This window comes from Aliirhizobium smilacinae, assembly GCF_006335145.1.
Classification (GTDB): domain Bacteria; phylum Pseudomonadota; class Alphaproteobacteria; order Rhizobiales; family Rhizobiaceae; genus Neorhizobium; species Neorhizobium smilacinae.
The window spans coordinates 57,211-114,881 of the sequence record NZ_VDMN01000006.1; the positions used below are offsets into that span (position 1 = coordinate 57,211).

General features: G+C 59.5%; 38 protein-coding genes (2 of these 38 only partly in view). 19 read left to right on the forward strand and 19 right to left on the reverse strand.

The window, feature by feature from the left end; translation table 11 throughout:
* The 5 genes from FHP24_RS22080 to FHP24_RS22100 form a co-directional block, all read left to right on the forward strand.
* Positions 1–147: the final stretch of an ABC transporter substrate-binding protein gene (locus tag FHP24_RS22080; protein ID WP_139678410.1), read on the forward strand. The gene continues 1,446 nt to the left of window position 1, outside the view; the window shows 147 of its 1,593 coding nt (coding positions 1,447–1,593); the start codon falls outside the window, past its left edge; the stop codon is at positions 145–147.
* 97 nt (positions 148–244) lie between these two features.
* The gene (locus FHP24_RS22085) at positions 245–1,252 is read left to right on the forward strand and encodes an ABC transporter permease (RefSeq protein WP_139678411.1); all 1,008 of its coding nucleotides are present in this window, start codon (positions 245–247) and stop codon (positions 1,250–1,252) included.
* Positions 1,252–2,190, forward strand: coding sequence for an ABC transporter permease (locus tag FHP24_RS22090; protein ID WP_180356085.1), 939 nt, complete (start codon positions 1,252–1,254; stop codon positions 2,188–2,190). Before FHP24_RS22085 ends, FHP24_RS22090 begins: the two co-directional genes overlap by 1 nt.
* On the forward strand, positions 2,187–3,833 hold the full coding sequence (locus FHP24_RS22095; RefSeq protein WP_139678412.1) for an ABC transporter ATP-binding protein: 1,647 nt from the start codon (positions 2,187–2,189) through the stop codon (positions 3,831–3,833). Before FHP24_RS22090 ends, FHP24_RS22095 begins: the two co-directional genes overlap by 4 nt.
* A 270-nt stretch (positions 3,834–4,103) precedes the next feature.
* A complete protein-coding gene (locus FHP24_RS22100) occupies positions 4,104–4,823 on the forward strand; it encodes an SDR family NAD(P)-dependent oxidoreductase (RefSeq protein ID WP_139678613.1) in 720 nt (239 codons plus the stop codon).
* A gap of 8 nt (positions 4,824–4,831) precedes the next feature.
* Here FHP24_RS22100 and FHP24_RS22105 read toward each other — a convergent pair whose 3' ends face one another.
* The gene (locus FHP24_RS22105; RefSeq protein ID WP_139678413.1) at positions 4,832–5,851 is read right to left on the reverse strand and encodes an Ldh family oxidoreductase; all 1,020 of its coding nucleotides are present in this window, start codon (positions 5,849–5,851) and stop codon (positions 4,832–4,834) included.
* A gap of 442 nt (positions 5,852–6,293) precedes the next feature.
* Between FHP24_RS22105 and FHP24_RS22110 the strand changes: the two genes are divergently transcribed.
* Positions 6,294–6,632: a cupin domain-containing protein gene (locus FHP24_RS22110; protein WP_139678414.1), complete on the forward strand. Its 339-nt coding sequence runs from the start codon at positions 6,294–6,296 to the stop codon at positions 6,630–6,632.
* Between the two features lie 185 nt (positions 6,633–6,817).
* Here the strand turns inward: FHP24_RS22110 and FHP24_RS22115 are convergent, their stop codons facing one another.
* The 4 genes from FHP24_RS22115 to uxaC form a co-directional block, all read right to left on the reverse strand.
* Entirely contained in the window at positions 6,818–8,101 is a 1,284-nt protein-coding gene (locus tag FHP24_RS22115) for a TRAP transporter large permease (protein ID WP_139678415.1), read from the reverse strand.
* Positions 8,092–8,631 carry a TRAP transporter small permease gene (locus FHP24_RS22120; RefSeq protein WP_210237861.1) on the reverse strand — a complete coding sequence of 180 codons (540 nt, stop codon included), beginning with the start codon at positions 8,629–8,631 and terminating at the stop codon, positions 8,092–8,094. Before FHP24_RS22120 ends, FHP24_RS22115 begins: the two co-directional genes overlap by 10 nt.
* Positions 8,632–8,784: 153 nt before the next feature.
* On the reverse strand, positions 8,785–9,771 hold the full coding sequence (locus FHP24_RS22125; RefSeq protein ID WP_139678416.1) for a TRAP transporter substrate-binding protein: 987 nt from the start codon (positions 9,769–9,771) through the stop codon (positions 8,785–8,787).
* Between the two features lie 141 nt (positions 9,772–9,912).
* Positions 9,913–11,322, reverse strand: a complete 1,410-nt coding sequence (uxaC, locus tag FHP24_RS22130; RefSeq protein WP_139678417.1) for a glucuronate isomerase — start codon at positions 11,320–11,322, stop codon at positions 9,913–9,915.
* 981 nt (positions 11,323–12,303) lie between these two features.
* Between uxaC and FHP24_RS22135 the strand changes: the two genes are divergently transcribed.
* The 5 genes from FHP24_RS22135 to btsR all read left to right on the forward strand — a co-directional run bounded on the left by FHP24_RS22135 (position 12,304) and on the right by btsR (position 18,569).
* Entirely contained in the window at positions 12,304–13,815 is a 1,512-nt protein-coding gene (locus FHP24_RS22135; protein WP_139678418.1) for a mannitol dehydrogenase family protein, read from the forward strand.
* Between the two features lie 48 nt (positions 13,816–13,863).
* The gene (gene uxuA / locus FHP24_RS22140; protein WP_139678419.1) at positions 13,864–15,054 is read left to right on the forward strand and encodes a mannonate dehydratase; all 1,191 of its coding nucleotides are present in this window, start codon (positions 13,864–13,866) and stop codon (positions 15,052–15,054) included.
* A gap of 128 nt (positions 15,055–15,182) precedes the next feature.
* Entirely contained in the window at positions 15,183–15,911 is a 729-nt protein-coding gene (locus tag FHP24_RS22145; protein WP_180356086.1) for a GntR family transcriptional regulator, read from the forward strand.
* Between the two features lie 140 nt (positions 15,912–16,051).
* The gene (locus FHP24_RS22150; protein WP_139678421.1) at positions 16,052–17,569 is read left to right on the forward strand and encodes a UxaA family hydrolase; all 1,518 of its coding nucleotides are present in this window, start codon (positions 16,052–16,054) and stop codon (positions 17,567–17,569) included.
* A gap of 283 nt (positions 17,570–17,852) precedes the next feature.
* Positions 17,853–18,569, forward strand: a complete 717-nt coding sequence (btsR, locus tag FHP24_RS22155; protein ID WP_139678422.1) for a two-component system response regulator BtsR — start codon at positions 17,853–17,855, stop codon at positions 18,567–18,569.
* A 108-nt stretch (positions 18,570–18,677) separates the two neighbouring features.
* On the opposite strand, the gene FHP24_RS22160 is transcribed toward btsR, so the two are convergent.
* The 10 genes from FHP24_RS22160 to FHP24_RS22205 form a co-directional block, all read right to left on the reverse strand.
* The gene (locus tag FHP24_RS22160) at positions 18,678–20,489 is read right to left on the reverse strand and encodes a carbon starvation CstA family protein (protein WP_139678423.1); all 1,812 of its coding nucleotides are present in this window, start codon (positions 20,487–20,489) and stop codon (positions 18,678–18,680) included.
* Between the two features lie 176 nt (positions 20,490–20,665).
* On the reverse strand, positions 20,666–22,489 hold the full coding sequence (locus FHP24_RS22165; RefSeq protein WP_139678424.1) for a sensor histidine kinase: 1,824 nt from the start codon (positions 22,487–22,489) through the stop codon (positions 20,666–20,668).
* A gap of 365 nt (positions 22,490–22,854) precedes the next feature.
* Positions 22,855–24,300: an NAD(P)(+) transhydrogenase (Re/Si-specific) subunit beta gene (locus tag FHP24_RS22170; protein ID WP_139678425.1), complete on the reverse strand. Its 1,446-nt coding sequence runs from the start codon at positions 24,298–24,300 to the stop codon at positions 22,855–22,857.
* A gap of 20 nt (positions 24,301–24,320) precedes the next feature.
* Entirely contained in the window at positions 24,321–25,895 is a 1,575-nt protein-coding gene (locus FHP24_RS22175) for a Re/Si-specific NAD(P)(+) transhydrogenase subunit alpha (protein ID WP_139678426.1), read from the reverse strand.
* Between the two features lie 327 nt (positions 25,896–26,222).
* Positions 26,223–27,701 (reverse strand): amidase, encoded by a 1,479-nt coding sequence (locus FHP24_RS22180; protein ID WP_139678427.1) that lies wholly within the window; start codon positions 27,699–27,701, stop codon positions 26,223–26,225.
* A gap of 153 nt (positions 27,702–27,854) precedes the next feature.
* Positions 27,855–29,555 carry a hypothetical protein gene (locus FHP24_RS22185; protein ID WP_139678428.1) on the reverse strand — a complete coding sequence of 567 codons (1,701 nt, stop codon included), beginning with the start codon at positions 29,553–29,555 and terminating at the stop codon, positions 27,855–27,857.
* Between the two features lie 14 nt (positions 29,556–29,569).
* Positions 29,570–30,766, reverse strand: coding sequence for an HlyD family efflux transporter periplasmic adaptor subunit (locus tag FHP24_RS22190; RefSeq protein WP_246091895.1), 1,197 nt, complete (start codon positions 30,764–30,766; stop codon positions 29,570–29,572).
* Between the two features lie 3 nt (positions 30,767–30,769).
* On the reverse strand, positions 30,770–33,037 hold the full coding sequence (locus FHP24_RS22195; RefSeq protein WP_246091896.1) for a type I secretion system permease/ATPase: 2,268 nt from the start codon (positions 33,035–33,037) through the stop codon (positions 30,770–30,772).
* Positions 33,038–33,054: 17 nt separating this feature from the next.
* Complete coding sequence (locus tag FHP24_RS22200; protein ID WP_180356087.1) at positions 33,055–41,301, reverse strand: Ig-like domain-containing protein; 8,247 nt, start codon at positions 41,299–41,301, stop codon at positions 33,055–33,057.
* 321 nt (positions 41,302–41,622) lie between these two features.
* Positions 41,623–43,146, reverse strand: coding sequence for a TolC family outer membrane protein (locus tag FHP24_RS22205; protein WP_139678430.1), 1,524 nt, complete (start codon positions 43,144–43,146; stop codon positions 41,623–41,625).
* A 446-nt stretch (positions 43,147–43,592) separates the two neighbouring features.
* Here FHP24_RS22205 and FHP24_RS22210 point away from each other — a divergent pair, with 446 nt between their 5' ends.
* On the forward strand, positions 43,593–44,351 hold the full coding sequence (locus FHP24_RS22210; RefSeq protein WP_139678431.1) for a WecB/TagA/CpsF family glycosyltransferase: 759 nt from the start codon (positions 43,593–43,595) through the stop codon (positions 44,349–44,351).
* Between the two features lie 142 nt (positions 44,352–44,493).
* Here FHP24_RS22210 and FHP24_RS22215 read toward each other — a convergent pair whose 3' ends face one another.
* Entirely contained in the window at positions 44,494–45,834 is a 1,341-nt protein-coding gene (locus tag FHP24_RS22215) for a GumC family protein (RefSeq protein ID WP_180356088.1), read from the reverse strand.
* 365 nt (positions 45,835–46,199) lie between these two features.
* Here FHP24_RS22215 and FHP24_RS22220 point away from each other — a divergent pair, with 365 nt between their 5' ends.
* Positions 46,200–47,300: a glycosyltransferase gene (locus FHP24_RS22220; protein ID WP_139678433.1), complete on the forward strand. Its 1,101-nt coding sequence runs from the start codon at positions 46,200–46,202 to the stop codon at positions 47,298–47,300.
* Here the strand turns inward: FHP24_RS22220 and FHP24_RS22225 are convergent.
* Positions 47,297–48,184, reverse strand: coding sequence for a DUF6492 family protein (locus FHP24_RS22225; protein WP_139678434.1), 888 nt, complete (start codon positions 48,182–48,184; stop codon positions 47,297–47,299). The genes FHP24_RS22220 and FHP24_RS22225 overlap by 4 nt on opposite strands.
* A gap of 169 nt (positions 48,185–48,353) precedes the next feature.
* Between FHP24_RS22225 and FHP24_RS22230 the strand changes: the two genes are divergently transcribed.
* On the forward strand, positions 48,354–49,673 hold the full coding sequence (locus FHP24_RS22230; protein ID WP_246091897.1) for a lipopolysaccharide biosynthesis protein: 1,320 nt from the start codon (positions 48,354–48,356) through the stop codon (positions 49,671–49,673).
* A 13-nt stretch (positions 49,674–49,686) separates the two neighbouring features.
* On the opposite strand, the gene FHP24_RS22235 is transcribed toward FHP24_RS22230, so the two are convergent.
* Together FHP24_RS22235 and FHP24_RS22240 are read right to left on the reverse strand one after the other, a co-directional pair.
* A complete protein-coding gene (locus FHP24_RS22235) occupies positions 49,687–50,688 on the reverse strand; it encodes a glycosyltransferase family 2 protein (RefSeq protein WP_139678435.1) in 1,002 nt (333 codons plus the stop codon).
* A gap of 136 nt (positions 50,689–50,824) precedes the next feature.
* On the reverse strand, positions 50,825–52,159 hold the full coding sequence (locus FHP24_RS22240) for an O-antigen ligase family protein (RefSeq protein WP_139678436.1): 1,335 nt from the start codon (positions 52,157–52,159) through the stop codon (positions 50,825–50,827).
* A 155-nt stretch (positions 52,160–52,314) separates the two neighbouring features.
* On the opposite strand from FHP24_RS22240, the gene FHP24_RS22245 reads away from it, so the two are divergent.
* From FHP24_RS22245 to FHP24_RS22265, 5 genes are all read left to right on the forward strand, one after another.
* A complete protein-coding gene (locus FHP24_RS22245) occupies positions 52,315–53,370 on the forward strand; it encodes an endo-1,4-beta-xylanase (RefSeq protein WP_139678437.1) in 1,056 nt (351 codons plus the stop codon).
* 436 nt (positions 53,371–53,806) lie between these two features.
* A complete protein-coding gene (locus FHP24_RS22250; RefSeq protein ID WP_139678438.1) occupies positions 53,807–55,246 on the forward strand; it encodes a UbiA family prenyltransferase in 1,440 nt (479 codons plus the stop codon).
* Positions 55,246–56,583 carry an FAD-binding oxidoreductase gene (locus tag FHP24_RS22255; RefSeq protein WP_139678617.1) on the forward strand — a complete coding sequence of 446 codons (1,338 nt, stop codon included), beginning with the start codon at positions 55,246–55,248 and terminating at the stop codon, positions 56,581–56,583. Before FHP24_RS22250 ends, FHP24_RS22255 begins: the two co-directional genes overlap by 1 nt.
* Positions 56,580–56,996, forward strand: a complete 417-nt coding sequence (locus FHP24_RS22260; protein WP_139678439.1) for an EamA family transporter — start codon at positions 56,580–56,582, stop codon at positions 56,994–56,996. The genes FHP24_RS22255 and FHP24_RS22260 overlap by 4 nt, the downstream gene beginning before the upstream one ends.
* Positions 56,997–57,038: 42 nt before the next feature.
* Positions 57,039–57,671, forward strand: the 5' portion of a protein-coding gene (locus FHP24_RS22265) for an NAD-dependent epimerase/dehydratase family protein (protein WP_139678440.1). 378 nt of this gene lie beyond the right edge of the window; only the first 633 of its 1,011 coding nucleotides appear in the window; its start codon is at positions 57,039–57,041; the stop codon falls past the right edge of the window.

Sequence of the window (57,671 nt, forward strand, 5' to 3'; positions counted from 1 at the left end):
CAGATCGTCGCAGACCAGCCGGAAGTGTTCGGCATGCTGCAGAACCGCCGCTGGGCACGTCGTGACTACCTGCAGGGTTTCCAGTTCAGCCCTGTTCGTTTCACCGGCGAAGTCGATCTCTATCCGCTTTGGGTAAAGTCCGAATAAACACTGGCTGAAGTCCCCTCACTCAAGCCAGAATAGTGCGCATGGTCCGCTTTCCCAACCGCGGGCCATGCGCCAATCATAACAAACGGAGAAGACGATGCTGACATTCGCCTTCCGCAAAATTCTGACACTGCTCGGCACGATGATCGGCATTGCGGCGCTGACCTTTGTCATCACCAATATCGCCCCTGGTGATCCTGCCCGGCTCGTCGCCGGTCCCAATGCGACCGAAGACATGGTCGCGACGATCCGCAGCGAATACGGGCTCGACAAGTCGCTGCCGGAACAGTTCATCGTCTATATGGGCGATCTCGTGCGCGGCGATCTCGGCACATCGATCGTCACCACCCGTCCGGTGCTTGAAGAAGTGATGCGTTATGCCCCGGCGACGCTGGAACTCGTCTTCGTCGCCATGTTTCTCGGCATCGTCATCGGCGTTCCGCTCGGCATGCTGTCGGCCGTCTACAAGGACGGGCCGCTCGACCAGGTAACGCGCATATTCTCTATTTCGGGCGTTGCACTGCCGGCCTTCTGGTTCGGCATCATCTTGCAGCTGATGTTTGCGGTCGATCTGGAATGGCTGCCGGTCTCGGGGCGTTTGCCGCTCGTCACCCGCCCGCCGGAATTTGTGACCGGCCTGCTTCTGGTCGACAGCCTCATCGCCGGCAAATTCTCGACGTTCTGGGTCTCGTTGCAGCATATCATCTTGCCGGCAATCGTTCTGTCATTTCCCTGCCTCGCCTCGATCCTGCGCGTCAACCGCGCCGAGATGATCGAAGTGCTGCAGTCGGATTATATCGTGGCTGCCCGCGCTCACGGCATCTCGTCTTTCCGCATCGTCGCGCTTTATGCGCTGAAGAATGCCATGCTGCCGACGCTTGCGATGATCGGACTGCGCTTCGGCTGGATGCTCGGTTCGACGGTTCTCGTCGAAACCGTGTTCGACTGGCCGGGCATCGGGCTCTATGCGGTCTCTTCCGCCCTGTCGTCCGACTTCAAGCCCGTCGTCGGCGTGACACTGATGATCGGTTTCTTCTTTATCGTCGCCAACACCCTCGTTGATCTGGCCTATGCCTGGATCGACCCGCGTCTCAGGAAAGCGTGATGACGGCTGCACCCATGAACACACAGATCGACACCCCGGCGGAAGCATCACGCCCGCTCACCTTCCGCGAACGACATGCGAGCCAGATCCGCCAGTGGCGGCTCTATGCGCATATGTTCCGCAAGAGCTTTTCGTCGATGCTCGGCCTGACGCTGGTCGTGCTCTTCCTTCTGCTGGCCGCCTTCGGGCCGTTGATCGTGCCCTATCCGGAAGCGGCGAGCGGTGCGATCAACATGTCGGCCAAGCTGCAGCCGCCGAGCAGCACCTATTGGTTCGGCACGGATGAAATGGGCGCGGACATCTTTTCCCGCGTCATCATCGGTGCGCGGACATCGCTGTGGATCGGTGTCGTCATCACCGGCCTTGCGGCGATTGTCGGCATTACGCTCGGCATCATTGCCGGTTACCGTGGCGGATGGGTTCGTGCTGTAATCATGCGCATCACCGAACTGTTCCTTGCTGTTCCCGGTCTGGCGCTCGCGCTTGCGATCGTCGCGGCCCTCGGCCCCGGCATTACCAATTGCGTGCTGGCGCTCGCGATCGTCTGGTGGCCCGGTTATGTGCGCCTGGTCGAAGCGAAAACGCTGTCGATCAAGGAAGAGCTGTTCATCGAATCCGCCCGCTCGATCGGTGCGAAAACGCCGTGGATCCTCTGGCATCATATCCTGCCGAACTGCATGTCGCCGATCATCGTCAAGATGAGCATGGACATGGGCATGGCGATCCTGTCGGCCGCCAGCCTCGGCTTTATCGGGCTTGGCGCACAGCCACCTTCGCCGGAATGGGGCTCAATGATCTCGGTCGCCCGCACCTATATGCCGGATTGGTGGTGGTATTCGCTCTTCCCGGGCGCTGCGATCTTCCTCACCGTGCTTGGCTTCAACCTGCTGGGCGATGGCCTGCGCGACATTCTCGACCCAAGGAGCCGCGACCGATGACAGCTCTCCTCGACATCAAAAATTACCGGCTCGACATCGGTACTTTCGACGGCCCGGTGCATGTGCTGAAGGGCATCAATCTCACCGTCAACCGTGGCGATACGGTCGGTATCGTTGGCGAATCCGGTTCGGGCAAGACTGTGCTGGTGCGTTCCGTACTCGGTATCGGACCGCGCAATGCGAAGGTCGTCGAAGGCTCCATCTCTTTTGACGGACAGGACATTACCAACCTGCCGGAGAAGGACTGGACGAAGATCCGCGGTATCCGCATCTCGATGATCTTCCAGGATCCGATGACCTATCTCAACCCGCTGTTTACCGTCGGGCGGCAGATCTCGGATGTCATCGCTGCGCATGAAAAGGCAGCCGGTACAGGTGTGTCTTCCAAGGCGGCGCGTCGCACCCGCACCGAAGATCTGCTGGATCAGGTCGGGCTGCCGAACCCGTCCATGCTGTTTTCGCAATATCCGCACCAGCTTTCCGGCGGCATGCGCCAGCGCATTCTGATCGCCATGGCGCTGGCCGGCAAACCGGACATCCTGATCGCCGACGAGCCGACAACAGCGCTCGATGTGACCGTGCAGGCGCAGGTGCTTGACCTGATCAACTCGCTGGTGGAAAAACTCAATCTCACCGTCATCATGATCAGCCACGATATCGGCGCGATTGCCACCGTCGCGAAGCGCTGCGCGGTGATGTACAAGGGCGAGATCGTCGAGCAGGGGATGACGCAGGACATCCTCAATCGTCCCCAGCACGAATACACGCAGCGTCTGCTTGCCGCGGTGCCGGATATCGACATTGCGCCCGAGAAAGTTGCGGCTGAAGCCACTGCGGCCAAACCGTCCAAGCCGGGCCATCTGCTGGAAGCGATCGATCTGAAGAAGGTCTATCGCAGCCAGTCCGGTGCCGATTTTACTGCCGTCAATTCGCTCAGCCTGTCGGTGAAGACTGGCGAGATTTTTGGCGTGGTCGGCGAAAGCGGTTCCGGCAAATCGACGCTGGCGCGCATGCTGATGCGTCTGATCGAGCCGACGTCCGGCGATATCATCTTCGACGGCCAGAACATTTCCGGTCTCTCCGGCGAGCCGCTCCGCAAGATGCGCCGGCATATGCAGTTTGTCTTCCAGAACCCGCATTCGGCGCTCAACGGCCGTCATACGATCGGTGATGCGATCGGCGAGCCGCTACGCATCCAGACGAATATGAGCCGGCGGGATATCGAGGCGCGGGCGGAAGCCTTGCTCGACATCGTACAGCTGCCAAAAATGTTCAAATATCGTTATCCGCACGAGCTGTCCGGCGGCCAGAAGCAGCGTGTCTGCATTGCCCGCGCGATCGCCCTCAACCCGCGCCTGCTGATCCTCGACGAGCCGACCTCGGCGCTGGATATCTCGGTTCAGGCGCAGGTGCTCGACTTCCTTCAGGAGCTGCGCTCCGAGCTGAACCTCACTTATGTGTTCATCTCGCATAACCTCGCCGTCATCCGGCAGATCTGCGACCGCACGATCGTTATGAAACGCGGCGAGATCGTCGAACAGGGCGACACCGAGCAGATCTTCATGGCGCCTCGCGAGGACTATACCAAGGCCCTGATCGAAAGCGGGCGAAAAACCTCGCAGGCGGCCAATCTGCAAGTTTAGGCCGATCGCAGAACCACGCTGATACGGAAACCCTGTGCCTCCTGTGGTACAGGGTTTTCTCGTGTCCGAAGACGCCAGGCGTTTTGCAAAAACTTCCTGAACCTATCCGTCTCGCTTTTTCCAGTTGAAATTCCGGCTGCAAAGCACAATTTCTTCGCAGATGCGAAAGCGCGGCTGAAACCGTTTCACGACTTACGAATATGCTGATAGGCCGGGTTGCAGGTTTCCTCGCCGACTTCTGGGAGTTCGTCTTTGACCACTACCCCCTACATGCTTCTGACGGGCGCAAGCCGCGGGATTGGCCATGCGACGGTCAAGCTGTTTCTGGAAAAGGGCTGGAGAATCCTGACCGTTTCACGTCAGCCGTTTTCCGAGGAATGCCGCTGGCCTTCGGCACGGGAGAGCCATATCCAGGCGGATCTGGCCGAGCTTTCGAGCATCGATGACCTCGTTGAAGAGGTGCGGCAACGTTTGCCCGACGGCAAGCTGGCGGCGCTCGTCAACAATGCCGGGATTTCCCCGAAAGGTGCCGATGGCGCCAGATTGGGTGTCGCCGGCACGGATGCCGATACCTGGACGAAGGTGCTGAACGTCAACCTCATCTCGACAGCGCTTCTGGCGCGGGCGTTGATACCCGAGCTTGAGGCTGCGCGCGGTTCGATCGTCAACGTCACCTCGATTGCCGGTTCCCGCGTCCATCCCTTTGCGGGTGTCGCTTACGCGGCTTCGAAGGCCGGTCTTGCTTCACTGACCCGCGAACTTGCGCATGAGTTCGGCCCGCGTGGCGTGCGTGCCAACGCCATCGCGCCGGGCGAGATTGCAACGGCGATTCTGTCGCCAGGGACTGACGATCTGGTGCAGGCCGAAGTGCCGCTGGGCCGGCTCGGAACGACCATCGAAGTGGCCAAAACCATCTATTTCCTCTGCACTGAGCAATCGTCCTATATCAATGGTGCGGAAATCCACATCAATGGCGGGCAGCACGTCTGAACCCTGAGTCAGCTTTCGGCCAGCGCCCTCAGCTTCTCGTAATTTTCTGAAGACAGTGGAATACCTGCCTCCGCCGCCCTGGCGCGGGTCAGGTGGCGACGTTCGCCGGGCAGGCGTTCCTGGCCTGCCTCCAATACGAGATCGCAGATGCCGGCGACACGGTCGGCAAAAACGTCGTTGCCGCCCCGCTCAGGGTCTATGACGATGAAGAACTGGCCGGTGAACGGTGTCTGCGCGCCCTTGTGGCCGCTCCAGTCGAATTCGCCGGAGAAATAACCGCCGGTCAGAGCGGCGCTGAGGATTTCGACCATCAGCGCGATCGAATTGCCCTTGTGGCCGCCGAAGGGCAGCAGTGCGCCTCCATCGAGAATGGCCTTCGGGTCGGTGGTCGACTGGCCATCACGATCGACGCCCATGCCAGGTTTCAGGTCATGGCCGGCGCGGGCTGCGATCTGGACGTCGCCATGGGCAATGGCGCTTGATGCCTGATCGAAAACGAAAGGTGCTGCGCCTGCGCGCGGCGAAGCGAAGGCGATCGGATTGGTGCCGAACACGGCCTTCTTTCCACCATGCGGCACAACGCAGGCCATGCTGTTGACGACGCTGAGTGCGACAAAACCCTCTTCGGCAAACGGTTCGACATCCGGCCAAAGCGCGCTGAAATGATGCGAGCGACGGATGGCGAGAACCGCGACGCCATTTGCCTTGACCTTCTCGATCAACAACGGGCGCGCGGCAAGCATGGCCGGTTGGGTGAAACCGCCCTTGGCATCGACGCGGACGAAGGCCGGGCCGACATCCTCGACTTCAGCAACGGCCTTGCCATCGACCCAGCCGCTGGCGAGCGACGAGACGTAACCCGCCATGCGGAAGATGCCGTGGCTGAGCGATCCGTCGCGTTCGCAGGATGCGCAGTTTTCCGCAAGGATTTTGGCATTCTCTTCAGACACGCCGTTCCTGACGAAGATCTTTTGGAGCAGTGCCGCGAGATCGGCATAGGAGAGATGGATGTCGGCGGTTTTCGTCATGTCATTCTCCTGCATCGCCATTGAGGCGCTGATTTCCGGCCGTGCGAAGATACAAGCAACGAAGCTCTGTTCAATCGGCTTTGCACAGCAGTTCACGGTAAGTTTTCGGTCGGCTTACACCGGCGGTTTTTCGTAAACGACCTTGCCGTCTCAGATGGCGAGCATCGGCCGGATCGAGGTGAGATTTTCGGAAGCTGCCGCGAGGTGTATCAATCACTCGCGTTGCCGGGCCTTTCAATGCCCCGATCTCTCTCGTCTTGCCAAGACGACCGCTCCGGCTGACATTGAATGGGATACGCATGCCGAAAAACATGTAAACGAAAATAAATATATCAAAAACAATGGCTTGTGTTTCGTCATTTCTTCGCAGGGTAGTGGTTGTTGCCAACCCGGCGATATGTATTATCGCAAGGCAACCACGAATTTTTAGGTGAGGACAGTAATGACAGCTAGCGATCTCTTTGTTTCGGCGGATGACGCCGAATGGGTGAACCCGGAACCCGGCGTCACTCGCCGCATCATGACCTACCTGCCGGAGATGATGATGGTGGAGGTCGTGTTCGAAAAGGGAGCGATCGGTTCGAAGCATTCCCATCCGCATATCCAGGCAAGCTATGTCGCAGACGGCAGTTTCGAAGTTACGATCGACGGCAGGACCGAAACTTTGACCAAGGGCGGAAGCTTTATCGTGCCGCCCGATTTTGTCCATGGCGTCAAGGCGCTGGAAGCCGGCCGTCTGATCGACGTTTTCAACCCGCATCGGGCTGAATTCCTGAAGTAATATCTTTTGGGCCGCCGGTCGCGGCCAAAACATATCAAAAGCCGGTCGCCCATGTTGCGGCCGGCTTTTGCATTTGCGGTTGCAGAGCTTGCTTGCCGCAAATCCACGGGATCGAACCATGCCGGAAACGCAAAAGCGCCCGGCCGAAGCCGGGCGCCTGATTTTCGTGCTGCGGGCTGCTGCTTTTAGTGCATCAGCAGGCGCGGTAACCACATTGAGAACATCGGTACATAGGTGACCAATGCCATGGCGAGGAACAGCGCGCTGTAGAAGGGCAGGATCGACTTCATGACTTCGCCGACCGAGATTTCGCCGATGGCGCAGCCGATGAACTGCGTGGTGCCGACCGGCGGCGTGTTCAGGCCCAATGCGCAGTTGAGCAGCATGACCATGCCGAACTGGACCGGGTCCATGCCGTATTGCATGGCGATCGGCAGGAAGATCGGCGTGCAGATCAGGATCGTGCTGGCCATATCCATGAACGTGCCAAGCAAGAACAGGATAATGTTGATCATCAGGAAGATGACGATCGGGTTGGTCGAGATGTGGCTCATCAGCTCACCGGTCATGTCGGCAACGCCGTAGAGACCCATGAGATACTGGAACATGGTCGACACGCCGATCAGCAGCAGGACGATACCCGTTGTCTTGACTGTTTTGGCGGCTGCCGCCAGAAAGGCTTCCCAGGTCATCGTGCGATAGATGAAGAAGGTGAGAAGCATCGTGTAGATTACGGCGATGGAAGCGGATTCCGTTGCGGTGAAGATACCCGAAACTATACCGCCGAGGATGATCACCACGATCAGCATGCCGGGGGCAGCTGCAGCGAGCGAACGCATGACGATGTGCCAGCCGGGGAAAGTGCCGGCGGGATAACCGCGTTTTCTGGCAACGTAATAGGCTGCGCCGAGGTTGCAGACCATCAGAAGCAGGGCAGGCATGATGCCGGCTGCGATCAGGGCACCGATGGATGCCTTGCCGCTGGCGGCCAGTGCGTAGATGATCATGTTGTGGCTTGTCGGCATCAGCGCGCCGACAAGAGCGGCGTGCGTGGTGACGTTGACTGCGTAGTCGGCGTCGTAGCCTTCCTTTTTCATCATCGGGATCATGACGGCGCCCATGGCCGATACGTCGGCGACGGGAGAGCCGGCGACACCGCCGAAGAGGGTGCAGGCGACGACGTTCGACATGCCGAGGCCGCCGCGGACGTGACCGACCATGGATTTGGCTGCGGTGACGATCTTGTCGGCAACGCCGCCATGCAGCATCAATTCACCGGAGAAAATGAAGAAAGGAATGGCGAGAAACGAAAATACGTTCATGCCCGCCATCATCTGCTGGAAGCCGACGGCGATCGGAAGACCTTCATAAAGAATGGTACAAAGCGCCGACAGGCCGATCGCAAAAGCGACGGGGATCCCCGCAACGAGGAAGCCGACAAAAGTGATACAAAGAATGGTTAGTGCCATGACGGTACGACCTCCGCCTTACGGAAAATGGCCAGGATATGTTCGATTGAAAACATGATGATCAGGACGCCCGAGACTGCGAGCGGAATGTAACGCACGGCCTCTGTCACATGGAGATTGGGCATCAGGTAGGGAGCGACCGACCAGCCAAGCACCCAGCCATTATAGGCCATGGCGGCACCGAACAGGCAGATTGCGATATAGATGACCAGCTCCACATAGCGTTGCATGCTCTGCGGCAGCAGAACGGTCAGAGAGTCGAGAGCAATGTGACCGGCATCGCGGACGCCAACGGCAGCCCCGATCATGGTGACGTAGAGAATGAGTACGATTGCCAGGTTTTCCGTCCAGCTGGGCGAATCGTTCAGCACGTAACGGCCGAAAACCTGGTAAAATACGACTGCGACAAGCGTTAGCAGGCCACTTATGGCCAGGATCATGCCGATCTTGGCCAGCGGTGCGTTGATGCTCGTCAGCCATCCAGTCATCGCGGGTGGATGGATGGCTTCGGATTTGGTGTGAGTATTCATGGTATCCCCCTGGCGCATCGGTTCGGGAACCGGCTCGGTTTCCGAAAAAGCGATGCGCAGTGTCTTGAGCTTTGCAGCGGGCTTGCGCCTGATGTTTTTAAGTGCGGCGCCGTAGAAGGAAGCAGCCCCATAAGGAGCTGCTTCCTCGTTGTTTTACTTCGTTGCCTGGATGCGCTTGACGAGGTCTTGCAGTTCAGGAGTCTTGGCGAACTGCTCGTAGACAGGCTTCATCGCGTCGATGAATTCCTGCTTGTCGTTGACATCTTCAATGACGGCGCCGGCCTTTTCGACGATCTCCTTGGACGTGGTCTCGCGTGCATCCCAGAGGCGACGCTGTTCAACGACCGAGTCCTTGGCGGCCTGGCGGATGAGCGCCTGGTCTTCCGCAGGCAGCTTGTCCCAGATCGGCTTCGAGAAGAGCAGCAGTTCAGGCACCATGGCATGCTCGGTGCGGGTGTAATATTTGGCTGCTTCGTAGTGATGCGACGATTCGAAGGAAGGATAGTTGTTCTCGGCGGCGTCGATGATGCCGGTCTTCAGGCCGGTATAAACTTCACCCATTGGCATCGGGGTTGCGTTGGCGCCCAGAGCCTGCACCATTGCCACGAACATGTCAGACTGCTGGACGCGGATCTTCATGTTGTGGAGGTCGGCGAGGGTCTTGATCGGCTTCTTGGTGTACATCGAGCGTGCGCCGCTGTCGTAGAAGGCGAGGCCGATCATGCCCTGCTTTTCCAGTGCCTTCAGAACTTCTTCGCCGATCGGGCCGTCAAGCACGGTGCGTTCATGTGCCGTGGAGCGGAAGATGAAGGGCATCGAAATGACGATGGTTTCCGGCACCATGTTGTTGACCACGGCGGCGCTGATGCGCAGCATGTCGAGGCCGCCGATGCGCAGTTGTTCGATTGTGCCGCGTTCGTCACCCAAGGCGCCGTTCGGGAAAACCTTGACACCGAGGCGACCATTGGTGCGCTCGGACAGGATCTTGCCCATATACATGGCACCCTGAACTGTCGGATAGTCATTCGGGTGAATGTCGGCAGATCTGAAATCGCGTGACATAGCCGGCGATGCAAGAAGAACACCTGCTGCGCCTGCAGCAAGAAGCATCGTGCGGATCGCCTTAAAAGTTCGTTTCATTTGTATTTCCTCCATTAATAACTGATTGAATCAGAAATCTAGCCAGCCGAACCCGATGCCGGAAATGGATGCTGATGCTCCATTTCCAGCTTTACGGAAGCCAGTTTTGATAGTCTCCTCGTGTCGACGCCTAAGCGTCGTTCAGAGCCGATACGCCTTTTTCGCGAGCGTATAGGCAAGCTCCCTGGCGAGGTCGAAAGCCTCCTCCTCCCGGAGCCTGTGTTCGCTGACGAGCCGTGCCAGGAAGGCGCAATCTACCCGTCGAGCAACGTCGTGGCGCGCCGGGATGGACGGGAAGGCGCGCGTGTCGTCATTGAAGCCGACCGTGTTGTAGAAGCCAGCCGTTTCGGTCGTCATCTCACGGAAACGCCGCATGCCTTCCGGACTGTCATGGAACCACCATGCTGGTCCAAGCCGAAGTGCAGGATAAGCTCCCGCCAGCGGTGCCAGTTCGCGGGCATAAGAGGTTTCGTCGAGCGTGAAGAGCACAACCGTCAGGTCGCGTTCCGCGCCGACGGCATCGAGCAACGGTTTCAGGGCGCTGACATAATCGGTGCGACCCGGAATATCGAAGCCCATGTCCCGGCCATGATTAGCGAACACGGTTGGCGAATGGTTGCGTCTGGAGCCGGGATGGATCTGCAGGACAAGGCCATCGTCCAGGCTCATCTTGGCCATTTCCGTCAGCATCTGGCCGCGGAACAGCTTGTGATCATCCAGATCCGACTTGCCGGCACGGATACGGCCGAAAAGTGCAGCCGCTTCCTGGTCCGACAGGTTGGCCGTGTCGGCGGTCGCGTGACCGTGATCCGAGGACGTGGCGCCGAAGGACTTGAAATACGCCCGGCGCTTCCGATGGGCAGCGAGGTAACCCGTCCAAGATCCGGTGTCTTCACCCGTCATGTCGCCCAGCTGGTCGAGATTGGCGGAAAAACCCTCGAAATCTGGATCGACGACTGCATCCGGCCGATAAGCCGTAATCACGCGCCCGTCCCAACCGCTTTCACGGATCGCCTTGTGCCAGCGCAGGTCGTCGAGTGCGCCTTCGGTCGTTGCGATGACCTCGATGTTGAATCGCTTGAACAGCGCCCGGGGCCGATATTCCGGCAGGAGCAGCTTTTCGGCGATCAGGTCGTAGCTCTTGTCCGCGGTCTTGGCGGTGAGTGGTTCGTCGATGCCGAAGAGATTGGAGAGGACAAAGTCCATCCACTGTCGGGTCGGCGTGCCCCTGAAAAGATAGTAGTTTTCAGCAAAAAGCCGCCAGATCCTGCGCCCATCGGTTTCCACGGTCGAACCATCGAGGCGGCGTACGCCGAGATCCTCGAGGCGGATGCCCTGGCTGAAAAGCATTCGGAAAATGTAATGATCGGGAACGATCAGGAGCTGCGCCGGGTCCGGGAACGGTTCGTCCAGGGCATACCATTTGGGATCGGTATGGCCGTGAGGACTTACGATGGGAAGATCCGAAACTGTCTTGTAAAGGGCTTGAGCAATAGAGCGAATACTGTTTTCGGCCGGAAATAAAACGTCAGAATGTATAAGTGATTTCATGAAGCCGACCTCCTTTCGACGTATCAACGCTAGATTGTTACGAATTGGAATGTCAATGATCTGATGGCGACAAGTCACAGGCCGAATTTCTTGACGTTCGTCTATTTTCAATTGCGCCGATTTTGCGAGAAATCCGCATTGAATCATGGCCATAAAATCCATATCGGCGGGGTCGTCAAAATCACTAAATTGGGAGTTTTGCCAGTCAGGGTGTGCGAAATTGTCGCAGGGGCTTGTCGCATCCAGTCGAAGGTGTCGCAGCTTTTTATCGGGGAGCAAGAATGGTTCGCCTGCTACCTGGATCGTTTGTCGAGGGAGATCAGGCCGCCGCTTATGCAGGTCTGTTCGCGTATTTGTCGGATCGAAGGTGGGAGCTCAACTGGCGCAGTTTCTGCGCCAGTATCATTGAATGTGACATGTGTTTACAAAATAAATCGATTTAAGTTATTGTTATTTATTGAATAAATACCCAGTCGTGACGATTGTCAATTATTGGTTGCCGACAAAAATGTCGCATGCTTTTGTTGAATTTATCTATTCAACGTCACCCATATGGTAGTATACATAAGTTGTAGCGCAGCTTGAGGAGAGGGGAATTGCCATTGGCGTGTTTGCGTGGATGCCTTGGATACCGAGACCGGTTCTATCGGGAAAGCTGAGCGCGGCACGTAATCCATGGGTGCTCGTCCTGGCTCACATTGTGGGTAATAACACGGACTGAAGTGATCGCGACTGCGCCATCATCGCCCCTGTGTTCGATTTTCCTGACCCGGTTGCCTGTCGCTTCGATTTTGCCGAATGCAGGATCTGACGTAGCACTGGTCAACACCGTGGTCAGTTACATGAAATTGCGATATTACACGTAATGAGTGTATTCTGAGACGAAAAACCCGTGGCTTTATTGCGCTTCGGGGGGTGCGGAGGTGTGTGCGGCACGACCTGCTGGCTGCAGATTCGCATGAGATAACCGAGGATTTTTTCATGACTATCAATTTGAGGAATGAGGCTGTCTCGAAGCGTTTGGGCGGTGCCGCGCTTGAGATGCTTCCCGCTGCAATCGAACATCCGTCATATGATCGCAAGGCAGTCTCTCCCGGCATCGTCCATATCGGTCTTGGCGCCTTCTGCCGCGCTCACGCCATGGTGTACACGGACGACGTTCTGCAGAACGGGGCGACGGACTGGGGTGTTGTCGGGGTGGACCTGATGTCGCCCGCCATCCGCGATGCGCTGAAGCCGCAGGACGGACTTTACACGCTGCTCAGCCGCGACAATGACAAGGATAACCTGCGTGTCATCGGCTCGATCCTCGATATCATGGTGACGGCCGACCAGAAATCCGAGATTTTCGAACTTCTCTGCAAGCCGCAGATCCGAATAGTGACGCTGACGGTAACGGAGAAGGGATATTGCCAGGACGCGGCGACCGGCAATCTGGACGAGAAACATCCGGCGATCATTGCCGATCTCGCCAACCCGACCGATCCGCGCAGCGTTCCCGGTTTCCTGACCGAAGCGCTTCGATTGCGGCGCGAGGCTGGACAGGCACCTTTCACGGTTCTCGTCTGCGATAACCTGGCGCAGAACGGCATCAAGGTCCGCAACATCGTTACCCGTTTTGCCACTCTGCGTGATGCGGAACTGGGCCGATTTATCGGCGAGAATGTTGCCTTTCCCTGCACGATGGTGGACCGGATCACGCCGGCCACACAGGATGCGGATCGACAGAAAGTTGCCGATAGCCTTGGTGTAATGGATGCCTGGCCGGTCGTCACCGAGCCTTTCCGCCAATGGGTCGTCGAGGATCATTTTCCGCTGGGGAGACCGGATTGGGAAAAGGCCGGCGCGATCATGGCGAAGGATGTCCTTCCCTACGAGCTGATGAAGCTGCGCTGCCTCAACGGGTCGCATTCGACGCTCGCTTATCTTTCGGTGATCGCCGGCATCGAGACGATCGCGGACGCGATGGTTGACGAGGACCTTCCCAAGGTGATCCGCCGCCTGTGGGACGAGGATCTGATCGGTACCTTGCCGCCGGTTCCGGGTACCGATGTCGTGGCCTATACGCATGATCTCGAAACACGCTTCCGCAATACGGGCGTGCGTCATCTGACATTGCAGATCTCATGGGATGGGTCGCAGAAGCTTCCGCCCCGTCTGCTGGAAGCGGCCGCCGAACTCTATTCTTCCGGCCGCAATCCCAAGGTCATCCCGCTCACCATTGCTGCGTGGATGAAGTTTCTGTCGGGTAGAAACGAGCTCGGTCAGGATTACACCGTCACCGATCCGCATGCCGCGCGGTTGACGGAGATCGCCAGGGATGCCGGCAATGATGCTGCCAAGCTGGCAACTGCGCTTTTCGGCATTCGGGAAATCTTCGGAGACGTGCTGCCGGCCAATGCACATTTTCGTGTAGCGGTCATCGAACATCTGTCGAGCCTGATGAGCCACGGGGTTCGCAAGACCCTGAAGGCTTTTCTGGGTGAGGTCTGAAGCCTGCCGCTTCGGACCATATATATAAAATGAGGTAGGAGACCCTATATGGAACAGACATGGCGCTGGTTCGGCCCGGATGATCCGGTGAGCCTGGGAAAAATTCGCCAGGCCGGTGCGACCGGCATCGTCACTGCTCTTCATCATATGAACCAGGGTGGCATCTGGCCTTCCGACGAAATCGCCAAGCGCAAGGCTGAAGTTGAGGCCGCAGGCCTGACATGGTCGGTGGTCGAGAGCATCGGCGTCGGTGAGGAAATCAAGACCCGGACCGGCAATTACCGCGAGAAGATCGAGAACTACAAGCAGTCGATCCGCAATGTGGCGCGCGGCGGTGTGAAGGTGATCTGCTACAATTTTATGGTGATCACCGACTGGAGCCGCACCAATCTAATGTATCGGCTGCCGAATGGCGGTTATGCACTTCGTTACGACAGCATCGATTTCGCTGCCTATGATCTCTTCATTCTTGGCCGAGCGGGGGCTGAAGCATCCTATTCGGCCGAGCAGGTCTCTCTCGCCAAGGCCCGTTTCGAGGCCATGGACGATGCGAAGATTTCCGAGCTGGAGCGCAACCTTATCGATTGGCTGCCGGCGCGCGACTTTGCCTATACGCGGTCGACGTTCAAGGAGATGCTCGAACTCTACCAGCAGATCGGGGTCGAGGATCTTCGTGCCAATCTTATTGAGTTCCTGCGCGAGATCACACCGGTGGCGGAAGAAGAGGGGGCACGGCTGTGCATCCATCCCGACGATCCGGCTTTCCCGATCTTCGGTCTTCCGCGCGTCATGTCGAGTGCGGATGACGTGCGTGCGCTCTTCAAGGGTGTTCCGCAGGAGGCGTGCGGCCTGACATTATGCACCGGCTCGTTCGGATCCAACCCGAAAAACGATCTGGTTGCCATGACCAAGGAGTTCGCGCCGCGCATCCACTTTGCCCACCTGCGCAATACAACGCGCGAGCCGGATGGCTCCTTCTACGAGGCGGATCATCTCGGAGGCGATACCGATCTCGTCGCGGTGACGGCTGCGATCATGGCCGAAGAGGAACGCCGTGCCTCGATCGGTCGTCCGGTGCCGCAAATTCCGATGCGCCCCGATCACGGGCACCTGCTGGGCGACGATATCGGCCAGAAATCCAATCCCGGTTATTCCTTCGTCGGTCGCCTCAAGGGGCTCGCGGAACTTCGGGGCGTCATGCAGACCGTGCAGGCTTTCAGGGAGGGACGGGTGGCATAACAGACAGTTTGTCGTTCCGCGGCCTGTATCGGCGTCGATGGTCTCATGCCGTCGATGTTGCCGATAAGCCGGAAATCTCGCAAAAAGGACAACTTGGCCTGACCTTAACAGAGAAGATGAGTGACCGAATGATGGATCGCAGCCGTTCCCGTTTGACGAGCCAGGTGTTCGACAAGATCCGGGAGGATATAGTATGCGGCCGTCTCGCTCCGGACGCACCCTTGTCCGAAGCAGACCTTTGCCAGCAGCTCGAAGTGAGCCGGACGCCCGTGCGCGAGGCTCTTATCAAGCTTGCCGAAGAGGAACTGGTCGTCATCTACCCGCATTTCGGGACGTTCGTCGCTCCGATCTCGCTGGAGGCGGTTACGGTTGGTCAGTATATCCGCGAGAAGCTGGAATGCGCGCTTGTGGAGGATGCGATAAAACGCATGGATGACGACGGGCGCGAGCGCATTCGTGCCAATCTGCGCGAGCAGGCTGCCGTCGTCGGAAACGGTGATGCGTTCTACAAGCTCGACAACGTCTTCCACGCCCTCATCGCTGAACTCAGCGGCTATGCCGGGGCCTGGAATGCAATATTACGGGCGAAGACACAGCTCGATCGCGTCCGCTATCTCACCACTCAGGACAGCGACCGGATGGCCGTTACCCTGATCGAGCACCAGATGATCGCAGATGCGATTATCGCAGGTGATGTCGATACGACCGTAGTCCACATGCGTGCCCATCTTCGGACTGTTTTCGGGCATCTCGATGGACTTGGGCTGGATGAGGCCCGGCCCCGGCTGCCGTCCCGCAAGCGCGGTGGCAAAGCCGGTTCGGGAGTGCGGGAAGCACTGCTGCCGGTTCGGCCGTAGGGCTGAGGTGGTCCGGCCGCACAGTTGAGAATGCTCCGCTCGTCTCGGCAGCGGCGACAGTTCAGGTAATTCAATGCATGGCCCGGAGACCAACCGGCAGTGCAAACCGGCATGAGAGCCGGATCAGGAGAAAGATACGTATGATCAAGAACAGCATTTGCCTTCATCCCGCCGACAATATCGAGATCGCATTGCGCGACCTCGCAGCAGGCGACATCCTGACGACAAGCGGTGTTGCGGCCTCGCAGGCCATCGCACGCGGGCACAAGATTGCCACCGCTGCAATTCCTGCCGGTGGAAACGTGTTGCGCTACGGACAGATCATCGGCCAGGCCAAGGTCGATATCGCGGCCGGCGATCATATTCACGTCCACAATCTCGGCATGGGCGAACACGCTCAGGACTATGCTTTCGCCAGCGCCAACACGCCGCTGCCCGAAATAACCGAAGCCCGGACGTTCATGGGCTACAAGCGGGCGGACGGCAAAGTCGGAACCCGCAACTATATCGGTATTCTGACGACGGTGAACTGTTCCGGTTCGGTCGCCCGTTTCATCACGGAAGCGGCCGAAAAATCAGGTTTTCTCGATGCGTTTCCGAATGTCGACGGTATCGTGCCGATCTCGCATGGCACGGGTTGCGGCATGTCCACCGATGGCGAGGGATATGCCACGCTGTTCCGGACACTGTCCGGTTATGCGCAGAACCCCAATTTTGGCGGTATCCTGCTGGTCGGCCTCGGTTGCGAGGTGATGCAGATCCCCGATCTCGTTGGTGGCCGGCGCATCCGCCAGGACGGCATGCTGCGGTACATGACGATCCAGCAAGAAGGCGGCACGCGCAAAACGATCGAAAGAGGTCTGGAAGAGCTGCGCGGCGTGGCCGAGTTCGCCAACCGTACGACGCGCACGCCTGCTCCCGTTTCCGAGATCACGATCGGCATGCAATGCGGCGGCTCGGACGGTTATTCGGGCATTACTGCCAATCCGGCGCTCGGTTATGCATCGGACCTGCTTGTTCGGCATGGTGGCACGACCATTCTTTCCGAAACCTCTGAAGTTTACGGCGCCGAGCATCTTCTGACGCGTCGCGCCGAAACTGCGGAGATCGGCAACAAGCTGATCGAGCGGCTCAAGTGGTGGGAAGATTACTGCGCCCGCAACGGCGGCGAGATGGACAACAATCCGTCCCCCGGCAACAAGAAGGGCGGGTTGACGACGATCCTGGAGAAGTCGCTCGGCGCAGTGGCCAAGGGTGGTACCGCACCTTTGCTCGGTGTCTACAAGTTCGGCGAAAAGATCGATCGCAAGGGTTTCGTGTTCATGGACAGCCCCGGCTTCGATCCGTGCTCCGTCACGGGCCAGGTCGCATCGGGCGCCAACCTGATCGTCTTTACCACCGGCCGCGGTTCCGTCTCGGGCTACAAGCCGACACCCTGCATCAAGCTGTCAACCAATTCCGAAATGTACGAGCGGATGAAGGACGACATGGACCTCAACTGTGGCGACATCGTCACGGAAGGGGTAAGCATCGAGGCAAAAGGCAAAGAGCTCTTCGAGCTGATCATCAAGGTTGCCTCTGGCGAACAGACGAAGAGTGAGGAGCTAGGTTATGGCGGTGCGGAATTCGTGCCGTGGCAGATCGGCGCCGTGATGTAACGGTTTTCATATCTGACGGTGCGACGGTGCTTCCAGGCAGGTACCGCTGTCGCTCCGAATGAACGCGAGGCCCGGTGTATTCATCTCACCGGGCCATTCTTTTTTGCATTTACCGTCGTCATGACGGGCCATGTCGGTTATCGACGCCTTTTCGAGACGTGGCCGGTCGTTGATCTGCCGCAAGGTCGATAGTTACGGCGCCGATTACGACGGGACTGCGACATTCCGTTCACCGGCGGTGTCCTGTAAGAGCATGTTCCTTCCCGCTGGATGATCTAGGCGCATGAGAGTTCTGATCGTAGACGACGAAACATTGGCACGCGACGAGCTGAAATCGCTTCTCGCGGACGAGAGCGATATCGAAATCGTCGGTGAGTGTGCCAATGCGATCGAAGGCATCGCGGCGATCAACCGTCTGTCTCCGGCAATCATGTTTCTCGACATCCACATGCCGCAGGTTACCGGGCTGGAAATGTTGCGGATGATCGATCCCGACCGTATGCCGCGGGTCGTCTTCCTGACCGCCTATGAGGAATATGCGCTGCGGGCTTTCGAGGAAAATGCCTTCGATTACCTGTTGAAGCCTATCCAGGAAGAGCGGTTGCAGAAGACATTGGCCAGGTTGCGGAAGGTGAAATCGGGCGAGCAGGCCAAACTGCTCGATATCGCGCCGCCGCTGCGCCATATTCCATGCACTGGTCTCAACCGGATAAGGTTGATGAAGCTGGAGGAAGTCGAAGCGATCTTTTCGCGGCCGGGCGGCATCTATGTGCTCGGCAATGACGGGCATGAGCATTTTACCGAACTGACGCTGCGCACCCTGGAAGAGCGGACAAAGCTGATCCGCTGCCATCGCCAGTACATGGTCAATGCGGAGCATATCAAGGATATCGCGCTGGGCGACAACGGCGTTGCCAATATCCTCACCCTTGGCGGACGTTCCATTCCTGTCAGCCGGCGTTTTCTGGGGCCGCTGAAAGAGCAGCTCGGAATCCTCTGAACGCAGTTTCCACATCCAGTATTTAGCGAGCTCCCAAAAATTCGAACCGGGCGCATGTGGATCTCACATGCGCCCGGTTCCGGCTCGGGAGGAATTTTGGAGAGCCGTTTATTCGGCCGGTGTACCGAGATATTTCTCGTTACCACCGGCTCTATTGGTGCGAAGCATGTCCTTCCACTTGAAGATTGCGGTGACGAGGATGATGACACCCAGCGTCATCATGATCATCGAAAGGACGGCGTTGACCGGGTTGTAACCCTTCGCTGCCTCGTTGAGGTAGACATTGGCGATCATCCAGTAGCCCGCATAGTTCACTGTCACGAACAGGTAGGCGAGTGGAATGAGGCAGGTCAGCACATAGATCCGCTTTGCCGAGAGCCGCAGGATGATGGTTGCGCCGATGGTGAGACCCAGCGAGGCCATCATCTGGTTCGACACGCCGAACAGTGCCCAGACCGAGTTGATATCGCCCGAATTCAGCAGATACCCCCAGAGAAGGCATGCGACGACGCTGGCGAAGATCGAACCCGGCAGCCAGTTGATTTTCTTCATCGGTGCATAGAGATCGCCGAGAATATCCTGGATCAGATAACGGGCAACACGGGTGCCAGAGTCGATCGCGGTCAGGATGAAGACGGCTTCGAACATGATGACGAACTGGAAGAAGTAGGCGGCGAGCGTCTTGAACCAGGGAATGCTGGTGAAGATCTCGGTCATGCCGACGGCAAGCGTCACGGCACCACCGGTACGGCCGGCAAGGTCCATGCCGATCGACTGTTCGAGACGCGGCAGGTCCTGAACGGTCATGCCGAGCTTGGCGAAGACTTCCGGCGAGGCGTTGATGGCGAAATAGTCGGCCATTGGCAGGGCGGTTGCGGCGATCAGGGCGAGAACTGCAACGAGGCATTCTACCAGCATCATGCCGAAGGCAACGGGGCGGATGTCGCTCCACTTGTCGACCAGTTTCGGCGTAGTACCCGAGCCGATGAAGGCGTGGAAACCCGAGATGGCGCCGCAGGCGATGGTGATCGAGATGAAGGGCCAGACCGGGCCGGCGAGGACCGGGCCGCCGCCATGGATAAACTCGGTCAGCGCCGGCATCTTGATTTCAGGGTTGATGATGACGACGCCGACGACGAGGGCGGCAAAGACGCCGATCTTCAGGAAGCTCGAGAGATAACCGCGCGGGGTCAGGAGCAACCAGACCGGCAGGGCGCTGGCGAGGAAGGCATAGATCGGCAGCATGACGCCGAGCGTATTGTAGTGGAATGTGAACCATTCACCGATTGCCGATTCCTGGATATAGGGGCCGGCGAAAACCGAGGCGAGGATGGCGGCGAGGCCGACATAGGTTGCGATCTTGCCGTTGCCGCCCATCTTCTCGTAGAGACCGACGATCATGGCGATCGGAATGGTCATGAAGACGGCGAACGTGCCCCAGGGGTTGCGTTCCAGCGCATGGACCACGACCATCGACAGGCCTGCCATGGTGATGGTGATGATGAACAGCATCGCAAGACCTGTGCACCAGCCCGCGACCGGGCCGAGTTCGGCCTTGGCGACTTCTGACAGCGACGAGCCCTTGTGCTTCATCGAGGCGAAGAGCACGACCGTATCATGCACCGCGCCGCCGACGACGCAGCCGACGAGAAGCCAGATCAGGCCCGGCAGGTAACCGTATTGGGCGGCAAGAACCGGGCCGACAAGCGGGCCGGCGGCGGCGATGGCAGCAAAATGCTGTCCGGCATTCACCCACTTCTTGGTGGGTACATAATTGCGTCCATCCGCCAGCGAATGGGATGGTGTGGTTTCGGCGTCGTTGATGCCAAGCACCTTGCGGACAAAGAAGATACCGTAGAAGCGGTAGCAGATGGCAAGGATGCAGGCCGACCCGATGACAATCGATAAAGCATTGCTCATGGTAACGTCCTCCGTAGGGAATGACGCCACGCTACACGCGCGTTCTATAAGCGGGAGTGGGTGTTTCGGTCAGCGGTGCCACCGCGACGCGAGCGGCAGACAATGACACCTGAGCGGTGAAGCGGTTTCTGCCCTTTCGAGCTCAGATGCGGTGAATTTGTTTGTTGGAGGCGCGATTACTTCACTGCCGACCAAAGACGAGCAACCTTCAGGCGAGCGCGCGAAGGCGTGCGTGCGGGTGCTGCCCCATCATGAGAATGATCGTGATGATGATGGTCGTCTGAGGCGTCGTGGCGATGGTCATGGCCATGCGCCTGTTCGCCCATCGGCACGCGCAGATACACGGTGGTAAAGACCTCCGGTTCCCATTTGACGTCTATGCCAAAGGTATCGCCGAAATGCCCTTTGGTGCGACGGTCGACGATGCTCATGCCAAGCCCGCCATCCATGGAAGGTTTGCGGACGAACAGGCCGGCATTGTCGGTTACCGAAATGAGCAGGTTTGCGCCATCTGGCCTAGCGGAGATCGTGATCCGGCCTTCGCCGATCAACTGAGACGTGCCGTGCTTGATGGCGTTTTCCACCAGCGGCTGGAGCGAGAACGCCGGAAGATGGACCTGCGCCAGATCTTCCGGCACATCGATCTCGACCTGCAGGTGATCGCGGAAACGGGCTTTTTCGATCTGGAGGTAGGCATTGACGTGCTCGATCTCGTCGGACAGCGTGACGATGTCGTTTGTTCGCTTGAGGTTCTTGCGGAAGAAGGTCGAGAGGTTCTGGACGAGATTGCGCGCTTCGCCCGGATCTATGCGGATGATGGCCGACAGGGTGTTGAGCGTGTTGAAGAGAAAATGCGGATTGACCTGCGCGTGCAGCAGCTTGATTTCGGATTCGACCAGCATTTGTTTCTGGCGCTCATAACGTCCGGCCAGAATCTGGGCCGAGAGCAGGCGCGCCACGCCTTCGCCGAGCGAGCGGTTGAAGGTCGAAAACAGCTTTGTCTTCGGCTCGTATAGCTTGATCGTACCGATGACGGCATTGTCCTCGCCTTTCAGCGGAATGACGAGCGATGACCCGAGCGGGCAATTCGGATGGATTGAGCACTGATAGCTGACTTCATCGCCATCGGCATACATGACCTTGTTCTCGGCAATCGCCTCCATGGTCTGGGCCGAGGTGATAGCACGACCCGGCAGATGGTGGTCTGCGCCGATGCCGATGAAGGCGAGGATCTTTTCGCGGTCCGTGATGGCGACGGCACCGACATTGGCTTCCTCGTAGAGAATACGGGCGACCTTGGTGCTGTTTTCGGCATTGAAACCGTTGCGCAGTACGCCTTCGGCACGTTCGGCGATTTTCAGGGCCTTGCTGGAGAAGATCGTCGAGTGGGTCTCGAAAAGTTTTCGCCTGTCGCCCAAGATGTTCATGAACATCGCAGCACCGACCGTATTTGCGACAGTCATAGGCAAGACGATCGTCTCGACCACATGAGCTGAATCGACGAAAGGCCGGGCGACGATGAGGATGATCGACATCTGGGCTATTTCGGCAACAAGCGTGACGCCGGCAATGAGGGGCGGCCAGAACAGGAGATCGGTTCTGCGCCGGCGCATGAGGTAGCTGTGAACCAGTCCGCCGATCAGGCCTTCCGCGGTGGTGGCAATGGCGCAGGCAAGAGCCGTAAATCCACCGAGCGAATAACGGTGAATGCCGCCGGTAAGGCCAACTGCAAGGCCGACCAGCGGACCGCCGAGAATGCCGCCGAGCACGGCGCCGATTGCGCGCGTATTGGCAATCGCCTCATCGATATGCAGGCCGAAATAGGTGCCCATGATGCAGAACATCGAGAAGATGACGTAACAGGCGACCTTGCGGGACGGTCGCACCGTGACCTGCATCAGGGGAAGAAAGAGCGGCGTCTTGCTGAACAGATAAGCGATGACGAGGTAGACGCATGTCTGCTGTAGCAGGCCAATGACAAGGTCCGTCCAGCCGAACATGAAATGTCCTTCGTTCTATCTTCGCCAGCGGATGAGACGTTCGATCACCGCACCGAGACGATCCATGCCCCAAATCGCAACTGCCGCAAAACCGGGCGGTGCGCAACAGCTGCCACGCGCTTCACATTGGGATTTCACGCGCTCAAGTGAAGCGGCATCGCCGGTTCCGGCATTATCAATCGGGCTTGAGCGTAAGCGCATGGTTCCATCACGGCAAGCGGATCGGTCTGATCTGATCCGCCATAAAGGTCACCGGTTGCGAGGCCTTGCATTGACCTGCCGCAATACCGGGGCAGGCGCATTTCCTTGGCTTCTGGTCTCAAGGTCCGGGATCGGCCAGCCGACCCCGAACCTGTATTGGTATCTTACTTGATCATCGGCAGGAGTTCGGAGACGGACTTCTTTGCGTCGCCATAGAACATCCTTGTGTTCTCCTTGTAGAAGAGCGGGTTCTCGATGCCGGAATAACCGGTGCCCTGGCCGCGCTTGGAGACGAAGACCTGCTTGGCCTTCCAGACTTCGAGCACCGGCATGCCTGCAATCGGCGAGTTCGGGTCTTCCTGGGCGGCCGGGTTGACGATGTCGTTGGAGCCGATGACGATGACGACGTCGGTGGTGGGGAAATCGTCGTTGATCTCGTCCATTTCCATAACGATGTCGTAAGGCACCTTGGCTTCCGCGAGCAGCACGTTCATGTGACCCGGCAGACGGCCGGCAACCGGGTGGATAGCGAAACGGACGGTCTTGCCTGCCGCGCGCAGCTTGCGGGTCAGTTCGGACACTGCCTGCTGCGCCTGCGCGACGGCCATGCCGTAGCCGGGAACGATGATGACACTGTCGGCATCATTCAGGGCATTGGCGACGCCTTCGGCATCGATGGCGATCTGTTCGCCCTCGATTTCCATCGCCGGTCCCGTCGTGCCGCCGAAGCCGCCCAAAATGACCGAGATGAAGGAGCGGTTCATCGCCTTGCACATGATGTAGGAGAGGATGGCGCCCGAGGAGCCGACCAGCGCACCGGTGACGATCAAAAGATCGTTGCCGAGCGTGAAGCCGATGGCAGCCGCCGCCCAGCCGGAATAGCTGTTCAGCATCGAGACGACGACCGGCATATCGGCGCCGCCGATGCCCATGATCAGATGATAACCGATGAAAAAGGCGAGCAGCGTCATCAGGATCAGCGTCCAGACACCTGCTCCGTTGAAATAGGCGATCAGCAGCAGAAGCGAAAGAGCTGCCGCACCGGCATTGAGAAGATGTCCGCCGGGCAGTTTCTTCGCCTTGCCGTCGAGCTTGCCGGCAAGCTTGCCGAAGGCGACGACCGAACCGGTGAAGGTGACCGCACCGATGAAGACGCCGAGAAACACCTCGACCTTCATGATCGCCAGTTCGACCGGGTCCTTGTGGGCAAGGATGGCGGAGAACCCTTCGAGTGTTGCACGGGCAGCCTCATCCAGGCCGCCGACACGCCATGCCTCGATATGGGCGTTATAGCCGATGAAGACGGCGGCAAGGCCGACGAAGGAGTGAAGAGCTGCCACAAGCTGCGGCATTTCCGTCATCTGCACGCGGCTTGCGACGTAATAACCGGCGACGGAGCCGCCGGCGACCATGATCACAATGATGAGGCCAATGCCGAAGCTGGTGGCGACACCCGGACCGAAGACGGTGGCGATGACGGCGAGCGCCATGCCGACAATGCCGTAGAGCACGGCGCGCTTGGCGCTTTCCTGGCCGGAAAGGCCGCCGAGCGAAAGAATGAAGAGAACAGCCGCAGAAATGTAGGCGGCCGAAACGATACCGATCGTCATGATAATTACCCCCTACGCGTTCAGGACTTCTGGAACATGGCGAGCATGCGCCGTGTCACAAGGAAGCCGCCGACGATGTTGATCGTCGCGACCAGAACCGACAGAGCGGCGAGGATGACGACCAGCCAGTTACCCGAGCCGATCTGCAGGAGGGCACCAAGAATGACGATGCCGGAAATGGCGTTGGTGACGGCCATCAGCGGCGTGTGCAGCGAATGCGAGACGTTCCAGATGACCTGGAAGCCGATGAAGCAGGCGAGCACGAAAACGACGAAATGGCTCATGAAGCTTGCCGGCGCATAGGCACCGACGATCAGCAACAGCACGGTTGCGACGGTCAGCAGAATGGCCTGGTTCTTCGTCTGCGCCTTGAAGGCTGCAACTTCGTTTGCCCGCTTTTCTTCCGGCGTCAGCTCCTTGGCCTTCTCCTTCGGCTTCTGGGCGGCAATTGCCTTTATCTTCGGCGGTGGCGGGGGATAGGTGATCTCGCCTTCAAAGGTGACGGTCGCGCCGCGGATGACATCGTCTTCCATGTTGTGGACGACGATACCGTCTTTTGCCGGCGTCAGGTCCGTCATCATGTGGCGGATATTGGTCGAATAGAGCGTCGAGGACTGGGCGGCCATGCGGCTGGGGAAATCGGTGTAGCCGATGACGATGACGCCGTTGTCGGAGACGATGCGCTGGTCGGCGACGGTCAGATCGCAGTTGCCGCCGCGTTCGGCCGCAAGGTCGATGATCACCGAGCCGGGCTTCATCAGGGCCACCATGTCGGCGGTCCACAGTTTTGGCGCGTCACGACCGGGGATCAGCGCGGTGGTGATGACGATATCGATCTCAGGCGCGAGTTCGCGGAATTTCTCCAGCTGTTTTTCGCGGAACTCGGGAGACGACGGAGCGGCGTAACCACCGGTCGCGGCACCATCCTGCTGGTTTTCCTTGAAATCGAGGAAGACGAACTGCGCGCCCATGCTTTCGATCTGTTCGGCGACTTCCGGGCGAACGTCGAAGGCATAGGTGATCGCACCAAGCGAAGTGGCAGTTCCGATTGCGGCCAGGCCTGCAACGCCGGCACCGATGACCAGAACTTTTGCGGGCGGCACCTTGCCGGCAGCCGTGACCTGACCGGTGAAGAAGCGGCCAAAGTTGTTGCCGGCCTCGATGACGGCGCGGTAACCGGCGATGTTGGCCATCGACGACAGGGCGTCCATCTTCTGTGCGCGGGAAATGCGCGGCACCATGTCCATGGCGATGACATTGGTACCCTTGGCCTTGGCCTGCTCCAGAAGAGCCGAATTCTGCGCCGGGTAGAAGAAGGAGATCAGCGTCTTGGCCGGCCCGAGCTTGTCGATTTCGGCGCTTTCCGGCGGACGCACCTTGGCGATCACGTCGGAGGCGGCAATCAACGCATCTGCCGTATCGACCACTGTCACACCGGCAGCGCGGTAGGTGTCATCCGAGAAACCGGCAAGTTTGCCTGCGCCCGTTTCGATCACACAGTCATAACCCAGCTTCTGCAGCGCCTGCGCGCTGTCCGGCGTCATCGCAACGCGGGCCTCACGATCCGCGCGCTCCTTCAAAACTCCGATTTTCAAAGGTTTCGTCCCCACTTCGTTTTCATCGTGCCCTCACCAGCCGGTCGCCGGTATTCTTTGTCGGGCAGTGTTACGACAAGGAATACCGGGCGGAAAGACCGGCGATGGTACTTGCCGGTACGGCAAGCACAAGGGGAAACCCTTCGCAAAACGTTCTTTTCTGTCGGGTTCCTTGTTTAGTCTGCTGTTTAACGGCGCAATGACGCGGTTTTGCGGGAATAATCCGCATGCTGTCAGCGACGATAGGTCGCTGACAGAATTCCGGCGCGAAACACACCGTAGAGGCTGACCCGGCAGAGCAATTCGCGCGAGCGTTGCGGAAAGCGATCAGGCTATCGCCGTCACGTGTACCCTGGGAATATCGCCGAGGTTCCATTTGCCGCTTATCGCCCGTTCGATCTGGGCTGCCAGCTGCAGCAAAAGCCCGTCGCGGCCGAGACCGGTCTGGATCTGCATGCCGAGCGGCAGGCCGTTGGCATGTCTGGCAAGCGGCAGGCTCAAGCCGGGGGTGCCGCAGAGATTGCTGAAGGGTGTGTAGGCGAAAAAGCCCCAGAGATTGGCGAACCAGTCGAGCGCGGACGGATTATCGGTCATCGTCAGATATTCGGTCGTGCCGATCGGCGGCGTTTCCCGCGCGGTGATCGGCGTCAGTACGATGTCCCATTTCTCGTAGAAATCACCGAAGGCGCGGGCGGTCTCGTTGAAGGCGAGCTGCATGTCGGCGCGCTCCATATAGGTCGCATCCTTGCCCTGTTCCCAGATGCGGATGTTCATCGGTTCGATCAGATCGGCCGGCGGTTTGTCGAGACCCTTCATGCGAAGAAGATTGTTCACCGTCTGGGCGAAGTTGGTGATGTAGCAGGCCGTCTGCGCGGCATAGGCCTTTTCGTAGTCGATCTCCGGCTTGACCCACTCGACGTGATGGCCGAGGCGTTCGAGGAAACGGGCGACATGCTCCAGTTCGGAGACGATATGCGGCGTTGATTTGTAAGGTCCCCATTCGTGGGAGACTGCGATGCGCAGCGGTTTCGGATCACGCTCGATCAGGTCGAGAAAGGGTTCGGCGGGCGACCAGTAGGGCATGAATTCGCCCGGTGCGCCGCCGCGGCAGTTGTCGACAAAGGCCGCGGTGTCGCGCACCGTTCTCGTGATGCAGCCCTGCGTCGAGACGACCGAGGTGAAGTCCGAACCTGCCGGCGCGATGGAAAAGGTGCCGCGAGACGATTTCAGCCCGATCCCGCCATTGACACCCGCCGGGATGCGGATCGAGCCGCCGCCATCCGTTGCGTGGGCAAGCGGTACGACACCGGCACCGACCATGACGGCGGAGCCCGCCGACGAGCCGCAGCTGGTGAAATCGGTATTCCACGGGTTGCGGGTGACATAAAGCGCCGGATTTTCCGCCGAGCTGCAGCAGCCGAATTCCGGTGTCGTGGTACGGCCGATGATATTGAGGCCTGCCGACTTAATCTTCCCCGTCAGGAAGGTGTCGGAGGTGGGGCGATTGCCCTTCATGTAGAGCGAGCCCTGTTCCTGCAGCCGGCCGGCAAGCGTCGGACCGAGATCCTTCAGCAGGAAGGGAAGACCTGCAAATGCCCCCTCGGGATTTGCACCGTTGGCGGTGGCGTCCGAGACCGCGTCCTCGAAGATCTCGACCACGCCGCTGATATGTGGATTGATCGCCTTGATTGCTGTCGACGCCTGTTCGGCAAGTTCGGATGCCGTTACCTCACCATTCTTCACCAGTTGCGCAAGGCCAAGTCCGTCTTTGCCGTACCATTCGGCCCAGCTCATCACCGTCGTCATCTGCCATTCCCCAATATTTTCGTTCTATCGATTTTTGTTCTGAAAATGCCAGGCCTGGAACAGGCCGGCGCCATGCAGTGCAGGCGCCAAGATAATCACGCTTGGTGGGGAGTGTCTCAGGGAATCGAAGGCCTTGCCGGAAAAGAATGAGTTTTACGGCTCGTTCCGGCTCGAGAAATCTTCCGGGGCATCCTGTCTGAGATCCTGCTCATGCAGGTGTCGGAGATACGCGATGTACCCCGAAAGGTAGTGCTCGACGTCGTCGATGCGCACCCGGAAAGCGTGATGTCGGATGAAAAAGGAACCGGCTACCCTTTTGGGATTGCGCATGAACATCGCCATTTCGGGCCAGAAATGCCCATTGAGCATGTAATGCGCCCGTTTTTCCAATGCGCGTTCGAAGCGTTCGGGTTTGATCCGATCCAGAAGATGAGGGAAGCGTCCGTCGATCTGCAACCGCGCCAATATCTGGCGCGTCGCCATCATCAGTTCGAGAAGCGTCGGGAACGTCGTGATCCGGTTTTCGACAAAGTCGAGATGATCGGCGACGTTGTCGATGGCAAAGCGGAAATATTCCTCGGTGGGACGGTGGCGTGTCAGCTCGTCGGTGCAATAGGCGAGCCAATGGTCGTGATGGCGCGCGTGGCCGTTGCGAATGAAATGCCCGAAGGCGAGCTCGACGGCCTTCAGCCAGCGATCGTCGCGAAGCTGATCGTAGAGCCGCATAAGGGCGAAGACGGCCTCTCCTTCATAATAGATGGTCCGGAATTCCTGCCGGGTTTCCAGGCTCGGGAAGGTCAGAACATGGCGGAATGCGCCCGTCTTGCCGTCCTGCATGAAGCAGATGCCGGAGGCGAGCCTTTCCATCAGCTCGTCATGCCTGTCGTCATCGAAGACGGATGCATATTTGGTGAGTGCCAGGATCGCGACGGCGTTGCCGCCGAGCTTGATTTCACTATTGGCTTCGACAAGGAAGGCCGCGAGCCTGCCATTGGGCAAAAGCGCATGGACGATCAGGTCGCGTGTCAGGCAGGAAATCGACTGGCAAATCGCTTCGCGCAGCATCGGGCTGCAGGTCAGTTCGTAAGCTTCGATCATCGCATAGGTGGTGCTGGCGTGGCGAAGCGTGTTGTAGGCGCCGATCTGTCTGTCGAAGCAGGGGTGATAGCCATAAACGAAACGTCCGTCGGGACCGACCTGCCGCGCCAGAAACTCGGATCCGTCGGAGATAAGCGAGGTGAGGAGTTCTACCTCCAGCTTATCGGTGACACGGCGCCCGGCATTGAGACCTGAGGGATGGAGAGCGTAGACCGTCGTACCGTCGAAAAAAGCGCCCGTGCTGGCAAACGGATAGATGACCTGTTCATCCGCAAAGTCCGGCAGGTGGTAGCCAGGAAAACGGTTGGTGAAATAAAGAAGAAAGTTCTTTTCGTTCAGCTCTGCCGAGACCGTCTGGTTGCCGCCATAGAGCATCGCGTTGGCATTGAGTTCCTGCTCCAGAAAGGCGTTCTCGAACTGTTCGTCCAAGGAAATTCCGAGGCGGAAGTAATTGCGTTTGGTGTCGCTGAGCACGTCGCGGAGTTCGGCCCATGTCGAGGCTTCCAGCGCTGTCGGCCAATCGACCCGCAACCAGCGATGCCGGCCGGACTGACGGCGCTGGATGATCTGCACCGCCTCCATGCCCGTCTGCCAGGCTTCGTCGAAAGACACACCACGTGCGATGGTTACGCTGGCACGTTCCTCGCCATCGGAGCAGGCGAAGAACAGCACATAGGCCGGATAGGGCGTCGGCAAAGGGCGGCATGCGGTTCGTACATGCTCCTGCAACAGGGTCATATCCGGTGGAGTCGTCATGCCATGCTCCTCGCTTACCGCTCGCGCATCGCCTCGCGAGCCTTGTTGAAGGGCTTCAGGAGATAGTCCATCACGCTTTTCTGGCCGGTATGGATATCGACGGTGGCGACCATGCCGGGTGAGATCGGGAATATCTTGCCGGCGTGATTTTCCAGCGCGTCCTTCTCGGTCTTCACGAAGACACGATAATAATAGATTTCGGGATCGACTTCATCCTGGATCGTATCCGGCGAGATGGTGATGACCTTGCCCTCCAGCCCACCATAGATGGCGTAGTCGTATGCGGTGATCTTCACCGTTGCGCGCTGGTCGGGATGGATGAAGGCAATGTCGCGCGGCAGTATACGGGCCTCGATCATCAGCTGGTCTCCGAGCGGGATGATGTCCATCAGCTTGCCGTTCGGTGGCACGACACCGCCGATGGTGGAGACTTCGATGTTCTTGACGATGCCGCGCACGGGGGAGCGCAGCGTCAGGCGGGCGAGGCTGTCCGATCGCCCCTTGATGACGGAGATGAGCGAGCTGACCTCGGCATTCGCCTTGGCAAGCTGTTCGCGGGCTTCGACGACATATTGGGTGCTGGTTTCGACCTTTTTCAGCTCGAGTTCCGCCCGTTCGCGCTTCAGGCGGATGATCTCGACGCTGCTCGCCGCGCCTATCTTCGACAGGTCTTCATTGACCTCCAGTTCCTGGCGGGTGAGGGCGAGGGATTCATCGATCCATTGCAGCGTCTCTTTCAGATTGTGCTGGCGGGCTTCGTAGAGCCTCGTTTCTGCAGCGATAAGGTCGGGATAGGCGTCGAGTTCCTGCGGAAAGGTCAAAGGGGTCTGGTTGACTTCCGAGGTGAGCCTTGCCGAACTCGCCAGGGCTGCCCGATATGTCGCGGCGGATTCGCCGACGCCGGATTCGGTGATCGTCGGATCGAACTGGGCAATCAGCTGTCCCCGTTCGACGACCTGGTTTTCGTGAACCATCAGCTTCGAAACGATGCCGCCTTCCAGTGACTGGATGACCTGTTCCTTGCTGATCGGCACGACCTTGCCGTCGCCGGTCGAGACCTCGTCGAGGATGGCGAAGTGAGCCCATATCAGGCCGACGACGATGAGCAGGGCCATGACCTTGACGACGGTCTTCGCCCCGGACAGGCGAACCTCGTCCTCGCCGCCATATTGCCAGCTTTCGTCAACGACACGGGGAAAGGACATGGCCATGGCTTAACTCCCGACCTTGACGCTGCGCAGTTGCTGGGCCGGTTTCCCGCCTTTTAGAACGCGCAATGCCTCTTCCTTGTCCGCATCGAGCACGACGCGGCCGCCTTCGAGCGCGACCACACGTTCGACCAGATCGAGAACGCGCATCCGGTGCGTGGCAATCACCACGGTCTTGTTTTTCGCCCAGGCGGAGAAGCGCTGGATGAACAGTTTTTCGGTCGCCTCGTCCATGGATGCCGTCGGTTCATCGAGCAGCACGACGGATGGGTTGCGGATCAGAAGCCGCGACAGAAGCAGCGCCTGCTGCTGGCCCCCCGAAAGGCCACGCCCGCCTTCGTCGATCAGATGATCGATGCCCTTGGGAAGCATGCGGATGAACTCGTCCGCACCGGTCATCTGCAAGGCCTCCAGCATGGCCTGCTGCGAGGCGCTCTGGGCGCCCATCAGCACGTTTTCACGGATCGAGCCGTGGAACAGGCGCGAATTCTGGGTGATGAGGCCAACTTCGCGGCGCAGGTCGGACGGGTCTATGTGGTCGAGGGCAAGGCTGTCGATCAGCGCTTCGCCGGTGTGAGGTTCCAGCTGGCCGGACAGCGCCTGCAGCAGGGTGGACTTGCCGGCTCCGTTCTTGCCGAGGAGTGCGACCGTATCGCCTGCCGTGATCGAGAAGTCCGAGAGCGACAGTGCCGGCCGGCCAGCCGGTTCGCCGTAATAATAGACGGCACCGCGAAACCGATATTCGCCGAGCAGGGAGCCGACCGAAAGCCGGGTTTCCGCAGGGGGATGGTCGACCGGCATCTTCATGATCGTGTTCAGGCTTGCCAGGCCGATCTTGGCATGCTGCAGGCGGCCCAGAACCTGGGTCAGCTGCGCCATAGGTGCCATCATGCGGGAACCGAGGATCGAGCAGGCGACCAGCGAGCCGGTGCTCATATCGCCCGCCATCACCATCGGCGCACCGCAGAAGACGATCACGGCAAAGACGCTGGTCTGGACGCCGTGTCCCCAGCTCGACAGGGTGCTGGTGATGGAGCGGAGTTTCACCTGCGCATCGGCGCTTGCCAGATTGAACGTGTTCCATTTCTGCTGGAATACGCTTTCCGCCTGCAGGGCCTTGATATCCTCGATACCCTGGATGGATTCCACCAGCATGGCATTGCGCAGCGAGGACTCGCGCATGGCAAGGCTTGCATTCCGTTTGAGCTTGCCCTGTGCCAGCAGGCCGGGTGCCACCATGATCAGAAGGGCGATTGCCGGAATGACGGCGAGCCAGCCGCCGATATAGGCGAACAGGCCGAGGAAAAGGAGAAAGAAGGGCAGGTCGGCGACGGCAGATACCGTTGTCGAGGTCAGCATTTCGCGGACCTGTTCAAGCTCGCGCAGCTGGGAGATGAAGGTGCCGGTCGCTTTCGGCCGGTTCTGGTTCTTCACCCTCAGCGCATGGCCGAAGACGACGTCGGAAATGCGGATATCCGCCCGCTTTCCGACGACATCGATGATGGCGGTCCTGACCTTGCGCATGATGTAGTCGAAGACGACCGCCACGCCGACGCCGATGAACAATACGACCAGCGTGCTCATCGAATTTGCGGGCACGACCCGGTCATAGACCTGCATCGAGAAGATGACGCCGGCGATCGAAAGCGCGTTGGCCACGAACGACGCCAATAGGACGTAGCCATAGGGGCGAAGATCGTTCAGCGCGAGCTTGCGAAACCATCCATGGGTATCGGCTGCGATATAGGCATCAATGCGCTCGTCGGGCCGGGTTCGGGCGTCGCGGGCGATCAGCAGATAGATGATCCGCCCTTCCAGTTCCGACAGCGGGATCCAGGTCCAGTGGCCGTTGTCGCCGGCAAAGGTGATCTTCACCTGATCCTGATTGATCTCCGTCACCAGCCCGATATCGCCATAGCTCAGTTCAACCAACATGGGCAGACGGCGGGCGGTTATACCTTTGGAAAGCGGCTCGACGGGTTTGGCGTCGAGACCGAAACGCCGAGCAAGCTTGCCGATCCGGTGAACCGGAGGAGCGGCCTCCTGCATGATCGAGACGTAATTCGCGGCAAATTTCGAATGGGCGATGCCATAATGCTGCGCCAGCAGCCCCATGATCTCGATCCAGTCCTTCGCATGGCTGCTTGCCGCGGCAGTCACCTGCTCCTTCTGTTTTTTCTGATCGTCCGTTTCGGGATTGGGTGGAGGAAGGGCTGTCGCCCTTTCCTCGTCCGTTATTTGCATCATTTCGGAAGGAGCCTGTTTGGCATCCATCAGGTCATTCCTCCGCGCTACACGACCGGCAGCTTCTGTGTTGCAAGATCATCGTTCTGGTTGATCGGCTCGAACGGATCGAGCGGTGGCGCGTCCACAACGTCAAGAACGGCATCGACGCCATCCGGCAGATCGACATTTGCCGATATGTCGAGGCCCGTATCGCCGTCTGCACCGGCGGTGATCGACGTGTCACCGGTGAGCCCGTCGAGCGCACTGAGATCGACTTCCTCTCCACCCCCAACGAGCAGGCTCAATCCGTCATCCGCGTTCAGGGACGCTTCGACCGGTTCCTGTGGATCCGGTGTCGTGTCGGAGCCATCGGCGAGGGCGGCATCCAGCGGGATATCGTCCGTAACGGCAGCATCTGCGGGGATATCGGTAGCCGAGTTGTCAGTATCCGCCGTGTCGGGGCTGTCGGACGACGCGTCGTTGTCCGCGGTTGTCCTCGCATTGTCATCGGGGTGGTCGGTTCCATCGGTACCGCCGCCATCGTCGGCAAGGGCGAAGCTCATGGTTTCGTCGGATGCCGATGCCATGGTGATGGCGCTGGTATCCTGAACCTCGACGTCGATGGTGAGATCGGAAGACAGTTCGTTGCCGGTCACCGGGTCGACCACGACAATGGTGAAGTTGTCGGTACCACCTGCTGTGGCATTGAGGTGAGGGGTGTAGATGTAGCTGCCATCGGCACTGAACACGAGCGTGCCGAACGCCCCTTCGACCGTGACCGACCCATTGGTCAGGAGATGGGTGATGCCGTTGAATTCGATCTCGGCAATGCGAAGATCGTCCGTATTGCCGGTGGCAGCGATGTCGATGAAGTTGCCATCCGCCCTCTCGCCCACGGTGATCTGGACATTCTCGAACTGATCGGTCGCCGTGACGGAGATCTCGCGAACTGTCCCGATGCCCACCGTGATGCCGGGATTGGGAACGAGTGTGGCGCGATACTGACCGGCATCAAGGTCGGTCAGAGTGATTTCCCCGGTGGGTGATCCAAGCAGGTTCAGCCGCAGGATGCCGTTATCGACATTGTCGGTGCCATAGTCCCCCCGCACCCATGCGGTGCCGTTCCAGCGTTCGATGATCACCGAAAAGTTGCTCAGCACCCCGACATTGACGAGGCCGCCAATCCGCAGGTCCAGATCGACCGAGTTGGTGTTCTGGGCGAGATTGAAGTTGACGACCGGATTGGTGGCCGAACCGAGGTTCACGGCAAGCAGACTGCCCAGCGTCAACGAAAGCAGCGCCGTGACGGATCTCGTATCCGTGGATGGCGTGGCTTCGTTCTGGCGGGTGGTCGTCTGGTCGAGAATGGCGGTGTCGGTTGCGTTTGTCAGCGCGAAGTCGACACCGGGTGCCGTGGTCGAGGCCGGCCCCGAGACATTGCCAGCAGCATCCCGCTGCACGACTTCCAGCTCCTGGCCGTTTACCTGCGAGGGTGACAGGCCGACGCTGAAATTGCCGTTGGCATCGACCGTGCCTGTGCCGATGATGGCACCGCCTGTGCCGGTCACGGTGATGGTCGCTCCCGGTTCGCCGGTGCCGGTCAGCTCATTGCCGGCCGGGCTGACCGCGAGGTCTTCCGGTGGTGCCGGTGGGAGCAGGTCCGGCGTATCGGTGATGCCTGCAGGAGAAGGGTTACCGGCGGCATCGGTCAGAACGACAGTGAGATTTCGACCATCGGCTTGCGCCGGGCTCAGTGGCACGGTGAAAATCCCGCTTACTGGTACAATCACGGGCCCGAACTGAACACCATCAGCGTTGGTGACACGGACTGTTGCCCCAGGTTCGCCAGTGCCGGTCAGGCTGGTTCCGTCGCCGTTGACGTCGAGATTGGTCGGAGCCGCCGGAGCAAGCAGATCCGGGGAATTGACCGAAGCCGTGTCGGATGGATTGCCGGAGCCATCCGTGAGCACGACATTGAGCGCGCCGCCATTCACCTGCGAAGGCGAAAGGCCGATCGAGAAGGTGCCGTCCGGTGCAACCGTGCCTGTGCCGACGATGGTGCCGGCGGCATTGGTGACGGTCACGGTGGAGCCGGGCTCGCCGCCGCCGCCGATTAATGTGCCGGAACTGTTGACGACCAGGCTCGTCGGCGGCTCGGGCCCGGTCAGATCCGGCGAGCCGATCGTGCCGGGAGTCGATATGTTGTTGGCGTCGTCCGTCAGGACAACGTTCAGGTTGCCGCCATCGTCCTGCGCCGGATCGAGCGTGATATTGAAGGTTCCGCCCGGGCCGACGACACCTGTGCCGACGATCGTACCCGCAGCATTGGTGACAGTCACAGCCGCGCCGACTTCGCCATTGCCCGTCAGCACGATGCCGTCACCGTCGAGGATGAGGTTGGTCGGGGCATCAGGTGCCGTCCCGTCCGTCGTCGAAACCGTTCCCGGATCCGAAACGTTGCCGGCGGCATCCTTCAGCACGACGTTCAGTTCGGCGCCATCTGCCTGAGGCGGGTTGAGCGTGATCGTGAACGTGCCGCCTGCGCCGACTGAGCCGGTGCCAACGACTACGCCGTCTGCCGTGGTGACAGTGACGACTGCGCCCAACTCACCGGCGCCGCTGAGCTGCGCGCCGTTCGCGCTGACAACCAGGTTGGTCGGTGCGTCAGGCGCAGTAAGGTCGGGAGTGAGCGTCGTGCCGGGCAGGGAGGGGTTTCCGGCAGTGTCCGACAGCACGACGTTAAGCGAGCCGCCATCCAGCTGTTCTGGGGTAAGGCCGATCGAGAACGTTCCGTTTGCAGCCACGATGCCGGTGCCGACTTCAACGCCGGCGGCATTGGTTACGGTTACCGTTGCGCCGGGTTCGCCTCTACCGGTCAGAACTTCTCCATCGCCACTCACGCCAAGATTGGTCGGTGCATCCGGCGCATCCAGATCGGGTGAGCTGATGATGCCCGGCTGGGACGTACCGCCAATGTTGGTCAAGGTGACCTGCAGATTGCCGCCATCCGTCTGGGCCGGATCGAGATCGATGGTAAATCCGCCGACTCCATCCACTGTACCATTGCCGACGATCTCGCCTGCAGCGTTCCTGACCGTGACGCTGGCGCCAGCCGTACCCGAGCCAGTCAATATTTCTCCGTCACCGGTAACGTTCAGCGCAAAAGGCGCGGCAGGCGCATCCGGGTCCGGTGCCAATACGGTTGCAACGCCAGACGCGTTTCCGGCGGCATCGGTCAGTATGACGGACAGCTGTTCGCCATCGATTTGCGCTGGGTCAAGCGTGATCGTGAAGGTGCCGTCTGCACCGACTGTACCAGTCCATGTTCCACCGGCTCCGCCGGTAACCGTTACAATAGCACCCGGCTCGCCTTCACCGGTCAGCGTATCGCCATCGGCATTGACCAGCAGGTCGGTTGCCGGTGCGGGTGGCTGGATGTCGGTCAGCGGCAGGCTGCCCGCATCGGAGGCATTACCTGCCTGGTCTGTCTGCACACCGGTGATGGTTCCGCCCGCGGTCTGCGCCGGATTTACCGTGATGGCGAAGGTGCCATTCGCTGCGACGGTGCCGCCGCCGATCACGAGGCCGGCACTGTCTCTTATGATGATGGTTGCACCGGCTTCCCCCGTGCCGTTGACGACGGTTCGGTCGTCACTTGTCCCGGTCAATACCGGAGCATCGGGATCTACAAGGTCCGGTGTCGCAACGCTGACCGGCAATGTCGGGTTTTCGGCCGCATCCGTCAGGACGACCTGCAACTGCCCGCCATCATCCTGCGCCGGTGAAAGCGCAATAGTGAAGGTGCCGTTGGCGAGGACCGTACCTGTGAAAGTGTCACCCGCCGCGTTGGTCACGGTGACTGTCGATCCGACTTCGCCACGGCCGGTGATCTGCGTTCCATCCGCGTTGACACTGATATTGGTCGGCAATGCGGGCGGTGTCGCATCGACGGAGGCGATGACACCCGGGGCAGAGGTATTGCCTTGGGGGTCGGTCTGCACGACCTGCAGGTTTCCGCCGTCGAGTTGTGGCGGGTTGAGAGTGACGCTGAAGGAACCATTCGTGCCGACAGTCCCGGTGCCGGCCGGCTGGCCGGCCGCGTTGGTGACGGTCACGATGGCGCCGGGTTCGCCGGTGCCGATCAGGATCGCGCCGCCATTCTGGAAGCCGAGGCCGCTTGGCGCGGCAGGAGGCGTCGTGTCCGTCGTCGGGACCGTTCCCGGATCGGAGATATTGCCGCTACCGTCCTGAAGGGTAACGGTCAGGTTTCCACCATCGATCTGGGCGGGGCTGAGGCCGATCGTGAACGTCCCGTTGGGACCAACCGTTCCGGTGCCGACCGGCTGGCCGGCCGCATTGGTGACTGTCACCGTCGTGCCGATTTCACCGGAACCTGTGAGGATCGTGCCTGCACCATTCACAACCAGATTTCCAGGCTGATCCGGGTCGGTCGTATCGGGAGAGGTGACGATGACCGGATCGGATGGGTTTCCGGTTTCGTCGGTCAGGACAACGGTCAGGTCGCCGCCATCCGTCTGGGCGGGGTTGAGCGGAATGCTGATCTGACCGGTCGGTCCGACCGTGCCGGTGCCGACCGTCTGGCCCGCCTCGTTGGTGACCGTGACTGTCGCGCCTGGCTCACCCTGACCGGTCAGTGTCGTGCCACCAGCGCCAACCGTAATGCCTGTCGGAGCATCGGGGCCGATGAGATCGGGTGACGGAATGACGGTCGGATCCGACGGATTGTTCTGGGCGTCTGCGAGCACGACCTGAAGATCACCGCCATCCGTTTGCGGTGGTGTCAGGCCGATGGTGAAGGTGCCGTTTTGTGCGACGGTCCCGGTTCCGATCGTCTGTCCCGCTTCGTTGGTGACCGTCACCGTGGCACCGGGTTCACCGCGGCCGGTGAGCACCGTTCCGGCGGTGTTGACGTTGAGATCCGTCGCCGCGTCAGGCCCGGTAATATCCGGCGATGTCGCCGTTATGATTGGTGACGTATTGCCTGCAGCATCCTGCTGCACGACCCTGACCAGGCCGCCATCGTCCTGTGCGGGGTTGAGAGCAATTGTGAAGTTGCCATTGCCGGGAACCGTGCCCGTGCCGAGGATGACACCATTTGCATCCCTGATCGTGACGGTTGCGCCTGCTTCACCCTGACCGGAGAGCTGGCTGCCGTCGGCGCTGACCGTAACGCCGGTCGGGGCCGCCGGTGCGATGAGGTCCGGTGTGGGGACGGTCGCGGGAGGCGAAAGGTTGTCGCCGCCATCTTCCAGAACGACGGTCAGATTGGCGCCATCAGTCTGGGCCGGGTTGAGGGCGATGGTGAAGGAGCCATTGCCGGCGACCGTGCCGGTGCCGACCGTCTGCCCGGCGGCATTGGTCACGGTCACAGTGGTGCCAGGTTCGCCGCGGCCTGTGAGTGTGGTTCCGGCATCATTGACGGCAAGATTGGTTGGCGCTGCCGGATCGATCAGGTCCGGGGAGAGGGCGAGCGCCGGCTGGGACGTGCCGTTTGCGTCCGTTTGCGTGGCTCTCACTTCACCGCCATCGATCTGGGCGGGGGTGAGAGTGATGGAGAAGCTTCCGTCACCCAATACGGTTCCGGTGCCGATTGTGGTGCCGGCGGCATTGGTAACCCGCACGGTTGCGCCGGGCTGGCCGTCGCCGGTAAGGATGGTGCCATCTGCGCTGACGACCACATCGGTCGGGGCCGGCGGTGCCTCGGGATCCGGCGCCAGCACGGTACCGGGGGTGGACGCGTTGCCTGCCGTATCGGTCAGCACGACATCCAGCTCGCCGCCGTCCAGCTGGGCGGGATCGAGGTCGACACTGAACGTGCCATCGGGATCGACCGTATCCTCGCCGATCACCTCTCCCGCCGCATTGGTGACCGTCACCTTGGTTCCCGGTTCGCCGCGGCCGGTCAGGACCAGCCCGGTGTCGGCCACGGCCAGGTTGGTGGGCGTTGCCGGCGACTGTGTATCGTCGATGGTGAGGGTTGCCGGGTCAGAGACATTACCGGCTGCATCCTGCTGCACGACCTTCAGCTCGCCGCCGTTGTCCTGTGCGGGGCTGAGGTTGACGGTAAAGTTGCCATTGCCGGCAACCGTGCCGGTGCCGATGATCACGCCACTCGCATCGCGCACCGTCACCGTGGCACCCGGTTCGCCGCGACCGGTCAGCACGGTTCCGGCGTCGTTGACATCGAGAGCCGTCGGCGCATCGGGAGCAACGAGATCCGGGGAGGGGATCGTCACAGGCGTGGAGTCGTTGCCCGAAGCATCCTCCGCGACGACCTGAAGGTCCCGGCCGTCGGTCTGGGCAGGGTCGAGCGGGATGCTGAACATGCCCGTCGGGCCGACCGTCACCGTGCCGACCACGACGCCATCGGCATCCGTCACCGTTATCTTCGCGCCGGGCTCGCCACGGCCGGTAAGGACGGCGCCATCGTCGCTGATGCTGAGATTGGTCGGAGCGTCCGGTCCCGTCAGATCGGGCGCATCGGTCGTTCCCGGCTGCGATGTGTTGCCGGCTGCGTCCGTCAGCACGACTTCCAGCGTGCCTCCATCGGTCTGGGCCGGTGTGAGCGTGACTGTGAACGTGCCGTTCGGACGAACCGTTGCCGTGCCGATCTCGTCGCCGGCAGCATTGGTGATCGTCACCGTGGTTCCGGGCTCGCCGCGGCCGGTGAGGGTCGTTCCGGCGTCGTTGACATCGAGATTGGTGGGTGTGGCCGGGTCGATCAGGTCTGGAGAGGATATCAACTCAGGCTGCGAGGTGCCGTTGACATCGCTTTGAACCACACGCAGCTCGCCGCCATCGATCTGGGCGGGGGCGAGCGTGACAGAAAATGTACCGTCAGTCGCAACGGTTGCCGTGCCAACGATCTGGCCAGCGGCGTTGGTAACCTTGATCTGGGCGCCCGGCTGCCCGTCGCCGGTCAGAACCGTGCCGGCTGCGTTGATATCCAGATCCGTCGGGGCGGGCGGTGCGTCGGGGTCGGGTGCGAGAACCGTGCCTGGAGCAGACGTGTTGCCCGCGCCATCGGTGAGCACGACGTCCAGTTCGCCGCCGTCGAACTGGATCGGATCGAGGTCTATGGTGAACGTGCCGTCAGCGGCCACGACTCCTGTACCGACCTCATCGCCATCAGCATTGGTTACGGTAACCGTCGCGCCGGGCTCGCCACGTCCCGTCAGCACGCTACCATCGTCATTCACACCAAGATTGGTCGGCGGCAGCGGGGCCTGGATGTCATCGACGTCCAGCGCACCGGGATCCGAAGCATTACCGGCGGCATCCTTGAGAACGACCTCGAGTTCACCGCCATTATTCTGCAGGGGATCGAGATCGATGCTGAAAGTGCCGTCCTGCCCGACCGTGCCGGCGCCGACGGTTACACCATTGGCATCCGTGACGGTTACCGTGGCACCCGGTTCTCCGCGTCCCGTCAGGACCGCACCGTCGTCACCGATTGCGAGATTTGTCGGCGCATCGGGTGCAATCAAGTCCGGTGACGGCGTCGTGCCCGGATCCGAGACGTTTCCGGCTGCATCCTCCAGCACGACGCTCAATTCTCCGCCATCGATCTGGGCAGGGTCGAGCGTGATGCTGAACGAGCCATTGGCGCCGACGATGCCGGTGCCGACAACGACACCGGCCGCATTCGTCACGATCACTTCCGCACCTGGTTCTCCGCGCCCGGTCAAGGTTGTCCCGGTGCCGTTGACAGCAAGGTTGGTTGGCGGTTCCGGTGCCTCGGTATCTGAATCGGAATCCGAGTCAGCATCAGCATCAGCATCAGCATCAGCATCTGCATCTGCATCGGCGTCAGCGTCCGCATCTGCATCAGCGTCCGCATCCGAATCGCTGTCATCGGAGCCGCCGCCGCTTGAGCCGCCAATGCCTATTGCAGCGGCTCCAAGTCCGAGCGCTGCTGCAAGGCCAAGCACGGAAGCGCCTCCGCCGGCTCCAGCCGCCGCGCCGGCGCCTGCCAGCTGATCGACCGGAGCGCCTTCGACGAACTCGAAATTGGCGAGCTCATCCGTGTATTCGCCTTGCCAGAGATTGCCGGCGCTGTCTTCGAGTACGAGTTCGCTACGCTCGGCGCCTTCGCCCGTGTAAAAATTCTCGATCCGGATGTCGGGTCCATTGCGCACGTCAATGATCAGGTCGTCGCCAGAGCGGGAGGTTGCGGCGATCTGGTCGGGAGATAAGGACAGTTTTACGGTGCTTGGCTTGGAAAGGACGATATCGTTGCCGTTTACGGTGGTCGTTTGTCCGTTTGCCTTATCCAATACTACAGCAACCATCTTCTGTCCTCCTGATGTGCCGGGCATCATGCCCTGTGTTGGCGTGCTGCCTCCCGCTAAGCGGCGATCGCCTTCATCGCTGTCGTCATTCCTGGCGAAAGCGCCCTTTAGGGATCTCGTAGGCAGCACACAGAGATGAAGGTGCTGTATTTCAATTTATGTTCAATTAGCATTGCCTCATGTTCGGTATTGACGCTTAACGAAGCGTGAAGATCAGAGGGCAAAGACTGGCCAAACGACCCAAAGCGAAACGAATGACGCGAACGGGTCGCGTCATCTCGAAACTTTTGACGATGTGGCTGTGGATATTACGCGTTCGGATCAGGTCCGAGGTGCGCGCAATGGCATCTTCTGGGCATCGGCCGAGATCTGTTCTGCAGACGGAGATGCGGACTTGGATGAAGGCGCGCGCGCAGATGTTAACTCAGGGACAGGTGGAGGCTGAGATGCAGATGCAGATACAGTTTCAGGCGGTAATGTAGACGCAGACGAAAGGCCAAAGGCATCCCGCAGCCTGCCAGCGGCATAGGCGCATTCGACGTTGAGCTTATAGAGATCGAAACGCGTGTTGATTTCGTCGAAGCGTGCGGAATGCAGCTCCTGGTCGGCGTTCAGAACGTCGAGCAACGATCGGGTGCCAAGATCGAGGAACTGTTTCTGATACAGATCCCGCGTCTCGCGCATCATCGTCTGCCGCGAGCCGAGGGATTTCAGCAGCGTACCGAGGCTGTTTACCTGCGAGGCGGATTGGATCCATGATCTCTGGGTATCGAATTTTCCGACCGCAATGGCTGCGTCGGATGCCTGGGCGCCGTAACGGGCGGCGTTCTGGCGGGCTCTGAACGAACCGCCGTTATAGAGGTCTCCCTTGACGGTTACGCCGATCATGTAGTCGGATTCGCCGCCGCCCCAGGTCTTCATCCGAGTCGTACCTTCGAGCGCGATCGTCGGAAGCATATCGGCACGGGCAAGCTTGACGCGCGCATCGGCTTCCCGCTTTCGGGATTTGGCCGCGACAACCGTCGGAACGGTTTCCCATACGGGTTCAGGTCCGGCGCAGGCCTTGCTGAGGGCGGAAGGGAAGGACGGGCGCAGACGCACTGCGGTCATCTGGCCGAGCAGCGAGCTCAGCGAGCCCTCCCATCGCTGCTTTTCCGCGTTGATCTCAAGCGCGGTGGACTGGGCGGCCTGAATGCGGGCCTGCGCCTGCAGCTTGTCCGAGCGCGTGCTGGCGCCACGGTCGGTTCTGGCGGTCACCAGCTCGGCGATGGCCGAGACATCGTTGACCTGTTCCTTCGCCACGGCCGCAAGCCTGGCATTGCGCATGACTTCCACGGAAGCCAATACGGTTTCCCGGATCGTATCGTCGACAGTAGCGAGAAATTCTGCCCGGCGGACATCATAGATGGCGGATTCCGCCTCGACCCGGCCGGACACCTTTCCGAAATCGTAGATCATCTGGCTGGCCGTCGCATTCAACCGGGGTGCCCATTCGCCGCGATCACCTTTCTGCGCCGCGAGATCGAGACCGCCGCCAACCGACGGGCGATAACCGGATCTCGCATCCGCGATCAGCTCGTTCTGTTGCCGGATCCGCCCGGCGGCCTCCTGGATCGAAGGGTGCCAGCTGACGACGCGACGGACGGCACTGTCTATGTCGGTGACCGGTGCCGTTATCGATCCCGTTATCTCGGGCGAGGGTTTTGACGGCGAGGCCGCAAGCGCCTGCGCTTTCGTATCCTGCTGCTTTTGAGCGGCATTTTTGTGTGATGTCTGGCTACAGGCCGTCTGGATAAGGGCAGCCGCTATCAACAGGCAAAGTTTGATGGTGCGACTTGAACGCATCTAGTCTCCATAGGCCGACAATCGAAAGCTGAACCGGCCTACGCGACACCACTGGCTGGAGAAACGCTCCCAAGCACTTAGATTCGCTAGATATATAAGTGATTCGTGAGGTACTGCAAACTTGGGTTGAGCCGCCATGCCCGCGTCTCGCGATGATGTCATGTCAGCGCTGCTATCCCGGCAGTAGTCGTGGATAAGCGGAAGCGTATAGCGCTGGCCGCATATGCTTTAATCTTTAAATTACGTGACCAGTAAAATTTTAATAAAACTCTAATAAGTATTTAATGTGTATTCGGAAATATATCGTAACCATTTTCTTCATTTGTATTTGAATGGCACGCCCATGTTGTGATTGATGAGCAGCAAGACAGGATGTCTTTAACATAGCTGGATGCTTTGCATTGCTCTCAATGGCCCTTGAAGCACATGACGTAAATGTCTCTCGGATGGCTGACTGGCCCCATGTGGTGCTGGGCGGCCTGCCGATCGTCCGTTCGACGATGGACGAAGCGGCGGCCGGCTTCATCGAGCAGGCCCTTTGCGCTCGAGGCCAGAATAATCTTCCCTTCTATTCCACTTCGGCAAACGGCCAGGTTCTGGCGATGTGCGTCCGCAAGCCCGAATTCATGAAACTCATGCTCGAGGCGGATCAGATCCACGCCGATGGCATGCCCATGGTTCAATGTTCGAGGCTTCTCTGCAAGACCGCGCTGCCCGAGCGGGTGGCGACGACGGACCTTGTCCACGCGGTGGCCGAACGGGCGCAGGAGGAAAACGTCACCTTCTATTTTCTTGGCGGAAACGAAGAGGTCAACGCCAAGGCGGTAGCCGCGATGCGGATACTCTATCCGCGCCTGCGCTTCGTCGGGCGTCGCAACGGCTATTTCCGACCCGAAGAAGAAGATGAGATCGTTGCGGATATTCGCGACAAGCGTCCGGATATTCTCTGGATCGGCCTTGGTTTCCCGTTTGAGCAGAAATTCGTCAGCCGCAATCTGGAAAAGCTGCGTGGCGTCGGCGTGATCAAGACATCCGGCGGACTGTTCGACTTCCTGTCCGGCAAAAATCCCCGCGCACCCATGTGGATGCAGCGCCGCGGGCTGGAATGGGTCTATCGGATGTATAACGAGCCGCGGCGTCTGACGCTTCGCTACCTGCTGACCAATCCTGTGGCAGTCTACGCATTGCTGCGTTACTCGCGATAGAAGGTCTGGCCGCTTCACACGGCAAACGCAATTGAGACGGCGCCCCTGAGGCGCCGTTTGTCATTGCAGCACGGGGACGCGCATCCGACTAAAATCTAGTATCGTGTCTGCATCGGGCCGGTATTCCGCACGATATTTCGGCTCAGACCCGCTGTTCGTTCCCGGATCGTCTGAACAGCAGGCTGAGAAGCCCGAGACCGACGGCCATCACGCAGCCCAGCACGAACCCACCAAACAGACCGCCCGCGGTCAGGTAAAGGGTGCGCGGCGGATAGCTGCGTGTCTTCGGAATGGTCGGAGGCGAGATGACCCTGACATTGGTCGTGTTGATCTGCTGGCGTTCGGCGATCTGTTTGGCACGCCCCATGAACGCCTGGTAAACGGTGGACTTGGATTCCACCTCACGTTCCAGCTGTCGAAGTTGTACGAGAGAATCGTTGTCGCCGAAGACGACCGATTTCATCGTGTTCGCCTGGGTCTGCTGGGCCATCAAGGCGGCTTCCGCCTGTGCCAGTTCGGATCTCGCCGCGGCGAGAATGCGGTTCTGTTCGCCGGTGATCTGGGCCTGGATTGCCTCCAGCTGCGGGCGCATCGCAGCAATCCTCGGATGTCTTGCGCCGAAGACCGCAGATTGCGCGTCGAGTTCGCGTTTGACCGCCGAATATTGGGTCCGTAGCGCAGTCATCGTCTGGGATTCGATCGATGCGCTGTCCAGGCGGTTGTCGAGATTGCCGGTCGAAAGTTCCTGATAGCGGCTTCGCGCCCTGATGACCCGGGCCTGCGCATCGACGAGCTGCGTGTTGGTCTGATTGGCGACGATGCTGCTGACCAGTTCGCCGGAACTTGAGAGGATGTTGTGGTCTCGCTTGAACTTCTGCACGGCATCGTCGGCAACGGCGACTTCGTTTTTCAGTGCGTCGAGGCGGGAGAAGAGTTCGGTCGCGGCCCGGCCTGCACCGTCGGCCTGCGCCTTGACCAGCTCATCCTGGAAATTGGTAATTATGGAATTGGCGATTTCCAGTGCCTTTGGTGCCGACAGGCTCCAGACATCGAGGTTGACGACGAAAGAGTTTTCCTCGCGCTTTGCGACGACATGTTTTTCAAGTGCCCGCAGCGCCTCCAGTCGTCCGGACTGGGCTGCGCTCGACGTCTCGTCGTTGAATTCCGGATCCTTATCCAGATGGAGCGCATCGATAACGCTGTTGAGCACATTCGCGGATGTCAGGATTCGCAACTTGCTCTCGACATCGTAGATCTGCATGTCGAGCTGGGTATTGGATGTGAAGATGTCATCGTCCATGACCCGAAGGCTTGCCGGGTCGATGAAGATCTGAGAGCCCACGGTAAATTTCGGCTTCGCATAGTTGCCGAAACCATACCCCGCCAGAGCGCCGAGGATGATGAACAGGAAGACCAGCCACTTGCCGGCCCATAGCCAGCCGAGCACCATTCCGGCGCTGATATCCGGCCATGCTGTCGGCAAGGCCATTGGCCGCGATGCGGGCCTTGTCGGCGGCGAAACAGGTTGGGGCTCTTCGTCCGATCCGAGATAGGAAAGCAGGGAATGCTGTCCGGGCGCAGGGGCACGATGGTCCTCCGCTTCGCGGGCTTTGTCTGGAGCCGCGTCGCGTCGAAGAAACTTGGGTGGTCTAAGCATGGCATACATGGGGCCGGACCTGCCTTTCGCTGCCAATGAAACTCTATCTACGCTAATAAGCGGTAAACCATGCCCCTGAAGAACGTGCTGGCCATCGTTTATTGGTACAGAGTTCCTCAGACTAGGCGCAAAAGTTTAAGATTTATCGGTTCTGGTTGGAGCAATTTCCCGAGTTGGATGGATCGCCGACATTGACGCGTTATCTCGTGCTTAGATCCGACGCCACGACCGTCTGCGGTGTGGAGGCCTTTACCCGAAATCTGGCTGCCCGGCTGAGTTCTCGGGCCGTCAGCGATGTTCTGGATGGAAATTTCCGTCGCTTGTCTGAGCGTCTTGCGGATGCCGATGCGATCGTCCTCAATTTTCCCATCGTGGCCTGGAAGAAACGGCTTGTGGAGCCGTTCGCGGCTGCAGCCCTGGCGAAATTGAAGCGCAAGCGTGTGGTCGTCGTTTTGCACGAGTGGGCAAGCCTCGACTGGAAACGGCGGCTGACACTCTGGCCGGTCATCCTGCTCGCCGACACCATTCTTTTTTCCGCGCCGGAGGTTCGGCAGGAATGGCTGGAGAGCCGCTATCCTGTCGGCCGAAAAACGACCGGCATTATTCCGATCCCGCCCAACCTCCTGCCCAGCGGGAAAGAGGACGCGGGGCCGGCGGCGCTTGCCATTCGCGCTTTGCGTGCCGGCAGGCGGACAATCATCGGCCAATTCGGCTCGATCTATCCGAAAAAGAACTGCGCCGAACTTCTCGGGATCGCACGGGCGCTCCTGGATGAAGGTCAGGAGGTTGCGATTGCCTTTGTCGGCTCCTTCATCAAGGGCATGGATAATGTCGAAGAGGATTTCCGCAACCGGGTCGAGGCGCTCGGTCTGGGCGACCGGGTGATGGTGACGGGATATCTCGCTACCGACGAGGAGGTTTTTGCGGCGTGCCGCGAGGTCGATATCTTCTGCTACCGGTTCTCGGAAGGTCTCACCGCGCGGCGCGGCAGCGTGCTGGCGGCCGCGCTTGGCGGCCGGATCGTCGTCACCAATGCGCCGGCCGACCCTGCGGGACTGGGACATCATGGTTTGTTCCAGGTGCTGATCCGGAATGGAAACATCGTGATTTGCCCGCATGATGCGGATGTCGAAGCGATGGCGAAGGCCGTTCGCGGCGTGATCGGACGCGCGCCGCCGTCGCTCGATATCGATGTCGAGATCGCTTCCCTCTGGAAGGCGATCATCGGCGAACTCGACGGCGTTCAAAGCGCGGTTCGGACAGAGACACGATCAATCGAGACGTCCAATTAACGCCTGAGATTGCGGGTCAGCGCGATACGCCGGATCAGCGACGGTTCGGTCAGCGTATGAGACTGGATGGCGATTGCGTATTGATTGTCGCCCATCCCATCGATCAGTTCCCCGATACCCGCTTCGTCCAGCGCCGGTCCGCTCCAGTAGGTGGCGCAGAGGCTCTGTTCTATGATCCGATGGCGCCCCATCAGCGACGGATTGTTGGCGACGCCGACGCCGTAGAGAATGTATTCGGAAAAATCCCTGGCCTTGCAGAGTGCCTTCCACCAGGGGAGGCCGGTCACAGACTCTATCCTGTCGACAATCGTGCTCAGGCTTTCACGGTCCCAGACAATCATCTGGCCGATATAGTCGTCGCCCGGCAAGGGCGGCTCCCGTGCATCGATGAGGCGGTAGGCGTTCTTCTGCCAGATGACATGGTTTGGGCGTGTTTCATTCACGCCGCCAAGATCGGCACAAAGGGGCGACAGCAGATCGCCGGCAATTCTTCCGGCGTCGAAAGGACGTACGAAGCAGTTGTCGGAATCGATGCACATGATCCGTTCGCAGGATTGCAGAAGCGCCATCGCGAGTTTTCGCAATTGCTGCACATGCCAGCCGTAAACCGGCAGTCCGATACCAGGCGCCCAGTAATATTGACGGTTCTTCCACTTCAGGAAACCCGGAAGGGCATGCAGAGTGTCCGGCAGCAGAACGGAATCCGGAAGCACCAACCGCTTTTCGTTGCCGAGCTGGGAGAAAAGCTCGAGGTCGCTATCGGCGACGAGAAGGTAATGCCGATCATAACCGGTGACGAAGGCATCGATCGAATCGCAGAGGAGGCGACATGACTCGAAATCCCGAAAATAGGTTGGCGTGACGAGACTGACGGTGGCGGTCATTCGGTGATCATGGCTCCGGAAGCAGAAGAACCCAGACTGCCTATGTTCGACCTAAGGCTCCGTTAATCCCGTTCATGCATAGTGCTGGCCGGTGCGAATATCCAAGGATAGACAGCCGCACCGGCATGCAGGCCTTAGCGAAATCAAGGTCGCCGGTTGGAGGTAACGAGTGGGATTGAGGTCCAGGCACGAATTCCGGCAGTTCGCCCGTCATCTCGGATCCTATGTCGGATCGAGCGGGGCACTGCTCGCATCGAGCGTCACCATGCTTTTGACCTTCGCACTGCTTGCCCGTCATCTCGGCCATGAGCAGTTTGCGCTCAATGCAACGATCACGGCTCTGACCAATCTCGGCATTCAGGTTTGCGGTCTGGGATCGCAGGAATCGCTGGTCAGGCGCGTCGCGCAGGAGCCGGGCTTCTATCCCGATATGCTCGGGCATGTGCATATTCTCAATCTCGTCTCGGGGGTGGTTCTGGTCATCGCCGGGATGATCGCCATTCCGTTGATGTTCCCGGTCTCCGATCAGTTGATGACGACGCTTGTCGCCACGGCGCTGATCCTTTTCACCAACATCATCCTTCTGAAGATCATCTGGCTCGCCACCAATAGCTACATCGCGCATTCGCGCTTTTCGGTCGCCAACAGGATCGAGTTCCTGTTTGCCGTGCTGCGCATGGCCGCGGCCGTTGTCAGTTGCCTTGTCTTCAACATCACCACGGTGGCGGAATGGGCGGTCTGGAATTTTGCCGCGCATGCGATCGCTGCGGTCATCGCGCTGATCGCGATACGACGGCTGGGCATGCCCCGCTTCAGGATCGTTCGCGAAGAAATCCCGATCGGCATCATGTTCGCCAGCCAGTTCTTCTTCAAGGCGGGGCGCAGCAATGCCGACATTCTCGTCTTGAGCGCGGTAGCCGGGTCGGAAATCGTCGGCAGTTATTCGATCGCCCGCCGGTTGACGGAAGCCTCCTATATGGCGGTCGAGGCGCTCAACCGGATCGTCTATCCGAGTTACGCAGCCGCAGCCCTGAGCGGGATCGGCGCGGTTCTGGGACGCGCCAGGCAGATGCTGGTTCTGACGACCGGCATCGGTATCGCCGCCGGCCTGTTCGTCTGGATCATCACGCCGTGGCTGCCGCTTCTGTTCGGACATGACTATGTTTCGCTATCGTGGATGACCCGTGCCCTGTGCTGGGCGGTGATCCCGATCGCGATCAGCGCAACGGCCTTCGAGGCACTCGGTGCGTCCAGCCTGCAGAATGTGCGAGCGAAAATTCTCAATGCTTCGAACATTGTCGGCGCAGGTCTTGTGGCGCTGGCGGCATATTACGCAAGCGTCAGCGGTGTGATCGCGACAACCTACCTGCTGGAAATCCTGATCGCCATTCTTGCCTGGAGGGCGCTTTTGCGGGCGCAAAACGGCATCAAGCGCGCATCTCGGCCAGCCGGCACAGAGCCGGAGCCGGTAAAACAGCGTACGGCATGACCTGCACTTAAAATCAGCTTTCGGTGATGTGTTGGCCGGCTTTTAAAGTCGATTGCCTTTCGGCCGGCGGGATTTCGCTGGCCTTGTAAGGCACCGGAAGAAAGCCGAAGCTTGCGGTGATCCTGCCTATCGACATCAGGATCGGATGGGTGGCCGGCAGAAAACGTTTCGTGCGTGCCAGAAGCCCGATCGCCTTGAAGAGGCTCAGCCCCAACGAAATGACGTTCTTGACCTGAAGCTTTGCCGCGACAGCCGGCGCCTTCATTCGCTTGCGGTCGATGACGTAGTTGATGCTTCCGGTGCGGACCGAACGGCGCATCAGCCAGTTGGGAGTGGTGCGCTCCGCGGCGACGGTTTCATGAATGATCGCTTCTTCGCACCACCAGAATGTGAAGCCGGCCGCGTGGCAACGGGCGAAAAATTCCATGTCGCCACCACCGAGAAAGTTGAAGGCGACGTCGAACAGGGTCGGCTCCAGACGCGCGAAGACGTCACGGTGGATGAGGCAGTTGCCGGTGCCGTGAATGACCGGTACCTGCCGGGTCGGGCCGCTGATGAAGCCGTAGAGTGGATGCTGGCTGACTGATTTCGATACCGGCACATCGAATTGTCGGATGACCGGACCGCCGCCGATCTTGGCCCCGGTGCTACGAGCTGTGGAGATCATCTGCGACAGCCAGTCTGGGGTGGCGATCTCGTCATCGTCGATCATCAGGAAATAATCGGCTGCCGGAAAGCGGTCCCGGGCTTCGGTGAATGCGCGATTGATCGCGTGGCAGTTGCCCTGGCGTGGTTCGATCACCACTGCGTGCGGAATGCCGACGGTTCCGAGGATTTCTTGTGCGGATCCGGCGCCCACCGGATTTTCAGCGTCATTTTCGACAACGACGATTGCAAAGCGCAGATCTGTCTGCTGTGCCAGCAGCGATCGAAGCGTGCGCGCCACACCTTCCGGCCGACGAAAAGTCGGAATGCAAATGACGGCTTCTACCGAAGCTTTGCTTTCGTCTTGCACGCTTGGCTCTCCGGTTCTGTGTCGCGTTCATGCGCTCATCGCCATATGCGACGAGCTTCAATACGAAAGGAAATCAGCGGATACAAATGTATGTTGGGCTTTCAGTTAATATCGCGTGGTCCTGACGAGGCCGATATCATCCCTGCCGTGATTGGAGGCTGGCGCCGGCTTGCAGTCTGAGCCCGAATACGGCGATGAGCATGGTGAACCACAGTGGGCCGTTGTTGACGAAGAAAAGATTTTCGAGACCGGCCAGAAGGATCGAGAAGATCCAGATGCGCAGGAAGAGGCGCGTCAAAGCCGGATCGTTCTGTGTGGAAAGCGCTTCGCCTGCATCTCTGAGTGGCAGGATGAGAAGCCAGACGATCATCAGGATGAGGGCGGGGAAACCGCCGTTCAGAAGTGTTTCAAGGAAGGAGTTGTGCGAATGGGCGGCGAGATAGGCCCAGGATTCCGTCGTGAGGTCGCGCAGGTACTCGCTTCCCCAAAGCAGCTGGAAGCCGTAGCCCATGATCGGGGCTTCCGAGATGCGAGCAAGGGCGAAAGCCCAGATCGAGCTTCTTCCCGTGAAGGTCGCGTCTATCCCAAGAGAGGCCAGCATCGAACTGGTAGCCGGTGAGCTTGAAAGCCCGATGAGGATGACATTCATCGCGATGACAAGGCCGATGGTGAGCGGGCCACGCAGCGGCCGGCAATGCTCGAACAGCCAGCCCAAGATCAATACGGTCGGAAGCATGGCCGTTGCGGTTTTCCCGCCGGCACGAACAAGAAAAATAGCCGCGAGAATGACGATGAGCGACCCCAGCCGCGGGTAGGAAGCCTTGCGCAGGTAAAGACCGAACAGAACAAGATAGACCATGCCTGCGGCAGCGGCGTTCTTGTGCCCGAAAATGCCGCGCCAATCTCCAGCCAGAGCAGCTTCGGCTTCATTGACCCCGTGGACGCCGACGGCAGGAACCGCCAGTACGGCGAAATAGCTGAGCAGCAGGACGGCCATCGTGCCGATGGCGAAAACTCTGGCAAAATCACGACTATCGCGCGGCAACAGAAGTACTGCATTGGCGCAGCCGCAGACGAGCAGCGCGTAGACAATCCTTCGAAACGCCGTTGCCGGATCGAAAGAGAATAACGAGACGAAGCAGAACCAGAGAAGAATGAGGCCAAGTAACGAGCGCGGACTGAAAAGTACGCTCCTGCCCGGATTGCGCCAAAGGCTTGCGATAGCGACGGTGAATAGAGTGATGACGACGATCTGGTTGAGGAGGTTGCCGGTGGACGGAAGGTTGCCCTTGCCGTCCCAATGGGCAAAGGGCGTGAGGCCGATCCAGAAATAGCAAAACAGCAGCAGCAGGGTCACGGACCCAAAGCTCCAGGTGGCGCGCTCAGTACGCAGGGCCGATAACGCTCCGGCCTGAGAAATTGTCGCTGCGTCCTTCAAGGTGATCGGTCCTGTCGTGCTGCGCGAAACCACGGTTCATCTCAACAGGAGACCGATATACGTTAACCGCCGGTGAAGAACCTTCGTCGGCCGAGGTAATATTATCATAACGCCTCGCAGCTAGCCTTCCGTAAACCTTCCGGCGACAGCGATCAGCTGACTCTCCTCCAATCGAGACGGGAAAATCAATGCGCAGACGGGATTTCGTTCAGGGCAGCCTAGCGGTAGCGGCACAGGCCGCGCTTCAGTCGCCTGCCGCCCAAGCTGCGCCGGCGATGCGGATACCCTATGGTTCGGCGGTACGCGGCGATGCTCTCGTGGATGATTTTGACTACCGAACTGCGCTTGTCGAACACTGCCAGCTGGTCGTCCCGGAAGGTGGGCTGAAGTGGGAGGCGTTGAGGCCTTCGGAGGACCGGTTCGATTTCTACGAAGGTGACAAGCTTCTCGCTTTTGCCGACCAGAACGGCATGAAAATGCGCGGCCACACGCTGATCTGGTATGCGGCGATGCCGGACTGGACCTCTTCCATCCGTGGCGGCAAGGCTGCGGAACGAGCGTTGAGCAAGCATATCCGCACCGTGGTCGGGCAATATAGGGGGCGAATTCCCAGCTGGGACGTCATCAACGAGGCAATCGCCGAGAACCCCCGTGGTTCCGATTATTTGAGGCCCAATCTGTGGCTTGAGAATATGGGCAAGGGATATATCGAAACCGCGTTCCGTCGGGCGGCAGAAGCAGACCCGAAGGTTCAGCTCGTCATCAACGAATACGATATCGAATGTGTCGGCGAGCAGTTCAAGAACCGGCGCAATGCGCTCTTACGTGTTGTGCGTGATCTTCGTGATCGTGATGCCCCGATCCATGCGGTCGGTTTTCAGAGCCATCTGAAAGGGCAATATGAGATCGACAAGGAAGGCGTGTCGTCTTTCGTGGCCGAGCTCAAGGCGATGGATGTCGATGTGCTGGTCACGGAACTCGACGTCATCGACAATCTCCTGCCTGCCGATGAAAAACAACGCGATGAGGTCATTGCCGGCCGGGTCACCGATTTCCTGCAGGCGATTTCGGATGCAAACCCGCCGACGGCAATCCTGACCTGGGGTATTACCGATCGTTATACATGGGTGCCGATGTGGTTCACCCGTGATGATGGAAGTCCGAACCGTCCGCTGCCTCTAGACCGCGATTACAAAGCAAAGCCTTTGATGGAGGCTATCGAGCGTTTTACCGGTCGCGCGTAGGGCAGAAAGTCCTTGCCTTCAAGCGGCTTCCATCAATCTCCATTCTGCCTTAAACCACGACAGTTCTGTCTGAGGATGGTTCGGTTGTAGTAAAGTGAGGCGAATCTCCCCGCGGCGGAGAATATAGCGGCATTTTTCCGAACAATTGTCGGGAGTGCGGTAACGCTTCATTAGCAACGCCTCCCAGTGAATTCTAAACCCTATTCCGAATTGCCGCAGAAAACGGTCTCAAGAACAGTTCGGGACCCGGAGCTATTAACCGCTCATTCTTGGTTGCGGCATATTTTCCCGTCAGCTGCAGTGCAATGTTTGGTTGTGGCTGAATGTCAGATGCCTACGGAAAGCTGCCTGCTAGTCAGGTACAGGGATTGAGCGAAGTTTCTTTCCTTCCGGATGCGATGACGTTCCTGCTATCGTTGAAGGGAATATTTCGACAATGAATGTGCGCTTACATAACATCGTTGATATACCTTTAGCCGTCGATCTGGACGGAACGCTGATTTCGACCGATCTGTTGTGGGAAAGCGTATTCCAGCTCCTGAGAGCAAACCCGCTCTATCTTTTTCTTCTGCCGGTCTGGTTGTTTTCAGGCAAGGCGCGTCTGAAGACGGAAATCGCGCGCCGCGTTACGCTGGACGCCAGCCATCTGCCCTATCGCGAGGATTTCGTTTCCTATCTGCGTGCGGAGCGGGTCCGGGGCCGCGAACTTATTCTGGTGACTGCGGCGGCTGAACCGTTTGCCAAGGCGGTGGCGGCCCATCTCGGTCTGTTCAGTGCTGTCTATCACACGGATGAAACAACAAACCTTGCCGCGCATAACAAGGCCGCGCTGCTGGCAAAAATCTACGGGCCGCAAGGCTTCGACTATGCCGGTAACGACCGTGCAGATATCGCGGTTTTCCAGACTGCGCGCTGCGCGATTGTCGTTGCTCCGGATGCGGCGGCTGACCGGTACCAGAAGGTGCATTCGTCGATGCGTTTCGATGCCAAGCGTGCGAGCATCAAGACCTATATCAAGATGCTGCGCGTGCATCAGTGGCTGAAGAACTTCCTTGTCTTCGCTTCGCCGGTGCTTGCCCACACGGTCTTCCAGCTGGAGACATTCATCGCGACCACACTGGCACTGGTGGCATTTTCGTTTTCGGCTTCCGCCATCTACATCATCAACGACATTCTCGACCTGCCGCTCGACCGGCAGCATCCGACGAAGCGGAACCGTCCTTTCGCGAGCGGCGCCATCTCCATTCCTTATGGTCTGCTGGTTTCCGCGCTGCTCCTCGTTGCCACGGCGGCCATCTGCTCGCTGCTGCCGTTGCAATTTGCAGCAGTCATCGTTCTTTATCTGGTGGTCACCACCGCCTATTCGCTCGCCATCAAGCGGATGCTGTTGATCGACGTGCTCTGCCTCGCGGGGCTCTACGCCCTGCGCATCCTGGGCGGCAAGGCGGCGACTGACCTGCCGCTTTCGTTCTGGCTGATCGCCTTCGGCCTCTTCTTCTTCCTGTCGTTGGCGCTGGTGAAACGTTATGTCGAATTGCGCTATACGACGGTAGACGTTGGAGACCGGATCGCCGGCCGCGGTTATCGTCCGGAAGACATCCACATCGTTGCCCAGAGTGGTGTTTCGTCGGCATTCGCCGCCGCCATGGTTCTCGCCCTCTACATTCAGTCCGAGGACATCCGGGCACTTTATCCCGAGCCGTGGGTAATCTGGCCGCTGGTGCCGATGGTGCTGTATATCAACGTCCGCATCTGGATCCTTGCCCATCGCAAGGAGCTGGATGACGATCCGGTCGTTTTCATCGCAACCGACTGGCGCAGCCAACTGGTCATTGCGATCGGCGTCATGCTCTTCATTGCGGCGAGTGTCCTGTGATGCAGGCGAGCCTCGACAGTTTCGGCCGTATCAATCGCCATTCCAGGCAGGCCATCGCCTTCGAACAGGCGGTGCATGCGTTGCGTGACGGCATGGCTGGCCGATCCGATCTGCTGGCTTTCGGAAACGGAAAGTCCTATGGCGACAGCTGCCATAACGATGCCGGTTCGCTTGTTCAGATGCGGCAGCAGAGGTCGGTGCTTGGTTTCAATGTCGAGACAGGCATCGTGGAGGCGGAAGCCGGGATCTCGCTGGAAGAACTGATCGCCCATATCGCTCCCCACGGATTTTTCCTGCCCGTGACGCCGGGTACCCGTTTTGTTACGCTCGGCGGCTCGATCGCCAATGACGTTCACGGCAAAAACCACCACCGTTCCGGCACGTTCGGCTGCCATGTCGAAAGCTTCGAACTGCTGCGTTCCGATAGTCACATCTATCGCTGCAGCACTACGGAAAATCCGGACCTGTTTTCGGCGACGATCGGCGGGCTCGGCCTGACGGGTCTTATCCTGTCCGCGCGACTGAAGCTGATGAAGGTCGGCTCGCTCGACATCGACGAGACGGTAACCGCGTTTTCCAGCCTTGAAGGTTATTTCGATCTGGCGGCAGATGCCGACGAGGAGAACGAATATTCCGTCGCCTGGCTGGATCAGCTGGCATCCGGCAAATCGGCCGGCCGCGGCGTGCTGATTACCGGCAATCACGCGGAGAACGGCAATTTTCGCACCGAAGGCGTAAAGGCAAAGCTCGGCGTTCCGTTCGAACTGCCTTTCTCTGCGTTGAACCGGGTAAGCCTTGGGCTGTTCAATACGGCCTATTTCAACGTCAACCGGCTGAAGTCTGCTCCGCATCTGGCGGGCTACGGCAAGTTCTTCTATCCGCTCGACGGTGTCGGAGACTGGAACCGGCTCTACGGCCCGTCCGGTCTCTACCAGCATCAGAGCGTCATTCCGTTCGAAGCCGGGCGCTCCGTTATTCCGGCCATGCTGGAAGCAAGCCGCAGAGCGGGATTGTCGTCCTTCCTCACCGTGCTGAAGCGTTTCGGCGATGTGCGGTCACCGGGCTTCATGTCGTTTCCGCGCCCCGGTTACACGCTGACGATGGATTTTCCCAATCACGGCGAGAAGACGCTGGCGCTGCTGACGCGTCTCGATCGCATGACGCTCGATGCCGGCGGGCGGGTCAATCCCTACAAGGACAGCCGCATGAGCGCGGAAGTGTTCAAGGCCGGTTTTCCGCAATGGCCGCAACTGGAAAAGCTGCGGGACGAAAGTTTCTGCTCGGATTTCTGGCGCCGGACGGCGCTTGTCACGGATCACCCACGAGGACAGTCATGAAATATATTCCGTTCATCCTCTTCACGGTGCTGACCAATGCGGCGGCGCAACTGCTTTTGAAGCAGGGCATGCTGTCGCTCGGACCACTGAGCTTTTCCGCCGATACGATCGTCCAGCGGATTTTCCAGATCATCTTCAATCCATGGGTCTTCTTCGGGCTCGCGACTTTCGTCATCTCAATGGCGTCGCATCTCTATGTGCTGAGCAAGGTCGATCTGTCCTTCGCCTATCCCTTCCTCAGCCTCGCCTATGTCGCCGTCGCGGTTCTGGCATGGCTTTTGTTCAAGGAAGATCTCGGGGCGCTGAAGATTGCCGGTATCGCCTTCATCTGCGTCGGCACGGTGCTGATCGCGCAGAGCGGACACAAGGAAACGGCGGACCAGACGGCGTCTCTCGAGCGAACCCATTCCTGACCAACACGAATTAGAACCGACAGAACGACGGGGATTAAAACCATGAGACATATCATTTTCGGCGGAGACGGTTTCGTAGGGCGTCATCTCGCACCGAGACTGCAGGCTGCAGGTCACGAGGTCATCGTCGCCGATATCGCCAAGAGCGATCTTGCGCATTACCGCGACATCCGTTTCGACACCGTCGATGTGACCGATCCCGCCTCGATCGCCAGAGTCGGCATCAAGGCCGATGACATGGTCTACAATCTCTCGGCCAAGATGTTGTCGCCGTTGCAGGTGCGGGCCAAGCGGCATGATTTCTTCTTCCCGGTCAATTATTACGGCACCGAGAACATCATCAAGGCGATGGACCAGGCCGGCGCCACGTCGCTCGTCCACTTCACCACCGACATGGTCTACGGGCATACCTTTGTCTGGCCGCAGACGGAGGAACATCCTGTCGCGCCGCTCGGCGAATACGGCCTGTCCAAGCTGAAGACCGAGGAGCTGGCAGCCGATTGGCGCGAGCGCGGCATGAAGATTTCGTTGTTCAGGCCGCGCTTGATCATCGGCCCAGGCCGCCTTGGTATTCTGGCCAAACTCTTCAAGCTGATCGACAATAATCTTCCCGTCCCGATGATCGGTTCCGGCAAGAATCCCTACCAGTTCATCTCGGTCTTCGATTGCGCCTCT

Bases quoted from the DNA above. Each gene is read 5' to 3' on its own strand.
- FHP24_RS22200 (WP_180356087.1), bottom strand. From the start codon at position 41,301: ATGGTTGCTGTAGTATTGGATAAGGCAAACGGACAAACGACCACCGTA.
- FHP24_RS22110 (WP_139678414.1), top strand. From the start codon at position 6,294: ATGACAGCTAGCGATCTCTTTGTTTCGGCGGATGACGCCGAATGGGTG.
- FHP24_RS22120 (WP_210237861.1), bottom strand. From the start codon at position 8,631: ATGAATACTCACACCAAATCCGAAGCCATCCATCCACCCGCGATGACT.
- FHP24_RS22205 (WP_139678430.1), bottom strand. From the start codon at position 43,146: ATGCGTTCAAGTCGCACCATCAAACTTTGCCTGTTGATAGCGGCTGCC.
- FHP24_RS22195 (WP_246091896.1), bottom strand. From the start codon at position 33,037: ATGGATGCCAAACAGGCTCCTTCCGAAATGATGCAAATAACGGACGAG.
- btsR (WP_139678422.1), top strand. From the start codon at position 17,853: ATGAGAGTTCTGATCGTAGACGACGAAACATTGGCACGCGACGAGCTG.
- FHP24_RS22100 (WP_139678613.1), top strand. From the start codon at position 4,104: ATGCTTCTGACGGGCGCAAGCCGCGGGATTGGCCATGCGACGGTCAAG.
- FHP24_RS22150 (WP_139678421.1), top strand. From the start codon at position 16,052: ATGATCAAGAACAGCATTTGCCTTCATCCCGCCGACAATATCGAGATC.
- FHP24_RS22180 (WP_139678427.1), bottom strand. From the start codon at position 27,701: ATGACGACGGTGATGAGCTGGGCCGAATGGTACGGCAAAGACGGACTT.
- FHP24_RS22255 (WP_139678617.1), top strand. From the start codon at position 55,246: ATGCAGGCGAGCCTCGACAGTTTCGGCCGTATCAATCGCCATTCCAGG.
- FHP24_RS22250 (WP_139678438.1), top strand. From the start codon at position 53,807: ATGAATGTGCGCTTACATAACATCGTTGATATACCTTTAGCCGTCGAT.
- FHP24_RS22165 (WP_139678424.1), bottom strand. From the start codon at position 22,489: ATGTTCGGCTGGACGGACCTTGTCATTGGCCTGCTACAGCAGACATGC.
- FHP24_RS22160 (WP_139678423.1), bottom strand. From the start codon at position 20,489: ATGAGCAATGCTTTATCGATTGTCATCGGGTCGGCCTGCATCCTTGCC.
- FHP24_RS22135 (WP_139678418.1), top strand. From the start codon at position 12,304: ATGACTATCAATTTGAGGAATGAGGCTGTCTCGAAGCGTTTGGGCGGT.
- FHP24_RS22115 (WP_139678415.1), bottom strand. From the start codon at position 8,101: ATGGCACTAACCATTCTTTGTATCACTTTTGTCGGCTTCCTCGTTGCG.
- FHP24_RS22105 (WP_139678413.1), bottom strand. From the start codon at position 5,851: ATGACGAAAACCGCCGACATCCATCTCTCCTATGCCGATCTCGCGGCA.
- FHP24_RS22090 (WP_180356085.1), top strand. From the start codon at position 1,252: ATGACGGCTGCACCCATGAACACACAGATCGACACCCCGGCGGAAGCA.
- FHP24_RS22095 (WP_139678412.1), top strand. From the start codon at position 2,187: ATGACAGCTCTCCTCGACATCAAAAATTACCGGCTCGACATCGGTACT.
- FHP24_RS22085 (WP_139678411.1), top strand. From the start codon at position 245: ATGCTGACATTCGCCTTCCGCAAAATTCTGACACTGCTCGGCACGATG.
- FHP24_RS22225 (WP_139678434.1), bottom strand. From the start codon at position 48,184: ATGACCGCCACCGTCAGTCTCGTCACGCCAACCTATTTTCGGGATTTC.
- uxaC (WP_139678417.1), bottom strand. From the start codon at position 11,322: ATGAAATCACTTATACATTCTGACGTTTTATTTCCGGCCGAAAACAGT.
- FHP24_RS22210 (WP_139678431.1), top strand. From the start codon at position 43,593: ATGGCTGACTGGCCCCATGTGGTGCTGGGCGGCCTGCCGATCGTCCGT.
- FHP24_RS22125 (WP_139678416.1), bottom strand. From the start codon at position 9,771: ATGAAACGAACTTTTAAGGCGATCCGCACGATGCTTCTTGCTGCAGGC.
- FHP24_RS22245 (WP_139678437.1), top strand. From the start codon at position 52,315: ATGCGCAGACGGGATTTCGTTCAGGGCAGCCTAGCGGTAGCGGCACAG.
- FHP24_RS22170 (WP_139678425.1), bottom strand. From the start codon at position 24,300: ATGACGATCGGTATCGTTTCGGCCGCCTACATTTCTGCGGCTGTTCTC.
- FHP24_RS22260 (WP_139678439.1), top strand. From the start codon at position 56,580: ATGAAATATATTCCGTTCATCCTCTTCACGGTGCTGACCAATGCGGCG.
- FHP24_RS22145 (WP_180356086.1), top strand. From the start codon at position 15,183: ATGATGGATCGCAGCCGTTCCCGTTTGACGAGCCAGGTGTTCGACAAG.
- FHP24_RS22185 (WP_139678428.1), bottom strand. From the start codon at position 29,555: ATGACGACTCCACCGGATATGACCCTGTTGCAGGAGCATGTACGAACC.
- uxuA (WP_139678419.1), top strand. From the start codon at position 13,864: ATGGAACAGACATGGCGCTGGTTCGGCCCGGATGATCCGGTGAGCCTG.
- FHP24_RS22190 (WP_246091895.1), bottom strand. From the start codon at position 30,766: ATGGCCATGTCCTTTCCCCGTGTCGTTGACGAAAGCTGGCAATATGGC.